The sequence below is a fragment of the Acidovorax sp. DMC1 genome, from assembly GCF_056314325.1.
The window spans coordinates 110,371-167,860 of record NZ_JBQUYO010000011.1 but is presented as its reverse complement, the minus strand read 5'-3'; the positions used below and the strand labels follow the sequence as shown (position 1 = coordinate 167,860).

Genomic DNA, 57,490 nt, shown 5'->3' with positions numbered 1-57,490 from the left:
GAGAGAGGTAGGACTGGCCGTGGCTCCGGGAGGGGGCTCGACGGGGTGACGGCCACCGCCCGCAACGCTGCGGGCGGCAATGCTTTACCGCAAACGACGTGCCATCACCCGCAAGACCGGCCTGCCATGGCACGCACTGCATGAAAACCCCGTGAATTCAATGGGTTGCGCGCGCGATGTCGGGTGGGCGGGTGCGCCGCAGGCCCGGCGGCGGTCGGATTCACTGCCACCCAGTCTGCCAAATCGGCTGCCAACTGCCATCCATTGCAGTCCCCATGGCATAGATCAAAGGCCCGTCGGCGAAACCGGTGCACCGTCAGGGCCTTTGCCTGTACCGAGGTTTTTTTGCCATGCCCCGTCTTCCCACGCCGCCCGCCGAACTGGTGTCCTTTCTGGAGGGCCTGCCCGATCCACACATCCTGCTGGACGACCGCTATCGCATCTTGGCTGCGAATAGCGCCTATCGCCGCCAGTTCGGTGCAGCGGGCGGTATGGAAGGTGGTGCAGAGGGCAGCGTGGTGGGGCGCACCTGCCATGCCGTGTCCCACCATGCCAGCGTGCCGTGTGACCAGGCGGGCGAGTCCTGCCCGCTGGCGCAGGCGCGCGCCTCGGGGCAACGCGAACGCGTGCTGCATGTGCACCATACCGCCCAGGGCGAGGAATATGTGCAGATCGAGCTGGCGCCCGTGGTGGGTGCGGACGGCACCACAGGGTTCTTTGTCGAAAAGATGGTGCCTTTGCCGGTGGCGGCGCAGCCGGTGCCGTCGGCGCAGGGGCTCATCGGGCGTTCGCTAGCGTTCCAGAAGATGCTGGGGCTGGTGGCGCGGGTGGCGCCCTCGCGGGCTGCGGTGTTGTTGCTGGGCGAGTCGGGCACGGGCAAGGAGCTAGTGGCCCATGCTGTGCACCAGGGCAGCCTGCGCGCCCGGCGTGCGCTGGTGCCCGTGGACTGCTCCAGCCTGCCCGAGGCATTGTTCGAGTCCGAGCTGTTCGGGCATGAGAAAGGGGCGTTCACCGGCGCGGCCCAGGCCCGGCCGGGGTTGGTGGAGGCGGCCGACGGCGGCACGCTGTTTCTGGATGAGGTGGGCGACATCCCCCTGCCGCTGCAGGTCAAGCTGCTGCGCCTGCTGGAGACCGGCACCTACCGCCGCGTGGGCAGCACCGAGCTGCGGTATGCCGACCTGCGCGTGGTATCGGCCACGCACCGCAACCTGCAGCACATGGTGGCCGCAGGGCGCTTTCGTGAAGACCTGTACTACCGCCTGAGCACTTTTCCCATCCACCTGCCACCGCTGCGCGAACGCCAGGGCGACATCGCCCTGCTCGCACGTGCGCTGTTGGAGCGTGTTGCGCCCGGGCCCCGGGCGCTGCAGCTGTCTGCCAATGCGCTGGCCTTGCTGGAGGCACAGCCTTACCCCGGCAATGTGCGGGAGCTGCGCAACCTGCTGGAGCGCACCGCCTTGCTGTGCGATGGCGACTCCATCGGCGCGGAGCATGTGCAGCAAGCGCTTGCCTGCGGCCTGCCGCCGCTCGTGAGTGGGGTGGAGCAGGGCGCAGCGGAGCCGCGTGCATCGGCGGCGTTGGCCGGGTCGTCACGCCAGCGGCGGTTGCTGGACGACCAGGCCCTGCAACAGGCTCTGGCAGCCCACCAGGGCAGCCGTGCGGCGCTGGCGCGGCAGCTGGGCATCAGCGAGCGATCGCTGTACCGGCGGCTGAAAGACTTGGGCACTTGACGCCCATAGATGAAGAAATCGGCCCCAGGCGCATAGGTTGATTGCGCCAGAAGCTATTTTTTATATAGCGTCTGGTGTGCCGTGCCTGCTTACACCACCGCATCGGGCGCCAGCGCGCTCAGCACCATGCGCACGATCAGCTCTTCGGCCTTTTCGTAGTCGCGCTCGGTCAGGGCGGGCTTGCCCAGCAGCAGGGCGAACTGGGCCTCCTGCTCCGCATAGGCCTGGGTCACGGACCAGATGATGAACATGAGGTGCGTGAAGTTGACCTTGGCAATGCGGCCCTCGCGCGCCCAGCGCTCGAAGGTGCGCACCTCGGTCTTGAGCAGCGGCGCCACCCGCTCGGTGATGGCCGTGCCATACCGTGGTGCACCCGCAATCACCTCTTTGGTGAACACCTTGGCACCCTGGGGGCGCGTGCGCGAGTAGTGCAGCTTGGCGCGGATGTAGCGCCGCAGCGCTTGCTGCGGGTCGTCGCTGTGTGACAGGTCTTCCATGCCCGCCAGCCACTGGGTGAGCACATCGTCCAGCACCCGCTGGTACAGCGCCTCCTTGCTCGGGAAGTAATACAGCAGGTTGTGGCGGCTGATGCCAATGGCGGCGGCAATGCTCTCCAGCGAGGCGCCTTCAAAGCCGAATTGCGCAAACTGGTTCTCCGCCTCGGTGAGGATGCCTTGCTCCTTGAGCAAGCGCGATGCTGTAGGGGCGCGGGGCACGGACTCGTCAAGAGCGGGCGGGCGGGCCACCTTGCGGGGGCGGGGGGCGGAGTTGGCAGGGGACGGGCGGGCTGCAGTCATTGCACCATTGTGGAACAAGCCGGGGCCTGAAAACTGGCAATTGGCTGGCTGGAGGCTGGCACGCGGTTTGCTGTAGGGATTTTACCAATTGGTAAATTTTTACGGGTTGGTAAATTGACCCACAACGCAGGGCACCGCCGCACCAAAGCAGCGGGCACCTGCAACCCACAGCGAGGACCACGATGAAACCTCCGAAGTTTGCGGGTACCAGCATCCACGCTGGTGCCGCATTGGTTGGCGCCACTGGCTGGCGCTCCAACGCTGCGCGGCGTGCGCTTGCCCGCCCCCTGGGCGCCCAGACCCCCACCCTCACCCTCTCGGAGGAAACCTAATGGATACACCCGCAAGCCGTGCCTGCGGCATTCATGCCGCACGCCTGAACCTGGCCGACTACGCCATCAACTTCGGCGACGCCCACCCGCCGCTCACCCGGGCGCAGGCGCTGATCGAGGCCGAGCGCTGCTACTACTGCCACGACGCCCCTTGCGCCACGGCATGTCCCACGGGCATCGACATCCCCTCGTTCATCCACCGCATTGCGCAGGACAACAACCGGGGCGCGGCCCGCGCCATCCTGGAGGCTAACCCGCTCGGCGGCATGTGCGCCCGCGTGTGCCCCACCGAGGTGCTGTGCGAGCAGGCCTGCGTGCGCAACACCAACGAAGACAAGCCCGTGGAGATCGGCTCGCTGCAGCGCTACGCCACTGATGCCTTCTTTGCCCAGCCCGGTGCACCCCTGTTCCAGCGCGCAGCCGCCACCGGCAAGCGCGTGGCCGTGGTGGGCGCCGGGCCTGCGGGCCTGGCCTGTGCGCATGGCCTGGCCGTGCGCGGGCATGAGCTGGTGCTGTTCGAGGCGCGCCCCAAGCTCGGCGGCCTCAATGAATATGGCCTGGCCAGCTACAAGACCACGAACAACTTCGCGCAGAAGGAAGTGGAGTGGCTGCTGTCCATCGGCGGCATCGAAGTACGTACCGGCCAGCAACTGGGCCCTGACATCACGCTCGACAGCCTGCTGGGCGCCTACGACGCCGTGTTCTTGGGCCTGGGCCTGCAGGGTGTGAACGCGCTGGGCGTGGCCGAGCCCACGGCCACCGGCTTGCGCAATGCGGTGGACTTCATTGCCGAGTTGCGCCAGAGCACCGACCTCTCCACCCTGCCCGTGGGCCGCCGCGTGGTGGTGATCGGCGGCGGCATGACGGCGGTGGACGCCGCCGTGCAGTCGCGCAAGCTGGGCGCCGAAGAAGTGACCATCGTCTACCGCCGGGGTGCTGAGGCCATGTCGGCATCGGCCGTGGAGCAGCAATGGGCGCAGACGAACGGCGTGACCATTCGCCACTGGGCCGCACCGAAAGAGGTGCTGAGCGAAAACGGCGCGGTGAAGGGTGTGCGCTTCGCGGCCACGGCACTGAGCGGCGGCAAGCTGGTGGAAACCGGCGAGACCTTCACGCTCGAAGCCGACATGGTGCTCAAGGCCATCGGCCAGACCTTTGTGGCCGAGCCCGTGGGCAGCCGCATTGCGCTGGAGGGCGGGCGCATCGCCACCGATGCCGAAGGCCAGACCAGCCTGCCACGTGTGTGGGCCGGTGGCGACTGCCGCGTGGGCGGCCGCGACCTCACGGTGGAGGCGGTGGAGCACGGCAAGGTGGCCGCTGTCTCCATCCACGCCGCACTGATGGCCTGAAGTGGCCTGATCCCCTTCACCCCAGTTTTCACGGGAGCACCCCATGGCAGACATTCGCAGCAATTTTCTGGGCATCCAAAGTCCCAACCCCTTCTGGCTCGCCTCCGCACCACCCACCGACAAAGAGATCAACGTCACCCGCGCCTTCGAGGCGGGCTGGGGCGGCGTGGTGTGGAAGACGCTGGGCGAAGACCCACCAGTGGTCAACGTCAACGGCCCGCGCTACTCCACACTCATGTCGCAAGACCGCCGCGTGATCGGCCTGAACAACATCGAGCTGATCACCGACCGGCCGCTGCACACCAACCTGGAAGAGATCAAGCGCGTCAAACGCAACTGGCCGGACCGGGCCATGATCGTCTCGTTGATGGTGCCCTGCGTGGAAGAGAGCTGGAAGAACATCCTGCCGCTGGTGGAAGACACCGGCGCCGACGGCATCGAACTCAACTTCGGCTGCCCACATGGCATGAGCGAGCGTGGCATGGGCGCAGCTGTGGGCCAGGTGCCTGAATACATCCAGATGGTCACTGCCTGGTGCAAGCACTACAGCAAGCTGCCCGTGATCGTGAAGCTCACGCCCAACATCACCGACGTGCGCCACCCGGCGCGCGCGGCCAAGGCGGGCGGGGCGGATGCCGTGTCGCTCATCAACACCATCAACTCCATCATGGGGGTGGACCTGGACCGCATGGTCATGAGCCCGAGCACCGATGGCTGGGGCTCGCATGGCGGCTACTGCGGCCCGGCCGTCAAGCCCATTGCGCTGAACATGGTGGCCGAGATTGCGCGCGACGCACAGACCGCCGGTCTGCCCATCAGCGGCATTGGCGGCATCACCACCTGGCGCGATGCGGCCGAGTACATCGCGCTGGGCTGCGGCACGGTGCAGGTGTGCACTGCGGCCATGGTCTACGGCTTCAAGATCGTGCAGGACATGTGTGATGGGCTGTCCAACTTCATGGACGAGCACGGCTACGCCACGCTCGACGACTTCAAGGGCCAGGCCGTGCCCACGGTGAAGGACTGGAAGAACCTCAACCTCAACCACATCGAAAAAGCCGTCATCAACCAGGATGCCTGCATCCAGTGCGGCCGCTGCCATGTGGTGTGCGAAGACACCTCGCACCAGGCCATCACCTTCACCAAAGAAGGCGGCGTGCGCAAGTTCGAGATCAACGAGGCCGAATGCGTGGGCTGCAACCTGTGCGTGTCGATCTGCCCCGTGCCCGAGTGCATCACCATGCGCGCGCTGGAGCCGGGCGAAGTCGATGTGCGCACGGGCAAAAAGGTGACGGGCGAATACGCCAACTGGACCACGCACCCCAACAACCCGCAGCGCGTGTCTGCAGCCGCTTGATATGTGCCCCTGCGTGCGTTTGCCACAGGCCCCGCAAGGCGTTGCGGCAGCACCCGTTGTGGTGCCGATTTGCAACGCATGCTGCACTGCATCTGGTGCAGTTCTTGCGTGATCTCTAGCATCGCTCGCTTCCCTTTGCCCGCCATCTGCCAGCGTGAGGGCGCTGGAACAGACAGCGGGTTGTGTGCAACCCCAACGACGTCTTTGACAGGAGTACAGGCATGACCAACAGTACCGGCAGCGCGGCCCATGTGGCGGGGCTGATGCCCGGCGATGCATCCAACACGCTCGCCAATGAAGATCTGCTCCCCACCACCGCCGCGCAGCGACACTGGACGTGGAAGGACTTTGCCGCACTCTGGGTGGGCATGGTCGTGTGTGTGCCCACCTACACCATGGCCAGCTCCATGCTGGACCAGGGCTTTACCTGGCAGATGGCCGTGTGGCTGGTGTTCCTGGCCAACTGCATCGTGCTGGTGCCCATGGTGCTCATCGGGCGCGTAGGGCCCCGGTACGGCGTGCCGTTCCCGGTGCTGGCGCGTGCATCGTTTGGCGTGAAAGGCGCCAACCTGCCCGCTGTGCTGCGCGGGCTGGTGGCATGTGGCTGGTTCTCCATCAACTGCTACTTTGGCGCGCTGGCGCTGCATGGCTTCCTCAACATTCTGGGTATGAATCTGGCTGGACCGGCCGATGGACAGACCATCAGCACCTCGCAGTTCATGTGCTTTCTGGCGTTCTGGGCGGTGCACATCTGGTTCATCTGGAAGGGGCCGGAGTCAATCCGCATGCTGGAGGTGATTGCGGCGCCGCTGATGATCATTGCGTCCATCGCACTGGTTGTGGTGCTGATGATGAAGGTGCCCTCGGGCCAGCTCTTCAACCTGCCCGCCAAGGTGGTCGAAGGCGGCCCCAAGACCTGGGCGGCGCTCACGGGCCTGGTGGGCTTCTGGGCCACGCTGGCGCTCAACATTCCGGACTTCACCCGCTTTGCCAAATCGCAGAGGGACCAGGTGGTGGGCCAGGCCATAGGCCTGCCCATTCCCATGGCGCTGTTCTCCATGGTGGGCGTGATCGGCTTCTCGGCCTCGGCCATCCTGTACGGCAAGGCCCAGCTGTTCCCCGATGGGCTGCTCACGCAGATGGGCAGCGTGGCCGCCGGCCTGGGTCTGCTGGTGATCTTGCTGGCCAACCTTACGACCAACGTGGCCGCCAATCTGGTGTCACCGTCGTATGACTTCAGCCAGTGTGCGCCGTCCAAGATCAGCTTCCGCATGGGCGGCCTGATCGCTGCGGGCATCGGCCTGCTGTTCATGCCCTGGAAGCTGCTGGCCACATCGGGCGGCTACCTGTTCACCTGGCTGGGCGGCTACGGCACGCTGCTGGGCGCCATCGCGGGCATCCTGCTGGTGGACTACTACCTGGTGCGCAAGAGTGAACTGAAGGTGGACGACCTGTACCGCCGTGGCGGTGAATATGAGTACAGCAACGGCTGGAACCTGCAAGCCCTGATCGCGTTTGCACTGGGCGTGCTGCCCTGCCTGCCCGGCTACCTGGCAGTGTCGGGCGTGGTGGACAAGGCGGGCATGCCTGCCATCTGGCTGTCGTTGTTCGACTCGGGCTGGTTCTTCAGCCTGGCGGTGGCCGGCACCTACTACTACCTGACGGCCAAGAAGAAGTGATGCCCCGGACCCTGCCTGGGCCTGGTGCCAGTGCAGGGTCCGTTTTTTTGAATTGATCCGTATCCCTGAAGGAGACCCCCCATGAGCAAAGCCCTTGTGATCCGCGGTGGCACCGTGGTCAACGCCGACCGTGAACAGCGCGCCGATGTGTTGTGCGTCGATGGCCGCATCGTGGCCGTGGGGGAACATGCCGCGGCCCAGGCCCCTGCGGGCGCAGAGACGCTGGATGCCAGCGGCCAGTACGTGCTGCCCGGCGGCATTGACCCGCATACCCACATGCAATTGCCGTTCATGGGCACCGTCACCATGGACGACTTCTTCACCGGTACCGCCGCCGCGCTGGCGGGCGGCACCACGAGCATCATCGACTTCGTGATCCCCGACCCGCAGGAGCCGCTGATGGACGCTTACCGCAAATGGCGTGGCTGGGCGGAGAAGTCGGCGGCCGACTATTCCTTCCACGTCGCCGTCACCTGGTGGAGCGAGCAGGTGCGCGCCGACATGGGCACGCTGGTGCAGGAAGAAGGCGTGAACAGCTTCAAGCACTTCATGGCCTACAAGAACGCCATCATGTGCGACGACGAAACCCTGGTGAACAGCTTCAAGCGCGCACTCGAACTCGGGGCCATGCCCACGGTGCATGCCGAAAACGGCGAGCTGGTCTACCTGCTGCAGCAGGAGGTCGCCAAGATGGGCATCACCGGCCCCGAGGGCCACCCGCTGTCGCGCCCCCCCATGGTCGAGGCCGAGGCCGCCAACCGCGCCATTGCCATTGCCGACGTGCTGGGCGTGCCCATCTACGTGGTGCATGTGAGCTGCATGGAGTCGGCCGACGCCATTGCCCGCGCCCGCGCACGCGGCCAGCGTGTGTACGGCGAGGTGCTGGCGGGGCACCTGCTGGTGGACGACAGCGTGTACCGCGACCCCGACTTTGCCAAGGCCGCCGCCTATGTGATGAGCCCGCCCTTCCGCCCCAAGGGCCACCAAGAGGCGCTGTGGCGTGGCCTGCAGTCGGGCCAGCTGCACACCACGGCGACGGACCACTGCACCTTCTGCGCCGCGCAAAAGGCCATGGGCAAAGAGAACTTCGCCAAGATCCCCAACGGCACTGGCGGCGTGGAAGAGCGCATGGCCGCGCTGTGGGACGGCGGCGTGAACACCGGGCGCCTCACGCCCAGCGAGTTCGTGGCCATCACCTCGGCCAACGCGGCTAAGCTGTTCAACATCTACCCGCGCAAGGGCTATATCGGAGAAGGCGCCGATGCCGACCTGGTGCTGTGGGACCCGCAAGGCACCAAGACCTTCTCTGCCAAGACCCAGTTCAGCAAGGGCGACTTCAACATCTTTGAAGGCCGCACCGTGCGCGGCGTCCCCAGCCACACCGTGAGCCAGGGCCGCGTGGTGTTTGCCAACGGCGACCTGCGCGCCGAGCAGGGCAAGGGCCGTTACATCAAGCGCCCAGCGTTTGGCGCCAACTTCCAGGCGGTGCAAAAGCGCGCGCAGGACCTGGCACCCACGGCGGTGGCGCGCTGACCGCTGCAATGCATCTGGAGAACACCATGGATACCAAAGTCAAACCCAACATCGAAAACCTGCGCATCAACGGCCAGCGCCTGTGGGACTCGCTCATGGAGCTGGCGCAGATCGGCGCCACGCCAAAAGGCGGCGTGTGCCGCCTGACCCTCACCGACCTGGACAAACAGGGCCGTGACCTCGTCACCCGCTGGGCGCGCGAGGCGGGCATGACGGTCACCATCGACAAGATCGGCAACGGCTTCATGCGCCGCCCCGGCCGCAACAACAATTTGCCACCCATCATGACCGGCAGCCACATCGACACCCAGCCCACGGGCGGCAAGTTCGACGGCAACTACGGCGTGCTGGCGGGCATCGAGGTGGTCCGCACGCTGAACGACCACGGCATCGAGACCGAAGCGCCCATCGAGGTGGCGTTCTGGACCAACGAAGAAGGCAGCCGCTTTGTACCTGTGATGATGGGCTCGGGCGTGTTCGCCAAGGCCTTCACGCTGGAGCACGCCTACGCCGCCACCGACACCGAGGGCAAGACGGTGAAGGGCGAGCTGGAACGCATCGGCTACATCGGCGACCAGGAGCCCGGCGACCACCCCATCGGCGCCTACTTCGAGACCCACATCGAACAAGGTCCGGTGCTGGAAGACAACGACAAGACCATCGGCGTGGTCAGCGGCGTGCTGGGCATCCGCTGGTTCGACTGCACCGTCACCGGCATGGAAGCCCACGCCGGCCCCACGCCCATGGCCCTGCGCAAGGACGCCATGCTGGCCGCCACGCGCATCATGCAGGACGTGGTGGCGGCAGCACACCGCCACCCGCCCCACGGGCGTGGCACCGTGGGCATGGTGCAGGTGTTCCCCAACAGCCGCAACGTGATTCCGGGCCGGGTCAAGTTCAGCATCGACCTGCGCAACAGCACAGACGAACTGGTGGATGCCATGGCCGCCGAGGTCAAGGCCTTTGCCGACCAAGTGGCGAAGGAACATTGCGTGCAGGTGCACATCGAGATGGTGTCCAGCTACCCCGCGCAATTGTTCCAGCCCGAGTGCGTGGAGGCCGTGGGCCGCGCTGCGGCCAAGCTGGGCTACAGCCACATGCCCGCCGTCTCAGGTGCAGGGCACGACGCCGTCTACATGGCCAAGCTCGCGCCCAGCGGCATGATCTTCATCCCCTGCAAGGACGGCATCAGCCACAACGAGATCGAGGACGCCAAGCCCGAGCACATCCAGGCGGGGTGCAACGTGCTGCTGCATGCCATGCTGGAGCGGGCAGGGACCTGATCTGGCGCGGTCAGACGGGGCTCCGCGACCCAGTTTTTAGGCCACCACGCCCACAGGATATGGGCCGCGTTGTATCTTCTGGTTACTTTCAATTTCGTATTCCGAGAAGAGGGCAGGTCCATGAAGCTCAAAACCCGCATCCTGTGGCTGTGCGCCGCCACGCTCCTGGGTCTGGTCGTGCTGTCGGCCATGGCGCTGACCACGCTCTACCAGTCGATGATGAAAGAGCGCACGGCGCAGCTTTCCAACCTGGTGGTGCTGGCCCACGCGGCCGCCCAGAAGTCGCACGAGAAAGAAAAGAGTGGCGCACTCTCGCGCGAAGACGCCATAAAGGAAGCCACCCAGACCATCGGCAGCTTCGTGGACAAGGACAAATACTTCTTTGTCCGGGGCTTCACGAACGACGTGAACTACGTGCACCCCAACGCCAAGCGCATCGGCATCGTTGATGAAAAGGGTGGCAAGGAGGCTGGCGTGCGCTACCGCGCAGCGCTGCAGGGCGTGACGGTGGGCACCGTGACGGCGCCCGGCACGCGCCCCGGCGCCAAGGAGCCGGTGGACAAGCTCTACGCCATCATCAAGTTCGAGCCCTGGGACTGGATCATCGGTTTTGGCGACTATGTGGACGACATCGAAAACGCCTTCTGGCGCAACACCGCCATCCTGCTGTCTATCGGTGCGGTGCTGATGTTCATCGTGGCGCTGATGGCCTGGCAGATGCTGCGCACCTTGGTGCACCAGCTCGGCGGCGAGCCGCAGTACGCGGCCGAGGTGGTGACCCAGATTGCCGAGGGCAACCTGGCTGTGGAGGTGCAGACCTTGCCCGGCGACACCACCAGCATCCTGCACGCCATCCGCGCCATGCGCGACAACCTCTCGCACTTGGTGAAGCAGGTGCGAGACAGCACAGACTCCATCAACACCGCGTCCTCCGAAATTGCCGCAGGCAATGGCGACCTGTCAGCACGCACCGAGTCGCAAGCCAGTGCGCTGCAGGAGACGGCTGCATCGATGGAGCAGCTTACCTCCACCGTGCAGCAGAACGCGGCCAACGCCAAGCGGGCCGACGAGCTCGCGCGTGCCGCGTCCGACATGGCTGTGCGCGGGGGCGATGTGGTGCAGCAGGTGGTGGGCACCATGGGTTCCATTGACCAGTCCTCGCGCAAGATCGTGGACATCATCAGCGTGATTGACGGCATTGCTTTCCAGACCAACATCCTGGCGCTCAATGCAGCGGTGGAAGCTGCCCGCGCGGGCGAACAAGGCCGGGGATTTGCGGTGGTGGCGAGCGAGGTACGAAGCCTGGCCCAGCGCAGCGCGGCCGCAGCCAAGGAGATCAAGGGCCTGATCGATGACTCCGTGGCCAAGGTGGGTGTTGGCACCCAGTTGGTGGAACAGGCCGGTGCCACCATGGGCGAGGTGGTGGCAGGAGTGAAGAGCGTCACCACCATGGTTGCCGAGATCAGCGCCGCCAGCGGCGAACAAAGCGCGGGCATTGCCCAGGTCAACCAGGCCATCTCGCAGATGGACCAGAGCACGCAGCAGAACGCAGCGCTGGTGGAGGAGGCCCTGGCGGCCGCCCAGTCGCTCAGCCAGCAGGCCGTGGCACTGTCGCAGACCGTGGGGCAGTTCCGCGTGGCGTGAAGCCCGCGCTCAGCGTTCGCAAAGGCAGGGTTCGCCCTGCCTTTTTTCTTGCGTTAGGGCCGGGTCGTGATCATGCCGGTCAAGCCCAAGAAATGGTCCAGCATGTGGAAGTGGTCTTCAAAGAATTCCTCTTCCATGCCTGCCAGCTGGTCGATGCGCGTCCACTGCACCAGCGCGGCATCGTCGTCGGCCTGCACCACCGGGAAGGGCGCATCGCCCAGGTCGAAGTAATGCGCATGCGTAATGGTGCGGCCGCGCTGGCTGCGGTCGGGGTGGTCGAACACGGCCACCGACTGCAGCGCGGCGCGCATGGTGGCCTCGGGCAGGTGGCAGTTGGTTTCTTCCACCAGCTCGCGCAGGCAGGACTGCCACACGGTTTCGCGCTGCTCGATGAAGCCCCCGGGCACGGCCAGCTGGCCTTTGCCGGGCGCGTGGGCGCGGCGGATGAGCAGCACCTGGTCCTGGCAGCGCAGTACGGCGTCCACCGTTACGAACACGGGCGGGTAGGGCGCAGCAGACCAGGCCTGGCGGTAGCCGCGCAGCATGCGCCATTCCTCCTGCAACGCGGCGTAGTGCGGCGTATGCACAAAAGCCTGCAGCTGGGCCAGCGTGCTCGCCGGGATTTGCGCGGCCAGTGGCGCCAGGGCTTGGTCCACCGTGTCGGCCGTGGCGCCAAAGTAGGCGTCGCGGATGGTGGTGGCGTCCATGCTGCCCTGGCGGGGCAGGTCGATCAGCGCCCAGCTGGGGAAGGCGCGAAGGTAGCTGCTGGTCGCGTCCTTGAAATGGCCCACCAGCGCGATGCGGTCGCCGGGCTGCGTGTGCCGCGCCACGCTGCGGCGCACGGCCTGCACCCACACGGCTTCGTTGTAATAGTCGCGCACGGGCAGCACGCGCACACGGCTGCGGTCGGCCGGGGGCAGCGCATCCCGCAGCATGGCCTCGCGCTCTGCCCAGGTGAAGGGGTTCTTGGGCGAGCGGGCCTGCCAGGCCGAGCCCACCACCACGATGACCTGGGGCGCCATGCGCAGGGCCTCGTGCAGCAGGGCAAGGTGGCCGCTGTGCACGGGTTCAAAGCGGCCGATGAGGAGGGCGGTGTCGTACATGGGTCTCCAGAATTCTGAGGTTTTTTGGCCTCTTGCGCTCGTCCATCATGCCCAAGCAGCTATTGTTTTTATAGTAATTCTACCGAAGGGCTCCGCTCAGACATACCTTGCGGCGATGGGCATCTGCCGACCGCTGCCAAATGCGCGCGGCCGCACACGCAGGATGGGCGGGGCCTGGCGGCGTTTGTACTCGTTGCGCGCCACCATCATGCGCACCCGCTGCACCAGGGCGCGGCCTGCGCCGTCGGTCTGCAGTTGCGCCACGAACGCCTGTGCGGCGGCCAGTTCGGGGACCGACAGGCGCTCGCCTTCGATGAGCAGCTTGAGCACTTCGTCCAGCACGGGGTAGGGCGGCAGGCTGTCCACATCGCGCTGGCCCGGGGCCAGCTCGGCCGACGGCTCCTTGTCGATGATGGCCTGCGGGATCAGCTCGCGCCCCGCTTGTTCGTTGACATGGCGCGAGAGGGCAAACACCTCGGTCTTGTAGAGGTCGCCAATCAACCCCAGGCCGCCGTTGGTGTCGCCATACAGCGTGCAGTAGCCCACCGAGATTTCGCTCTTGTTGCCCGTGGTCAGCAGCAGGTGGCCGAAGGCGTTGGAGTATTCCATCAGCACCGTGCCACGGATGCGGGCCTGCAGGTTTTCGAGCGGCAGGCCCTGCAGCGGCTGACCGAAGCTGCCCTCGAACTGCTGCGCGTACCCCGCCACCAGCTCGGCAATCGGGTGGGTGTGCAGCTTCACGCCGAGGTTCTGGCACAGCGCCACCGAGTCATCGACCGAGCCGCTGCTGGAGTAGCGCGAGGGCATGGTCACGCCCACCACGTTCTCGGGGCCGAGTGCCTGCGCGGCTAGTGCCAGCGTGAGTGCGCTGTCGATGCCGCCCGAGCTCCCCACCACCACCTGCTTGAAGCCGCAGCGCCGTGCGTAGTCCTTGAGGCCCAGCAGGATCTGCTGGCGGTAGAACTCCATGGTGGGGAGGCCCTCGGCTGGCACGCGCGCTGGCGCCCGGCCGTCGGCGGTGAGGAAGTGGCCGTTGGCAAACCGCAGCGTGCGCAGGTCCTCCACAAAACGCGGCGCCTCGAACACGATGCCTGCCTTGGGTTCGGCCGCGAACGATGCGCCGTCGTACACCACTTGGTCGTGCCCGCCGACCTGGTTCACGTACAGGATGGGCAGGCCGTGGCGGCGCGACGAACCCCCGAAGATCTGGTGCCGCTGCTCGCGCTTGCCCACGTGGCTCGGGCTGGCGTTGATGCTGATGACCAGATCGGGCGCAGCGTCGCGCAGGCGCTCGAAGGGGTTGGTGGCGTAGTCGGTGCCATGGTCGTTCCAGCCGTCCTCGCACACCAGCAGGCCCACCTGCGTGCCGCCAATGCGCAGCACCTTGGCCACGTCCGGGCCGGGCTCGAAGTGGCGGCGTTCGTCAAAGATGTTGTAGGTGGGCAGCAGCTGCTTGGCGTATTGCAGGCGCACGGCGCCGCCTTGCAGCACCAGCAGGCTGTTGTGCAGGCGCTTGCCCGGGCCTGTGGCGGGCGTGGGCGCGCCCACCACCCAGTGCAGCGCGGGCAGCTCGGCCGATGCCTTCTGCAACGCCGCCAGGCCGTCTTGCACTCGTTGCAGGAAGGGCGGCTCGTCCAGCATGTCACCGGGGTAGTAGCCGCACAGCGCGAGTTCGCTGAACACGATGAGGTCGGACTGCTCGCGGGCGGCCTGCTGCGCGGCGGCCACCATGCGGGCCACGTTACCTTCGATGTCGCCGACGGTGAGGTTGAGCTGGGCGATGGTGATGCGGAGCATGGTGTCAGTCCTTCACGTTGAAGACTTGGCGCAAGTAGGCGAGGTAGGTTTCATCGTCACACAGCGTCTTGCCCGGTGTGTCCGACAGCTTGGCGACCAGCTGCCCGTTGGCGCGCACCAGCTTCATCACGATGTTGAGCGGCTTCATCTCCGGGGCATCCCCCATGTCATTGGTGAGGTGAGTGCCGATGCCAAAGCCCAGCTGCGTGCGGTCGCCAAAGTGGCGGTACAGCACCAGCGCCTTGGTCAGTGTGAGGCCGTCGGAGAACACCAGCCGCTTGGTGTGCGCGTCGATGCGCAGCTTGGCATAGTGGGCCAGCGCGTTCTCGCCCCAGGCCACCGGGTCGCCCGAGTCGTGCCGCAGGCCGTCGAACAGCTTGGCGAAGTACAGGTCAAAGTCGGCGAGGAAGGCATCCATGCCCACGGTGTCGGTCAGCGCAATGCCCAGGTCGCCCCGGTACTCTTGCACCCAGTCTTCGAGCGCCGCCTTTTGAAAGTCGCGCAGGCGCACGCCCAGCGCCTGGTAGCTTTGCAAGTACTCGTGCGCCATGGTGCCGATGGGCACCAGGTTCAGGTCGCGCGCCAGCAGCACGTTGCTGGTGCCCTTGAACCATTGCGGCGCTTGTTCTGCAAAGGTCTTGACCACCTCGCGCTGCCACGCACCGCTGTAGCGGCGGCGCAGGCCAAAGTCGAACAGCTCGAAGGGGTGGCGCAGTGTGGCTTGCTGCGCCAGGTCCTGCAGCTGCTGCACCTTGGCCGCCAGTCGCTCGCAGCCGCTGGCCAGAGCGGCAGTAGCATCGAAGCGGCGAAAGTACAGCTCGTTCACGATGGCCAGCACAAAGATCTCAAAGCCCATCACATGCACCTGCGGGCCCTGTGCCACGATGTGCAACTGATCGCCCTCGGCCCAGGCGCGGATGAAGTTGCGCTGGAACTGGAAGATGCGCAGAAAGTCGATGAAGTCGCTCTTGATGAACCGCAGGCCGCGCAGGTAGGCCAGCTCGTCTTCGCTGAAGCGCAGGGTGCACAGGTGGTCCAGCGCGGCGTTCACCTCGGGCAGCAGCTCTGCCAGCGGGTAAATCGGCTGGTTGCGGCAGACAAAGCGGTATTCGCTCTGCGTCTGTGGATGCCGGTGCAGCAGCGCTTGCCACATGGTGAACTTGTAGAGGTCGGTGTCGAGCAGGCTGGTGATGACGGGGGCCATGATTTGCTCCTGAATGGATAGCTGCCAGGGTAAGAAGTAAAAGCGCTACAGGCTGATTTCGCTCATGGATGCCAGTTGCGCACCGGCCGTGCGCATCCCGTCCAGAAACGCCTGGTGCTGCGCTTCGAATCCCGCCACGGGGCTCATGCCGTCTGTCAGCAGCACGATGCGGCTGGCCTGCCAGCCGGGCACCAGGCGTGGCAGGTGCTGCACGATGTGTTCGGTGGTCGAGCGAACGCAGTGGCTGCTGGCCTCGCCCGCGATCAGCAGTACATCGGCCTGGCCCAGCGACTGCAGCAGGGGGGTGTTGAGCGCGGTGCTGGCGTCGTCCGCATCGGGCACCTCGGCCTCGATGGCGCTGTAGTGCTCGGTCCAGGGGTTGGTGCCCTTGAACACGTTGCACACGGCGCGCTGGCGCTGCAGTTGCCAGTCGCCACAGGCGGCCAGCACATCGGCGTGGATGCCGTGGCCCCAGCTGCCCACCTCGCAGTGCACGGGCCAGACCATGAGCGTGTAGCGGCCTTGGGCTTCGAGTGCGTCCAGGTAGGCCAGCGTGCGGGGCAGGGCGGCCACATCGCGCGGCATGAAGTCGCCCGCACGCACCTGGGCGGCGGCGATGGGGGTGAAGGGCGCCACCTCTGCCCCCGCGCCGGTCTGCCAGAAGCCGGGGTGGGCGATGTCGAAGCGCTGGTGCGAGTCGAGCGTGACGGTGATGGCGTCGAGCTGATGGCCCTGGGTGCGAATGAAGGCCGCCAGGCGCTGCATGTCGGCGTGGGCGCCCGCCACGGGCAGGCTGGGCGCGTGGCCTGCGGGGCAGTGGCTGGCAGGCAGGTCGCAAAAATCGTTTTGGGGGTCGATCACCAGAAGCTGGGTGGTGCGGGTGGCCATGGTCTTTCTCCTTCGCTGTGACTGCAGTGTATTTTTGTTAGATCAAGTTTGCAACTAAGTAATTTGCAAGCCGATGTTTCAGATGAGAACGGTAATGGCTGAATCGAGCTGCTTTCCTGTGGACTGGCTTGGTGGTAGCCTTGTTCGTTCAAAGTTGCAATGAACTAAAGCCCCGTGACCATCGAAAACATTCCCGCCGTGATCTGTACCGTGGACGTGGTGCTGCTGACCCTGGAGCAGGCCACGTTGAAGGTGGCCCTGGTGCGCCGCGAGCGCGAGCCCTTTGCCCAGGCGCTGGCGCTGCCCGGCGGCTACATCCATGCACAGGACGATGTGGACGCCCAGGCCAGTGCCGCGCGGGTGATGCGTGACAAGGCCGGGCTCGAAAGCCCGTACCTGGAGCAATTGGCCACCTTCACCGGTGCGGTGCGCGACCCGCGCGGCTGGTCGGTGGCCGTGGCCTATTGCGCCCTGGTGCCTGCCACCGTGCTGGCGCAGGCCGGGGGGCGGGTGGAACTGGTGGCAGTGGACGCGCTGCCGCCGCTGCCCTTCGACCACCGGCAGATCATCGACACGGCTGTGTTGCGCGTGCGCAGCAAAAGCCAGTATTCGTCGCTGCCCGTGCACCTGTGTGCCGAGCCGTTCACGCTGCCGCAGCTGCAGGCGGTGTACGAAGCGGTACTGGGCGAGCCAGTCAACAAGGTGAGCTTTCGCCGCAAGGTGGACGAGCTGGCCATGCTGGAGCCTGTGCCCGGCGCGTTGCAGACGGGCGGCGCACACCGCCCCGCGCAGCTGTACCGGGTGCGCCCGACCTTTCGTCGGCAGCTGTCGCTCAGTGCCAGAGGGCTGTAGCGCGGGCTCCACGCGCACAAAAGATTGGACCACCGCGCCCAAATCTGGCACAAACGCAAACTTTGTGTTCCACGAACGGTGGTCGCGCGCGGTCGGGTGCTCCGGCGCCAGGACTGCCTCATTGAAATACCGGCCCTGCGCCGGACCTGAGGGAGAACCATGTCTTTGCGGCTCAAATTCAACCTGGTGCTGGCGGGCGTGCTGCTGCTCGCGGTGCTGGGCGCGGGCGCCTATGTGCACCGCTTCCTGCAGCAATCGGCCATCGAGGAGGTGCAGCACAACTCGCAGATCATGATGCACGCCGCCATGGCCATCCGCGACTACACCACCGAGCTGGTCAAGCCGCACCTGGATGTGACGCTGGCCGAGAAATTCCTGCCGCAGACCGTGCCCGCCTATGCCGCCACCGAGACGCTGCGCCGGCTGCAAAACCGGTTTCCGGGCTACGAGTACAAGGAAGCGGTGCTCAACCCCACCAACCTGCGGGACCGCGCCAACGAATGGGAAGAGCGCATCATCAGCGACTTCCGCGAAGGCCGCGCTGACCTCAAGAAAGAAGTGACGGGCGAGGTGGGCGAGGGCATGCACCGTGCGATGTACGTGGCCCGCCCCATCACCATCAAGCAGCCCCAGTGCATGGCTTGCCACAGCACGCCCGCCGTGGCGCCCCCCACCATGCTCAAGGTCTATGGCGACAAGAACGGCTTTGGCTGGGGCATGAACGAAACCGTGGGCATCCAGGTGGTGAAGGTGCCGATGTACTTCCCGCTGGAGAAAGCGCGCCAGACCTTCAACACCGTGATGGCAGCGCTGGTGGGCAGCTTTGTGCTGTTGTTTGTCGGCCTGAACCTCTCGCTGTCGTCGCTGGTGATTGAGCCCATGGCGCGGCTGAACAGCAAGCTGGAAGACCTGGCCACCAAGGACTTCCTCACCGACCTGGTCAACCGCCGCCGGTTCTTCGAACGGCTTGAGGCCGACATGGCCGAGACGCGGGTCAAGAAGAGCCAGCTGTCGGTCGTCATGTTCGACATCGACTTTTTCAAGCGCATCAATGACACCTTCGGGCATGACTCGGGCGATGTGGTGCTGAAGAACACGGCGCTGCGCGTGCGCGAACTGCTGCGCTCGTCCGACTGCGCTGCGCGTTTTGGGGGCGAGGAGTTCATCATCCTGCTCAAGGAAACCCCGGTGGACGCCGCCATGGCCATGGCCGAGGCGGTGCGGGCCCGTATCGCGGGTGTGCCATTCGACGCCGTGGGCCATGTCAGTGCCAGCTTTGGCGTAGCCACCTGGGACCACAAGGAAGACAGCCACGCCCTGATCAAGCGTGCGGATACGGCGCTTTACAAAGCCAAGTCCAGCGGTCGCAACTGCGTGGTCCAGGCCGAAGACGCCGCCTAATTTGCGGGCGCTGGACGTTAGGCGTCAGGCCGTCGCGGCCAGGGCTTCTTCGTAATCCGTCCGGTAGTAAGCCGCCAGCGCGGTTTTCTGCTTTTCCGTCAGCAGCTTGCCCGCCATCTGGAAGAAGCGATGCTCTTCTTCTTTCAGGTGGTGCTCTACCTTCTCGGCCAGCTTCTTGGCCAGTGGCAGCCACGCAGGGCTGGAAGGCTCGGTTTCTTCGAGCGACTCCACCAGCTCATCGATCTGGTGGTGCTCGGAAATGGCGTGGCGCGACAGATCAATGCCTGCGTCGTGCGCCATCAGCGGGATGTAGAAGTGGCGGTCCTCCGCCTGGGCGTGGGCGGCGAGTTCCTTCTTGAGCTGATCGAAAAGATCGCGCCGCTCCGGCGTGTCGCCGCTGGTGTTGGTGAGTGCGCTGTACAGCGCGCGCTGGCGCTCGTGGCTTTCGCGCAGGGCTTCGAAGATGTTGGTGGTATCAGTCATGGTGGGCTGCGCAGTGGTGTGGCGGGCGGCGCGTGGCCTTACTTGAGCACCTTGCGCGCGGCGCCCACGCCGATGGCGGCCAGCACCACAAAAACCACGGCAATTACCAGGAACAGCACAAACAGCACCTTGGCGATGCCCGCCGCGCCTGCGGCAACCCCGCTGAAACCCAGGGCCCCGGCCACGAGGGAAATCAGGGCAAAAATGATGGCGTACTTCAGCATGGTGGTCGCTCCTTGCAGTGGATGTTGAGGCAGCTCGAGGCTGCGGAAGGTGTGCAGGAACGATACCGGTGGGCGGTGAGGTGCGCCGTCAGCGCAGGCGGGCGGCAGGTGTAGGAGAGTGCCGCTGGCGGGCTGGGTGAAGCGCCAAAAGAAAAGCCGCAACGCGGGGCGTTGCGGCTTGGTAGGCGGGGCGGCTCTGACGGTGTTTGGGTCTGGGCTCACATCGCTGGGCGATATGAGCCTTCTCCGTACCTTGGTCTGCGTTCACATCGCTTGCGCGATATGAACTCCGCCCGAAGACCGATACCGCGCTGTCAGCGCGGCGGGCTTACAGCCCGGCTGCTGCCCGAAGGGCCGCAGCTTTATCGGTCTTTTGGCCTGCGCTCACATCGCTGCGCGATATGAGCTTCGTCCACGTACGGAAAGCCGCGCGATGCGCGGAGGGCTTATAGCCTTATCCGTACCTTGGTCTGCGTTCACATCGCTGACGCGATATGAACCACGCCCGAAGACCGATACCGCGCAATTCGCGCGGCGGGCTTTACAGCCCGGCTGCAGCGCGCAGCGCAGCAGCTTTATCGGTCTTCTCCCAGTTGAACTCGGGTTCTTCGCGGCCGAAGTGGCCGTAGGCGGCGGTCTTTTCGTAGATCGGGCGCAGCAGGTCCAGCATCTGGATGATGCCTTTGGGGCGCAGGTCGAAGTGTGCGCGCACCAGCTTCGCGATCTGGTCGTCGGGGATCACGCCCGTGCCTTCGGTGTAGACCGTGATGTTCATCGGCTCGGCCACGCCAATCGCGTAAGCCACCTGGATCTGGCACTGGCGCGCCAAGCCGGCGGCCACGATGTTCTTGGCCACGTAGCGGGCAGCGTAGGCGGCCGAGCGGTCCACCTTCGTTGGGTCCTTGCCGCTGAACGCGCCGCCGCCGTGGGGGCAGGCGCCGCCGTAGGTGTCCACGATGATCTTGCGACCAGTCAGGCCGCAGTCGCCTTGAGGGCCGCCGATGACGAAGCGGCCGGTGGGGTTGATCAGGTAGCGCGTGTCCTGGATCCATTCCTTGGGCAGCACGGGCTTGATGATCTCTTCGATGATGGCTTCGGTGAACGAGGCCTTCATCTTGGTTTGCGTCTCGCTCTGGTCAGGGTGGTGCTGGGTGGAGAGCACCACGGTGTCGATGCTGTGGGGCTTGCCGTCCACATAGCGCATCGTCACTTGCGACTTGGCATCAGGGCGCAGGAAGGGCAGGCGACCGTCCTTGCGCAACTGGGCCTGGCGCTCGACGAGGCGGTGCGCGTAGTAGATGGGCGCGGGCATCAGCTCGGGCGTTTCATCGCAGGCGTAGCCGAACATCAGGCCCTGGTCGCCAGCGCCGGTGTTCAGGTGGTCGTCGCTCGCGTGGTCCACGCCCTGGGCGATGTCGTTGCTCTGCTTGTCGTAGGCGACCAGCACGGCGCAGCCCTTGTAGTCGATGCCGTAGTCGGTGTTGTCGTAGCCGATGCGCTTGATGGTGTCGCGCGCCACCTGGATGTAGTCCACATGCGCGTTGGTGGTGATTTCGCCCGCCAGCACCACGAGGCCGGTGTTGGTCAGCGTTTCAGCGGCGACGCGGCTGCGGGGGTCTTGTTTGAAGATCGCGTCGAGAATCGCGTCCGAGATCTGATCGGCCACCTTGTCGGGGTGGCCTTCGGAGACGGATTCCGAGGTAAAGAGAAAGTCGTTCGCCATTTGAATAAACTCCTGTGTTCCGGCATTTGGGGCGTTGCCCTCACCCCGAAGGAGATCTGGCGAACGCTTTAGCAGATTTTTTTAACGTCGCCCTGCAAGTTGCTCATTTAACTCAGCGACCCAGTTATTTTAATGCCAGTCGTCTTCCGATTCTTTTCCGTATTTCCGCTGTGGTTGCTGCACGTCATGGGCGCCGCCATGGGCTGGGTGGCGTTTGTGGCGTCTCCCACCTATCGGCGCCGGTTTCTCGCCAACTCGGCGCTGGCGGGCTATGGGTTTGGCGATGTGCGCGCTGCCGTGGCCCATGCGGGCCGCATGGTGGCCGAACTGCCACGCCTGTGGATGGGCGCGACGATGCCCTGCGCACTCACCGGCGAAGCCTGTGTGGAGCAGGCCTACGCCGCCGGTCGCGGCATCGTGTTTCTGACCCCGCACCAGGGCTGTTTTGAACTCTCGGCCCAGGCCGCAGCGCGGCGCTGGAGCGCGGAGCGTGGCCCCATCACCGTGCTGTACCGTCCGGCGCGCCAGGCCTGGCTGGCCAAGGTGATGGAGACCGCCCGCAACCGCCCCGGCATGCTGGCCGTGCCCACCACGCTGGCGGGTGTGCGCCAGATGATCAAGGCCCTGCGCCGGGGCGAGGCCGTGGGCCTGCTGCCTGATCAGGTGCCACCCGAGGGGCAGGGCCAGTGGGCGCCATTTTTTGGGCGTGACGCCTACACCATGACCCTGGCCGTGCGCTTGGCGCAGCAGACCGGCGCGGCCGTGGTGCTGGCGCGCTGCGAGCGCCTGCCCTGGGGGCGTGGCTATGTCACGCATTTCGAGCCACTCTCCGCTCCGCTGTCCGCCGACATGGACCAGGCCGTGCTGCAGATCAACCAGGCCATGGAACATCTCATCCGCCAATGCCCTGAGCAATACCTGTGGGGCTACGGCCGCTACAAGCAGCCGCGTGGCGAGGCTGCTGCGGCGGAGCCGGCCGCAGGGGGCGCAGCATGAAGGGCCTCACAGGGCGTTTGGGTGTGGGGTTCATGCGGGTGCTGGCGCTGCTGCCGCTGCCGGTGTTGCGCGGCATGGGCTGGCTGCTGGGCCAAGTGGCGTTTGTGCTGGTGGCGCCCCGCCGCAAGGTGGCACTGCGCAATCTGGCGCTGTGTTTCCCGGACTGGACCGAAGCGCGCCGCCGCGCCGTGGCGCGGGCCAGTTTTGTCGCGTTTTGTCAGACCTGGCTGGACCGCAGCTGGCTGTGGGCCGCGCCGCGTTCGGTGGTGGAGCAGCGTGTGCGCCTGACGGGAGCGGTGCACGAGCTGGAGGGCGACACGCCCACCATTTTGTTTGCGCCGCATTTCTACGGCATGGACGCGGGGGGGCTGGCCTTGCCGCTGCGCAGCAGCCGTGCTTTCACCTCCATCTTTGCCACCCACCCCGATCCAGCGGTGGATGCCTGGTTCATGGCGGGGCGCCAGCGCTTTGGCGATGTGCGCATGCTCAACCGTTCGGACGGCGTCAAACCCATCATTGCCAGCCTGCGCAAGGGCGGCTTGCTGTACCTGCTGCCCGACATGGACTACGGCCGCAACGATTCGGTGTTTGTGCCGTTCTATGGCGTGACGGCGGCCACCATTCCGTCGCTGTCTCGGTTTGCGCGGCTGGGCCGCGCCAAGGTGGTGGGCGTGTATTCGCGCATGACGCCCACCGGGTACGTGGCCGAGGTTTCGCCCGCCTGGTCCAACTATCCCACCGACGATGCCGAGGCCGACACGGCCCGTATGAACCGCGAACTGCAGGCCGTGATCGACACCATGCCCGAGCAGTACTACTGGGTGCACAAACGCTTCAAGACCCGCCCGGAGGGCGAGCCCTCCGTGTATTCCCGCTGAAATATCAGCAAAAATGGCTTGATGCGCTAGTAAATCATGCGCTGATAGCTATTGTTTGGATAGCAAAAAACGCTGGAGCTCCACGGCCACGCGCTCAGGGTGCTCGTGTACGACCCAGTGTGATGCCTGCTCCACCTGCTGCACCTGCAGCCGGGGGATCCAGCCGGGCAGGCCGTCCAGCAAGCCGGGCAGCAGGGCGGGGTCGTCCATGCCCCAGAGCACGAGCGTAGGCACATCCACCGTCAACATCGACTCGGGCAGGGTGATGGCCTGGGCGCCGGGGTCGCCCTCGCGCGGCGGGCGGATGGGGCTGGCCCGGTAGTAGTTGCAGGCACCATGCAACCCCTGTTGCCACAGGGCACGGTACTGGGCGCGCACCTCGTCGGTCAGCCATGCTGGGGCGCTGCCGTCCGGGGCGTTGAAAAAGGCAAACAGGCGGCGGAAGTCGTCTTCGGCCAGCAGGGCCTCGGCATCGGGCCTGCACAAAAAATGCATGTACTGGCTGCCCGCCTGCTGGGCGGCGTTGTGCGACAGCTCGCGCACAAAGGCGCCGGGGTGGGGCGAGTTGATGATGGCCAGGCGCTTCATCAGTTGTGGCTGCTGGTTGGCCAGGTTCCATGCCACGGCGCCGCCCCAGTCATGGGCCACCAGGCATTCCAGCGCACTGCCGGGGCATTCGTGGGCGATCAGCGCGACCAGGTCCTGCACCAGGTGCTTGGCGCGGTACGCATCCACCGCCTGCGGGCTGCTGGACGGGCCAAACCCCCGCAGGTAGGGCGCCACGCAGCGGTAGCCGCCGTGCTCGGGGCGGGCAAAGTGCAGCAGCAGTTCATCCCAGATGAAAGCCCCTTCGGGGAATCCGTGCAGGAACAACAGCACCGGGCGACCGGGGATGCCGCTCACGCGGCAGTGCAGGGTGATTCCGTGGGGGAGGTCAACAAGGCAATCTTGGATCATGACGCTATGCATTTTGTAGCTGCCAGCGCATGAAACGATTGCGCTTGCAGCTAGTTGGACTCGGATTCGCCGGTGGATGACGGCTGAGTGGGGCTGACGCTGTCAGCAGCAGCAGGGGGCTCTTCGGCGAGGGGCTTCACCGGGTGCGCCCACTGCCACAGCAACTGGGCGACTTCATCCACCCCTTGCTTTTTGAGGGCCGAGAACATCTTCACCTCGCCGCCACCCGCGTGCAGTCGCGTAATCGACAGCACCTTGGCCTGTTCGGCGCGCGTGAGCTTGTCGGCCTTGGTCAGCACGATGAGGAACTTGAGCCCTTCTTCCACGCGGGGGCGCACCACTTCGAGCAACGCCTCGTCCAGCTCGGTCAGGCCCAGGCGGGGGTCGCACAGCAGCACGATGCCGGTGAGGCCGGGGCGGCTGACCAGGTAATTCACCATCACCTGCTGCCAGCGCACCTTGTCCGAGCGGGAAACGGCGGCGTAGCCGTAGCCGGGCAAGTCGGCCAGCACGGCGTCCATCACCCCCTGCTTGCCCAGCGAGAACAGATTGATGTGCTGGGTACGCCCTGGCTTTTTGGAGGCAAACGCCAGCTGCTTTTGCTGGGTGAGGGTGTTGATGCAGGTGGATTTGCCCGCGTTGGAACGGCCCACGAAAGCGATTTCGGGCACGTCGATGGGCGGCAGGTGGTGCAGTTGCGCCGCCGTGGTGAGGAACCTGGCGGTGTGCATCCAGCCCATGGCGATTTTGGCGTCAGGTGCGGGCGGGAGAGAGCCAGCAACTGGCGCAGAGGGGGGTGTCGTCATGGGGAGTTGGGAGAGAAAGAACCATCATTGTAGAATCGCGAGGTTTTGCGCACATAAACACACACCCTCGATATGAAGTTGCTCGCCTCATTGCTGACGGCTGCCGCACTGGCAGCACCTGTTTTTTCGGCCTTTGCAGCGGGTGACGCACCCAAAGCGGCCAAGCCGGATCTCGTCAAGGGCGAGGCCAGCTTCACTGCGGTGTGTGCGGCCTGCCACGGCGCAGACGGCAACTCGGCCATCGCGGCCAACCCCAAGCTGTCGCAGCAACACCCCGAATACCTGGTCAAGCAGCTGCAGGAATTCAAGTCCGGCAAGCGCAACAACGCCATCATGAAGGGTTTTGCCACGGCCCTGTCGGACGACGACATGCGCAACATCGCCTACTGGCTCACGTCCAAGCCCGCCAAGGCCGGCTTTGCTAAGGACAAGGACCTGGTGGCCATGGGTGAGCGTATCTACCGCGGCGGCATTGCCGACCGCCAGATCGCCGCGTGCGCTGGCTGCCACAGCCCCAATGGCGCTGGCATCCCTGCGCAGTACCCCCGCCTGTCGGGCCAGCACGCCGACTACACGGTGTCGCAGCTGAACATGTTCCGTGACGGCTCGCGCGCCAACAGCATCCAGATGACCCAGGTCGCCGCCAAGCTCAACGACAAGGAAATCAAGGCCGTGGCGGACTACATCGCCGGCCTGCGTTGAGTGATTGCTTGATATTTGTCATGGCCCGGCCTGATTGACCGGGCGGCACGGAACCTACCGCCAATAACAACCCCAAAAAGGGCGGGTCCATCGCAGCGATGGTCCCGCCCTTTTTCTTTCGCGCTTCGCAGACACCGCTCCCACCCATGTCCGACAACACCCAGGGCCTTCGCATGAAGTCCGGCTCCCAGGCCCTGCGCGCCGGGGTCGAGCTGCTGTCTTCGATGCGGTTCGCCATCTCGCTGCTGACGGTGATCTGCATCGCCTCGGTCATCGGCACGGTGCTCAAGCAGCACGAACCTTCGGCCAACTACGTCAACCAGTTCGGACCGTTCTGGGCCGAGTTGTTTGGTGCCATCCAGCTCAACGCGGTGTACAGCGCCTGGTGGTTCCTGCTGATCCTGGCGTTTCTGGTCATCAGCACCTCGCTGTGCATTGCCCGCAACACGCCCAAGATCCTCACCGACCTCAAGGTCTACAAAGAGAACATCCGCGAGCAAAGCCTGAAAGCGTTTCACCACAAGGCCGAGGCTGCGCTCAGCGACTCTGCCGAGGCCGAGGCACGCCGCATCGGCACGCTGCTGGCGGGTGGCGGATGGAAGGTGCGGCTGCAGCAGCGCGACACCGCCGCTGGCCCAGGCACCGGCTGGATGGTGGCGGCCAAGGCGGGGGCGGCCAACAAAATCGGCTACATCGCAGCGCACAGCGCCATCGTGCTGGTGTGTGTGGGGGGGCTGCTGGACGGCGACCTCATCGTGCGGGCGCAGATGCTGCTGGGCGGCAAGTCGGTCTACACCGGGGGTGGGCTGATCGCCGATGTGAAGCCTGAGCACCGCCTGTCGGAGCGCAACCCCACCTTCCGGGGCAACCTGCTGGTGGCCGAGGGGACGCAGTCGAGCACCGCCATCCTGAGCCAGTCCGATGGCGTGCTGCTGCAGGACCTGCCGTTTGCGATCGAGCTCAAGAAGTTCATCGTGGAGCACTACTCCACCGGCATGCCCAAGCTGTTCGCCAGCGAAATCATCATCCACGACAAGGCCACGGGCGAGAAAACGCCCGCTCGTGTGGAGGTGAACCACCCGGCCAGCTACAAGGGCATCGAGATCTACCAGTCGAGCTTTGACGACGGCGGCTCGCACCTCAAGCTGCGCGCCGTACCCATGGTGGCGGGGGCCAAGCCTTTCGATGTTGAAGGGGTGGTGGGCAACTCCACGCAGCTCACCAACAAGGGCGGTGGCCCTGGCAGCGATACGCTGACGCTGGAGTTCACGGCGCTGCGCACCATCAACGTCGAGAACTTTGGTGGCGCTGGCCCGGGCGGCAGCGGTGCCGACGTGCGCAAAGTGGACCTGCGCGAGTCGGTGGAGTCGCGCCTGGGCGCCGCCAACAAGACCGTCACCAAAAAAGAACTGCGCAACGTCGGCCCCAGCGTGAGCTATAAGCTGCGTGATGCGGCCGGCCAGGCACGCGAGTTCCACAACTACATGCTGCCGGTGGACACCGGCGATGGCGTGCCGGTGTTCCTGCTGGGGGTGCGCGAGTCCCCGGCAGAGCCCTTCCGCTACCTGCGGGTACCGGCCGACGACAAGGGCAGCATGGACGGTTTCATGCGCATGAAGGCCGCATTGGCCGACCCCCAGGCCCGGGAGCAGGCGGTGCGCCGCTATGTGTCGCAGGCCATGGACGCCTCGCGCCCCGACCTGGCCGAGCAACTGCAGCAGTCTGCCGTGCGTGCACTCGCTTTGTTCGCAGGGCGTGGTGTGGTCGATGGCAAGCCCACGGGCGGGCTGCAGGCCATCTCGGACTTCATGGAAGCCAATGTGCCCGAGGCGGAGCGTGCGCGCGCAGGTGAGGTGCTGGTGCGCATCCTGAACGGCACGCTGTTCGAGCTGGCCCAGTTGACCCGCCAGCGTGAGGGCCTGCCGCCGCTGCCGCAGGACGATCAGACCCGGGGTTTTATGACCCAGGCCGTGCTCTCGCTCAGCGATGCGCAGGTCTACCCAGCGCCGCTGGCGTTTGAACTCAAGGACTTCACCCAGGTCCAGGCCAGCGTGTTCCAGGTGGCGCGAGCCCCTGGCAAGAATGTTGTCTATCTGGGCTGCGCCTTGCTGATCCTGGGCGTTTTTGCCATGCTCTACGTTCGCGAGCGGCGCGTGTGGGTCTGGGTGGCCCCGCAGGATGGCCGTACCCACGCCACCATGGCCCTGTCCACCAACCGCAAGACCATGGACGGCGACCAGGAGTTTGTCCAGCTCGCACAAAAACTGATCGGGGCGTCGCCCCGCGAAGGCACCGCATGAACACCGCGACTTCTACCTCGACCGCTACCACAATCACCCTGAACGAGGGGTTCTTCTCGCGCCGCAACTGGTTGGACTGGCTGTTTGCCGCCATCGTGGCCGTGGGCGGGCTGTATGCGCTGCAGCGCTACGGCGCCTTCATGGATGTCTATGAAAAGGGCATTTTGCTGGGAGCCATCCCGTGCACCATCTGGCTGGGCTGGTTCTGGCGCCCGCTGCGCGTGCTGATGCTGGTGGTGGCGGCCGTGGCACTCATGGCCATTGGCCTGTACCAGCAAGACGGGGCGGGCAGCCTGGCGCGGGCGGACACGGTGTTCGGCCTCAAGTATTTCCTGTCCAGCCAGTCGGCCATCCTGTGGATGAGCATGCTGTTTTTCATCAGCACGGCGTTTTACTGGGTGGGCATGTTTGCGCGCGGTGAAGGCAAGACGATGAGCATGCTGGGCTCGCGCATTGCCTGGGTGGCGGTGGCGATGGCGCTCATCGGCACGCTGGTGCGCTGGTACGAAAGCTACCTGATTGGCCCGGACATCGGCCACATCCCGGTCAGCAACCTGTACGAAGTGTTCGTTCTGTTTTGCTGGATGACGGCCGCGTTCTATCTGTACTACGAGCAGCAGTACGACACGCGCGCGCTGGGTGGTTTTGTGATGTTGGTGGTCAGTGCTGCCGTGGGCTTTTTGCTTTGGTACACCGTGGTGCGCGAGGCGCATGAGATCCAGCCGCTGGTCCCCGCGCTCAAGAGCTGGTGGATGAAGCTGCACGTGCCTGCCAATTTCATCGGCTATGGCACGTTTGCCCTTTCGGCCATGGTGGCGTTTGCCTACCTCATCAAGCAGCAGGCCACCGAAACCCGCTGGTACAAGCTGGCGCCGCTGTGGCTGCTGGGCGTGGTGCTGTGTTTCGAGCCCATCGTGTTCCGCCAGGGGGCGACGGAAAACGGCGGCAGCTACTGGATGGTGTACTTCGGCGTTTCGGCCTTCATCGTTGCGGGCATTCTGCTGGGCCGCAAGCGCATCGCGGCGCGCCTGCCCTCGTTCGAGATCCTGGACGACGTGATGTACAAGTCCATCGCGGTGGGCTTTGCGTTCTTCACCATCGCCACGGTGCTGGGTGCGCTGTGGGCGGCCGAGGCCTGGGGCGGCTACTGGAGCTGGGACCCCAAGGAAACCTGGGCCCTGATCGTCTGGCTCAACTACGCGGCCTGGCTGCACATGCGGCTCATGAAGGGCCTGCGCGGCACGGTGTCCGCCTGGTGGGCGCTGGTGGGTCTGGCTGTGACGACCTTCGCGTTCCTGGGCGTCAACATGTTCCTGAGCGGCCTGCACAGCTACGGCACGCTCTGAGAGAGCGAGCGCTGTTGACGATCCCTGCGAAATCGTCAACAGGCGCGGGGGGCATGTCGGGCTTTCGCAGGCGCACAGCAACTATTGCGTCTTCGGTGTAACCTGAGCGGTCCAGGGAACGAACTAACAGTTGTTCTGCTCTACCGCTGCAGCTGTTTCACCCACCATGACCGGAGCCACCATGCTGATCCCCTCACGCGATTCGGGTTTCAACCACCCGTACTCCTCCGAAATCACCCCCCGCTCGGTCTACGAAGACCGCCGCCAGATGCTCAAGCTGATGGCGGGTGGTGCTGCGGGCGCGGCCATGGCCGCCTGGGCAGGGCGGGAGGCCCTGGCGCAACAGGTGGCGGTCACGCGGCCCGGCAAGCTGGCGCCTCTGGCGGGCGCCAAGTCGGCAGTAGCGGGTGCGGTCTCCATGGAGAAGCTCACGGACTACAAGGACGCGAGCACCTACAACAACTTCTACGAATTTGGCACCGACAAGGCCGACCCCGCCCGCAATGCGCACACCCTTAAGACCAGCCCGTGGACGGTGGAAGTTGAGGGCCTGGTCAAGAAGCCCGGCAAGTACGGCATTGAAGACCTGATCAAACTCAGCGCGCAGGAAGAACGTATTTACAGACTGCGCTGCGTCGAAGGCTGGTCCATGGTCATCCCGTGGGTGGGGTACTCGCTGGCCGAGCTGATCAAGCGGGTGGAGCCTCAGGGCAGCGCCAAGTACGTCGAGTTTGTGACCCTGGCCGACAAGGCCACCATGCCCTTCGTGGGCTCGCGCGTGCTGGACTGGCCTTATGTGGAAGGCTTGCGCATGGACGAGGCCATGCACCCGCTGACCTTGCTGGCCTTCGGCATGTACGGCGAAGTGCTGCCCAACCAGAACGGTGCACCGGTGCGCTTGGTGGTGCCATGGAAGTACGGCTTCAAGAGCGCCAAGAGCATCGTGAAGATCCGCTTTGTCGAAAAGGAACCAGGCACCGCGTGGAACAAGGCGGCCCAGCAGGAGTACGGGTTCTATTCCAATGTGAACCCCAATGTGGACCACCCCCGCTGGAGCCAGGCGACCGAGCGGCGCATTGGTGAAGACGGCTTGTTTGCCAAGAAACGCAAGACGTTGATGTTCAACGGCTACGAAGCCCAGGTCGGCCAGCTCTACGCGGGCATGGACCTCAAGAAGTTCTACTGACCGCCTGGGCCTCGCTACCGTCCTGGGCGGTGTGCGAGGCCACGGTGGTTCTTGAATCGCAATGCTAAAACTATTGCTCCACCCCGCCGCCAAACCGGTGGTGTTCGTGTTGTGCCTGTTGCCGCTGGCATGGCTGGTCTATGCAGCGGTGGCGAACCAGCTGGGCGCCAACCCTGCAGAGGCGTTGATCCGCGCCACTGGTGACTGGACGCTGCGGGCGCTTTGCTTGGTGCTGGCGATCACTCCACTGCGCGTTATCACCGCCACCCCGCAACTGGCGCGGTTTCGGCGCATGCTGGGGTTGTTCGTGTTCTTTTACGGCGTGCTGCACCTGCTGAGCTACAGCTGGTTCGACATGGGTTTTGACATCCCGGACATCCTGCACGACATCGCCAAGCGGCCCTTCATCCTGGTGGGCACATTGGCCCTGGTGTTGCTGGCCCTGTTGGCTGCGACGTCGTTCAATCGCGCGATCAAGGCCTTGGGCGGCAAGCGCTGGCAGGCGCTGCACCGCACTGTCTATGCCGTGGCCGGGCTGGCGGTGCTGCATTTCTTCTGGATGCGTGCGGGCAAGAACAATTTTGGTGAAGTGACCATCTATGCCGCCATCCTCGGCGCGCTGCTGGGCTGGCGACTTTGGCACCGACTGCAAAAGCGGTCGGCTGCACCGGCCGGTTCAGCGGCAAGACGGACAGCCGCTGGATCTCCGGGACGTTAAATGCTATTAAATTTATAGCTTTTTGGGCTTGTAGTTGTAGCGCTTGCAGTCGATTTGACCAACATTTACCCATTGACTGCCCGCAGCGCAGGGCGCATCTGCCGGGTCACAGGGTCGATGTACGCGGTGGGAATCTGGTAGGCGCGATCATCGAACAGGTCGATGCCGCACATCAGGTTCTCGATCCATTCAAAGAAGTCGCTAATGGCTTCCTTGCCCATGATCGGGGCACCATGCTGCGGCACGATCATGGCAATGTCGAGCTGCCGGGCCATGCGTGCCCACAAGCGCAGGATCTTGTTGGACACCATGTAGCGGCGGTGGAACCCCTCCATGCGCGGAATGTGCGCCTTGAGGTCAGTCACCGGCACACGGGCCTCGGCCCCCGACATCATCGATACGCCCAGGTCGCCTGTGAAGAGGATGCGACTGACCGGGTCGTAGAAGTGGAAGTTGCCCTCGGAGTGCATGAAGTGCGCAGGCAGCAGCACCAGTTCATGGCGTCCCAGTGGCAGGTGGCCGCCACCGTCTGGCACACCGATCACGCGGTTTTCGGTTTTGCCCACCTTGGTGAAGTGCGGTGCAAAGCGCTCCCACACACGTGAGATCACCAGGTTGGCCTTGGTGCTGGTCATCCAGCGGTCCAGCGAGGCGATGATGTCCGGGTCTGCGTGCGAGGCGATCAGGTACGACAGCTTGTGCGGCGGGAAATGCTTGGTCATTCCCATGAACAGCTCGTTGAACGCGAGGTTGCCGCCCGGGTCGATGATGGCGCCGGTGTCGTCGTCCACGATCAGGAACTGATTGGCCTGCACGGCCTGCCCATCCTCCTCAATGAGGTCGGTGAACATCAGGCAAGCATGATTTTTGTCGCGGTAGAGTTCCAGGGCCATGGCCATCCTGCGGTGCAATAAAGCGCAGACTGTACGAGTACCCCTAAGGTTTGTGCTTGATGGAAATCAAGCGAAACCGCATTGCCTGGCCATTCTGCGCAGGCGATCGAATGCTTCAGCGTGGCTGCGAGGTGCTGGCCGCAGGCGACGGCGCAGTGTTGGTGTCGTTGCTCGGCGTGAGTGTTTGCGACAGCGTGGCACGCTGGCTCGCAGCAGGGCCGGTCGGCAGATACAACGGCCCCCGCTGGCCACAACCGAAGAGGGCTGCCGCACTGGCAGCAAGGACAAGCGTCCTGACTAGAATTTGGGGAGCTTTCAACATGCGCAAATTGTAATGACCGACCTCGAATTCATGGACCACGCCGAACAACTGCTGCTTGCCGTCGAGCGCAGTTGTGATCGCATCAACGACACCTCGGATGCCGATGTGGACAGCCAGCGCTCGGGGGGCATGGTGACCTTGACCTTTCCCAATCGCAGCCAGATCGTGATCAATCTGCAAAAGCCGCTGCACGAGGTGTGGATGGCGGCCCGATCGGGCGGCTACCACTACCGTTTTGATGGCAGCCACTGGCAGGATACCAAAGGCGCAGGTGAGTTTTTTGCGTGCCTCACGCGCGACGCGTCACAGCAGTCCGGCATGTCGCTGCAGTTTTCTGCGTGACGGTTTTCGCCCCGCCAGCCTGAGGGGCTGGTGCTGGGGCGTTGGGGCGATCAGTTACGGAACAAGTCCAGGATGCGACTGCGCTCTTCAGAAGGAGGAGGCGCCTGGGGGGCTACCGCAGGAGATGCGGATCGGTCTTCCACCCCCACGCTCGAAACACCCGCGTTGCGCGCGTATTCCTCGTAGAACCACTCGCCGCCCACATTCACGACACCGGGCGGCACCGTGGGCTCCATCACCGGCACACCCTTGAGCGCGCGCTCCATGAAGCTGATCCACACCGGCAGGCTCAGCCCGCCCCCGGTTTCCCGGCTGCCCAGATTACGCGGCGTGTCATAGCCAATCCAGGTCACGGCTGCTATGGTCGGCTGGAACCCAGCAAACCACGCGTCCACCGAATCATTGGTGGTACCGGTTTTGCCATAAAGATCGGGACGTTTCAGAGTCGCTTGAGCCCGTGCTGCAGTACCGGTGCGGGTCACTTCCTGCAACAGGCTGCTCATGACAAAGGCGTTGCGCGCATCAATGGCACGTGGCTGTTCACTCAACGCGGGAGGTGTGATCTCTGAAATCACCCGGCCCTTATGGTCGGTGACCTTGGCGATCAGCCAAGGATTGATGCGGTACCCGCCGTTGGCGAACACCGAATACGCAGAGGCCATTTGCAGAGGCGTCACTGAGCCTGCACCCAGCGCCATGGTCAGGTAGGCGGGGTGTTTCTCGGGGTCGAATCCAAACCGTCCCACCCATTCCTGTGCCGTCTTGGGGCCTACGGCCTGCAGGATTCGGATGGAGATCATGTTCTTGGACTTCGCCAAGCCGGTGCGCATGCTCATGGGGCCGTCGTACTTGCCGTCGTAGTTCTTGGGCTCCCAGGGTTGGCCGCCGGTGACACCCGCATCAAAGAACAGCGGGGCGTCGTTGATCACGGTTGCGGGCGTAAAGCCTTTTTCGAGCGCCGCCGAGTAAATGAAGGGCTTGAAGCTGGAGCCCGGCTGGCGCCAGGCCTGCGCTGCGTGGTTGAACTTGTTTTTGTCGAAGTCGAAGCCACCCACCAGTGCACGAATGGAGCCGTTGCGCGGGTCCAGGGCCACAAAAGCGCCTTCCACTTCGGGCAGCTGTGTAATTTCCCAGGCGCCCTTGGGTGTCTTGACCACACGGATCACAGCGCCACGCCGTATCTTGATATTGGGAGGGGCCTTGTCGCTGAGGCCGGATTGAGCAGGCTTCAGTCCATCGCCCGTGATCTCCACCGAATCCCCGTTGGCACGGGCGGCTAGGATGCGTTTGGCGGATGCCTCCAGCACCACCGCGGAGAGCACGTCGCCATTGTCCGGGTGGTTGGCCAGTGCGTCATCAATGGCGTCTTCCACCTCCTGGGCGCTGGCAGGCAGCGCTACAAACTTCTCCGGCCCCCGATACTGCTGGCGCCGCTCGTAATCCATGATCCCGCGCCGCAAGGCAACATAGGCAGCCTCTTGTTCTGCGGCATTGAGGGTGGTGTACACATTGAGACCGCGTGTGTAGGCCTCGTTGCCGTACTGGGCAAAGATCAGCTGGCGGGCCATTTCCGCCACGTATTCAGCGTGGATACGGGTGTTGTCGGGCCCCGTGCGGATTTTCAGTTCTTCTTTCTTGGCTTGCTCTGCTTGTTGCGCAGTGATGAAGCCGTTTTCTTCCATCCGCTCGATGATGTACTGCTGACGAGCGCGGGCACGTTTCGGATTGCTGATGGGGTTGTAGGCAGAGGGAGCCTTAGGCAAACCGGCAAGCATCGCAGCTTCGGCGATCGAAACGGATTTGAGCGGTTTACCAAAATAAGCTTCAGAGGCGGCTGCAAAACCGTAAGCACGATTGCCGAGGAAAATCTGATTCATGTAAATCTCAAGAATCTGATCCTTGGTCAGCAAATGCTCCAATTTGAAGGTTAGTAAGATTTCGTAAATTTTGCGAGTAAATGTTTTTTCTGAAGACAGATAAACATTGCGTGCCACCTGCATGGTGATCGTGGAAGCGCCTTGGCTTTTTACCCGGCCCAGATTGGCGAGACCCGCACGCAGAACGCCTTTGTAGTCCACCCCGCCGTGCTGGAAGAACCGGGCATCTTCAATCGCCAAAACGGCGTCTTTCATGACCTGCGGAATCTCGCCGATGGGTGTGAGGTTGCGACGTTCTTCGCCAAACTCGCCCAGCAAGGCTCCTTCCGCTGAGTACACCCGCAGCGGCAGTTTGGGACGGTAGTCCGCCAAGTCAGAGATGTCGGGTAGGTTGGGGTAGGCCACCGACAGAGCCACAGCAATTGTGAGCGCCAGGCCCAAGGCTGCGGCCGCCGCCAATCCCGTGATCCAAAGAGAGATACGAACCAACCAGCGAAGCCAACTGGGGCGGGTGCGAACAGGAGAGGAGTCCGACTTGTCGGAGGACTTCGAAGGGGAGGGCGGCATATCGCTCCGATGGGGTAAGACCGCCCATTATAAAAATGTCCACCGCTGGGGCTCGAAATCCAATTTCGTACTTGGCAAGGTGCCGCCGAAAGGCTTCCGGTAGTGGCCGAGCGGTATTGCAGCGCCCAAAAATTTCGTCTGCTTTTGGCAACGCTCTTCTGATGTTACAGGGGGAAAAATCTTTGCTGGAGAACTATCTTACTGATAGCATTCATGTGAAGTGTTAAGTTTTGTTGCCTCATTTTGGCAAGTTACAGGGGACCAATCTTGATCTCAATGGGGTCTTTGTTCAATCGCCAGTCTGCTCCGCTGCTGGGAATCGACATCAGCTCCTCCAGTGTCAAGCTGGTGGAGTTGGGACGCGATAAGGCGGGTAGTCTGGTCCTAGAGCGTTGCGCGATCGAGCCACTGGAGCGGGGCTGGATCACCGATGGCAACATCGAAAAGTTTGACGAAGTGGCGGACGCATTGCGTCGCTTGGTCAAGAAGAGCGGCACTAGAACCAAAAACGTGGCGCTTGCGCTGCCCCCTTCCGCAGTGATCACCAAGAAGATCACGCTGCCAGGTGGTATGACCGAGCAGGAGCTTGAGGTCCAGGTGGAATCCGAGGCCAACCAGTACATCCCGTTTTCGCTCGACGAGGTCAGCTTGGATTTTTGCGTTATCGGTCCCAGTAAAAACGCACCAGGGGATGTTGACGTTCTGATTGCCGCGTCCCGGCGTGAAAAAGTCCAAGACCGACAGGGCTTGGCGGAGGCCGCCGGGCTGAAGCCCGTGGTGGTCGATATTGAATCCCATGCATCACGACTGGCTGCTGGGCGCCTCATTGAAGCGCTGCCTAATAAAGGCGTGGATGCGATGGTGGCCCTTTTCGAGGTGGGAGCCCTGACGACCAGCATGCAGGTGATCCGGAACGAAGAGGTTCTGTATGACCGTGACCAAGCCTTTGGCGGCGCCCAGCTTACTCAGTTGATTGTTCGTCAATATGGTTTCTCGGTGGAAGAAGCCGAGAGCAAAAAGCGCAGCGGTGATTTGCCAGAAGACTATCAATCAGCGGTCCTCCGTCCTTTTGTTGACAGCATGGCCCAAGAGATTGGTCGCGCCCTGCAGTTCTTCTTCACAAGCACGCCGCACAACCGTGTCGACCACATCATGCTGGCCGGAGGCTCGGCCCCACTGCCAGGTCTTACAGAGGCAGTCACTCAGCAAACCGGTTTTGCATGCAGTGCTGTCAATCCTTTTGATGGCATGGAAATCGGAAGTTCCGTGCGACTGAAAAAAATGGTGCGTGAAGCGCCGTCCTACCTGACCTCTTGCGGTCTCGCTATGCGGAGGTTTCTGCAGTGATTCTCATCAATTTGTTACCTCATCGTGAAGAGGCTCGCAAGCGTCGCAAGGAGGCGTTCCAGGCGACGATGTTTGCGTCGTTTCTGTTGGGTCTTGCTATTGCTGGAGCCATCTATTGGTGGTTTCAGATCATGATCACGGATCAGCAGAATAAGAATACCTTTCTCCAGCAAGAGATCAAGGTGCTGGAAGGACAGATCAAGGAAATTGCGTCCATAGAGGATGAGATTGCTTCCTTGCGTGCACGCCAAAAGGCTGTCGAAGATCTGCAGTCAGATCGCAATTTGCCTGTTCACCTGCTCACCGAATTGGTTAAGCAGTTACCTGATGGTGTATACGTCACCGCAATAAAGCAAGTTGGCCAAACGATAACAATGCAAGGGATGGCCCAATCTAATGAGCGCGTTTCTGAGTTGCTGCGTAACTTGGCTAGTAATACGCCATGGCTTGCGAAGCCGGAGTTGACGGAAATTACGGCAAGCACGGTAGCTTTGAGCCAAAGGGACCAGCGGAGGGTTTCTTCCTTTAACTTGAGGTTTCAGCTGGTCCGTGCTAGTGACGCTCAAAAAGTCATAGAGGCAGCAAGTGCCACCGCTTCGTCGCCAGGAGGTAAATGATATGGCGAAGTCAACAGAAAAATCGATCAGCACAGCTGAGCGTCTCGAAGCCATTCAGCGACAGTTTAAAAATTTAGACACAAGGGATCCCTCAGCTTGGCCGGTATTGCCCAAGGTTATCCTTTGTGTTTTTATCGCTGCTGCAGTCGCGATCGTTGCATGGTTTGCTTTTTTGCAGGAATATGAAGTGCAACTGGAAGAGGAGCGTAGCAAAGAGCTGGTTTTGCGGACTGACTATCAAAAGAAACTTGTAAAAGCTGTCAGTCTGGATGCGTTGAAGAAACAGCGCGAGCAAATACAGCAGTATGTTATTCAACTTGAAAAGCAGCTTCCTAGTAAAGCCGAAATGGCAGCGCTTCTTTCTGATATCAACCAGTCTGGTTTGGGGCGAAGCCTGCAGTTCGAACTTTTTCGCCCTGGTCAAGTTGTCGTGAAAGACTACTATGCTGAATTACCTATAACGATACGAGTGACCGGGAAGTATCACGATATCGGTGCATTTGCTTCAGATATTGCGCACTTGTCGCGCATTGTCACTTTGAACAATATGGCAATTGTTCCGAATGCTCGTGATGTGTTAACCATGGACGCAACCGCGCGAACCTTTCGATATCTGGATCCTGAAGAAATACAGGCGCAGAAAAAGGCCGGGAGTGTCAAGCAATGAAAGCTAATATTCGGATACTCCTTGTTCTTGGCGTATTCGTCCTGTCCGGCTGCGGGTCGTCCGGAGAGGATGAGTTGAGAGTTTGGATGGCCGAGCAGAGGGCTAGTACCAAACCAAATGTTCAGCCCTTGACGGAGCCAAAAAAATTCTTTCCAGAACCTTATGTACAAGATGATGTTATCGAGCCGTTTAACCAAGGTAAGCTAACTCAGGCGCTGAAACGCGATTCTAATCAAGTGGCTTCAAACGCTGCGCTGATCGCTCCGGAGATGAATCGTCGTAAAGATCCGTTGGAGGCCTTTCCTCTTGATGCAATCGTAATGGTGGGAAGCTTGAATAAGTCAGGAGCCCCAACTGCACTAGTTAAAGTTGACAATTTAATTTACCAAATCAAGGTTGGAAATTATTTGGGTCAAAATTATGGAAAGATTGTTCAGATTACCGAAAATGCAATCCAGTTGCGCGAAATTGTGCAAGATGCAACTGGGGATTGGATAGAACGTTCAGCGTCGCTTGATCTGCAAGAGGGCAAAAAATGAAACAATATAGTGGCCATTTATTAAATTACTGCCGTAGCGCTGCTGTTGGCGTTTCAATGCTTTTTGCATCCTTTAGCGCGTTTGCTGGAGGGGCTATTAGTGCTATTTCTGCTAGTGTCCAGGCTGGCGTTGAGACGCTAAAGATTGACTTCACCGACCCACCCTCAGTTTTGCCTACAGGGTTTGCAACACAATCCCCTGCCCGGATAGCGTTAGATTTTCAAGGGATTGTTAATTCTTCTGGCAAAAATACGCATGAGATTAATCTTGGGAACCTAAAATCTGTAAATGTGGTTCAGGCTGGTGATCGGTCGCGCATTGTTTTGAACTTAAAGGTGCCAGCAGCTTACAAGATTGATCTCTCGGGGAGGTCTCTATTTCTTTCATTGGAGTCTGTGGCCTCTGGGGCTGCTATGGCGCCCTCGCAGTCTGTTGCGTTTTCAGAAAGTCAGAACAGCGATGTACTGCCCCTGAAGGATATAGATTTTCGTCGCGGTGCTGACGGTGCTGGGAGAGTGATTGTTAATCTTGCCAGTAACCAAGTAGGCGTTGATCTGCAGCAACAAGCTAAAGGCATTACTGTGGAATTCATGCGCTCATCTCTGCCTGAAGGATTGCGCCGGCGTTTGGATGTCACAGACTTTGGTACCCCTATTCAGACAGTAACCACAAGCCAGGCTGGCGAACGTGTTCGGATGCTCATCGAGTCTAGTGGTGATTGGGAGCACAGTGCGTACCAAAGCGATAATCAGTTTGTGATTGAAGTTCGACAGAAAAAAATCGATCTGAGCAAATTGACCCAAGGGCCAGGGTACTCTGGGGAAAAGCTGTCGTTGAATTTTCAAAATATTGAAGTGAGATCGCTTCTTCAAGTGATTGCTGACTTTACAAATTTTAATATCGTTACATCTGATACCGTGACGGGCGCATTAACTTTGCGGCTCAAAGATGTTCCCTGGGACCAAGCGCTCCAAATCATAATGGATGCCAAGGGGCTTGGTATGCGAAAAACGGGTTCTGTTCTTTGGATCGCGCCCAAGGACGAAATAGATGCACGGACAAAAAAAGATTTTGAAGCTGCTCAAGCCATTCAGAAGCTAGAGCCTTTGAAGACTCAGTCTTTCCAGTTAAATTATGCGAAGGCGGCGGATATTGTTGCCCAGCTAACAACAAGTGTTGGCGCGACAGGAACGGCTATTACTACTCGGTTTTTGTCTGAACGCGGGAGTGCCATATCAGAGCCACGCACGAACCAGATTTTCGTAACCGATACGCCAAGCAAACTTGAGGAGGTCCGTTTGCTGTTGGCTAGCCTGGATGTGGCGGTGCGTCAGGTTTTGATTGAGGCGCGTATTGTGGAAGCCCGCGACACTTTTGGCCGATCGTTGGGTGTACGGCTTGGGGCGACGGATTTGAGGGCGAATCGTGGTGGAGACGGTGGCTATAGCATCGGAGGAGCCAATCGCGTAGCGCTCGGAACGTCCTATAACGACGCTGTTGCTTCTAGCGGTGCTGGCGGTACAACGAATACAAGCGGCACTTTTGTGAATCTGCCTGCCAGCTTGTCAAACGTCAGTAGTGTGGGTAACTTCGCTCTTTCTATTTTTAACTCGGCTGCGAACAGATTTTTGACTCTCGAGTTGTCAGCGATGGAGGCTGATGGTAAAGGTCGCGTCATATCAAGTCCTCGCATTATTACGGCTGATCAAACTAAAGCACTAATTGAACAAGGAACTGAGTATCCTTATGCAGTGACAGCCCCTAATGGTGCGACAACGCTTGCATTCAAAAAGGCGGTGCTGAAGTTGGAAGTGACGCCCCAGATAACTCCAGAAGGGAATATTATTCTGGATTTGGATGTTAATAAGGACAGTCGTGGTGAAACAACTACTCAAGGCGTTGCTATCGATACAAAGCATGTCAAAACTCAGATTTTGATAGAAAATGGTGGTACTGTTGTGATTGGTGGTATTTTTGAAATGGAAGAGACCAATCAGGAGAATAAAATCCCGGTGCTAGGTGATGTGCCTGTTGTTGGTAATTTGTTTAAAAATAGGACTAGAGAGTCGACAAAGAGGGAAATGCTGATTTTTATTACTCCAAAAGTAATCAGTGATCGTACGGCATCTAGGTAAATGTATAAACTAAGGAAGAAAATGTTTAAGCAATTCAAATTTCTACCAGTTGCGCTATCAGTGGCTTTGACGGCATGCGGCGGAGGTGGCGGCAGTGCTGGTGAGACTCAAGAGTCATATACCATCACCGTTCGTGCAGAGAAGGATAAATTGCCGTTGAATATCTCTGGTATTGGCCCTGGAACTGGTGTTTATCGACCTTATACAACTACCTTATATGTAGATGCTAAAAAAGGCGGGGCTCCGATTCCTGGTGGGGAGGAAATTTTTGCTTGTAACCTCTCTGCGGGGTTGGATTCTGGTTCGCTTTACTATCTTGATGGTAATCCCGAGCACGAAACCGAAGTGGATGATGGTAATGGTGGAAAGATTAAAGTTCCAAACGCCTATCGCAGTATTACTCTAGGTTCGAATTCTGGTGGAAATTCGTTTCACTTTCACGCGGGAAACCAAGCGGGCGTTGCTCGAGTCGTTTGCTCCGTCACTGATCCGAGAGATAAACAGCAAAAATTTGCTAGTGCCGATATTTCTGTTGGAGGTGCAACAGGTAAACCAGCCAGTGTTCGTCTAGAAGCACAGATACCTGGGTATTTGGGGACCAAGGGGAATGCTAACGGGCTATTGCCTCAAATGGCAATTCAAGCATTTGTGCTCGATGATGCCAACCAGCCTGCTTCAAGTATCACCGGTGGGAATGTGCAGGTTCGGATTCTGTCCGGCACGGAAGCCGGACAAGGAGCTCGATTGGTCGCAGGCTCTCAGAGTGGTAGCGTTTTGCAATTGCCCTCCATAGGCGGTGTAGCAACATTTTCGTTGCTTAGTGGAACCGAGACTGGACCAATCTTCCTTGAACTGGCCGCGGATCGATTTGATAACAACGTGAGCAACGGCATCACGGACCCTATGACGGCTATCGTTCCTGTTTCCGTGCTTGAGGCCGTAACTGCGCCTCCGGTGTTTGCAGGAGCTGATTTGGGCGACGTCACGAAGGAAGTGCCTTTTACTTCCTTGTTGACGGTGACCGGGGGGTTGCCTCCATACACTTGGAGCGCCACTGGACTTCCCGCTGGGTTGAGTATTGATGCCAGCACTGGATTGCTAAGTGGTAAGGCCAGTAAAGACGCGGAAGAGCGTGAGTACCGTGCTACCGTAACGGTTACTGATAAGAACAAAGTTTCTGCATCGGGTACCGTGAAGCTGAAGTTGGTAGGCGGATTGCCTGAAGATTTTGCGATTGGTGATTGCAACTCAAACACGGTGTGCTCTCTTGGCTCTGCCCCCGTCGGTGTTAATTTCACTTACTCCTTCGTATCCTCGGTCAGTAGCGTCACGTGGCAGTTCACCGGACTCCCTGGATGGCTAACGAGTGGAACGACTGGGTCTGCAGGTGTGCTGAATGGTAGGCCGGCTGTAGCCGACTGCGGTGCACGTGAATTTTTGGTGACCGCTAGCAAAGGGGCTGCAACGGTCACTCGGCGGTTCAGTATCACTGTGGTTAGTGGAAGCACTCCTGCTCTTGCTTGCCCATGACAGGATGGCTGCTCGCTTAGGGTAAAAACCTTCAAGGCCTGATTTCTTCTGCTCATGTCCCCGGCTTGTCCGGGGATTTTTTTGTCTATTCTTCTCGCTCCAGCTGCGCCCCGAGGTGTCTCAATTAGGAATGGTCTGTATAGGCGGACCGCCCGACGCGGGGGCGCAGCTACAGTGCGTCAGCGGCAACGGCGTGTAACCTGAGAACTTAGGCTTTCTCTTGTTGCTTGTACTCTGAGTGGGCGCCGGTTGCTAGAGCTGCGTTCTCTGCCGGTCAACGTTTCAGAGAGCACGGTTAAATACAGGCAAAATGGTGGGGCGATGTATTTCGCCGCCATCACTTGAGTCAAAAAATATCCATGCCCTCAATTCCCCAAGAAGTTCCAATTGATCTGGGTGAGCGCAGCTACCGCATCGTTATCGGCGGGGGGCTGCTAGCCGATGCCGCGTCCTATGATGGTTTGCCTCACGCCACTGCTGCTCTGATCGTTAGCAATTCAACCGTCGCCCCGCTCTACTCTGAGCGACTGCGAACAGCGCTTTATGGTCGATATGCTCAGATTCATGAGGTCCAGCTACCGGATGGTGAGGAGCACAAGAACTGGGGGACCTTACAGTCGATATTTGATGCTCTATTGAAACGTGGTTGTGATAGAAAGACTGTATTGTTCGCACTCGGCGGTGGTGTAGTAGGAGACATGACTGGTTTTGCTGCGTCTAGTTACATGAGGGGTGTTCCTTTTGTGCAAGTACCCACCACTCTCCTTGCTCAAGTGGACTCATCGGTGGGCGGTAAGACCGGTATTAATCACCCGTTGGGCAAGAATATGGTGGGGGCGTTCTATCAGCCTCAGCGCGTCGTTTGCGATTTAGATGTGCTGGCCACTTTGCCAGCGCGTGAGTTCAGTGCAGGTCTGGCCGAGGTCATCAAATACGGTCCGATTGCTGATATGGAGTTTTTCGATTGGCTGGAGCATTCTATGGATGGCATCATGGCCCATAAGAATGACGCTTTGGCTCATATGGTGCGCCGTTGTTGTGAGATAAAGGCGACGGTAGTGGGTCAGGACGAGCGTGAATCTGGTTTGCGCGCTATCCTGAATTTTGGTCACACTTTTGGTCATGCCATTGAAGCGGGTATGGGTTATGGCATATGGTTACACGGCGAGGGAGTGGGTGCTGGCATGGTGATGGCTGCAGAACTGTCGTGTCGGCTCGGATTGGTGGATGAGATCTTTGTTCAGCGATTGGTGTCGATGATCCGTAGAGCGGGGTTGCCTGTTAAGGGGCCTATTTTGGATAGTAAAGACAACGCGGGTCGTTATCTTCAGCTCATGAGGGGAGACAAGAAGTCTGAGGCTGGCGAGATCCGTTTTGTGTTGATAGAAAGTCCGGGCAAAGCGGTGGTTCGTTCCGCGCCTGATCGGTTGGTGCGTGAAGTCATTGATGCATGTTGCAGCTGAGGCTTCTTTGTTGAAGTGTTTCTTTTGACCGTTATTTAGGCTGTCTGCTAAAGACGAGCGATTGCTTTGACAGCATCATCTGGTTTTTCTCTATTTGCGTGCCATCCTGACACGACGAGGGGGCGGCGCTACCCCGAGCATCATGCGCCTACCCGGACCGAATACCAGCGCGACCGCGACCGCATCGTCCATTCCACCGCATTCCGTCGGCTTGTCTACAAGACGCAAGTCTTTCTGAACCACGAGGGAGATCTGTTTCGGACCCGGCTGACCCATTCTTTAGAGGTCGCGCAACTCGGGCGGTCTATTGCGCGTTCGTTGCAGATCAACGAAGACTTGGTAGAGGCTATCTCTCTGGCCCATGATTTGGGGCACACCCCGTTTGGGCATGCGGGTCAAGACGCCTTGAATGGCTGCATGGCTGACTTCGGGGGCTTCGAGCACAACTTGCAGAGTTTGCGGGTAGTGGACCAGCTAGAAGAACGTTACCCAATTTACGACGGACTCAACCTCACGTTCGAGACCCGGGAGGGGATTCTCAAACACTGCTCACGCACTCATGCTTTGCAGTTGGAGGCCTTGGAGCCCAACGGAGTCGGTGCGCGCTTTTTGCGCAATGAGCGGCCGAGCTTGGAGGCTCAGTTGTGCAATCTGGCAGACGAGATTGCGTACAACGCGCACGATGTTGATGATGGTGTGCGTTCTGGGTTGATTACCTTGGCGCAGTTGCAAGAAGTACCTTTGTTTGACGCATACCGTTGGTCAGCGCAGAGCCAACATCCTGACCTCAGCGCGCCATCAATGCAACGTCGCTTGTTGTACGAGGCCATCCGGCGGATGCTCAGCGCGCAGGTGTACGACGTCATTGACACCACTAAAGCCGCACTACAAGAGCAAGCGCCGGCCCATCCCGATGAGGTGCGGAGGCTGCCAGTTCTCGTGACCTTTGGTGGCGAGATGCGTGAACGCTCCACCACACTCAAACGATTCCTCTTCAAGCATCTCTACCGGCATCCCAGGGTGATGGAGACTACGGGCCATGCTCAAGAAATCGTGCGTGACTTGTTCGATGCCTACATGGCGCGGCCTGAAGAAATGAAGGCTACCTTTACCGCGCGAGCCTTAGAGGGCGACAGGTACGGGCGAGCGCGGGTGGTGGCCGACTTTATTGCTGGAATGACGGATCGCTTTGCGGTGCGGGAACATGAGCGTCTTACAGGGCGTCGCTTGTTGCAGGAATAGCACCCGGTCAGGATCGTAGTAAGGGGTGAGTTGCAGTTGGTTTGAATGCCGCTCGTCGCTGGCGTTGCGCAATATTCAGGTTGCGGTAGCCACTGCCGCTTGGACCATGCCTTGCGTGTGCATGTGCATTCGTTACTACTGCCGTTTCTTATCCGGGTTGAGCGTCTCCCGACGGAGCGATCAGGCTCTACGGTGGGCCGCCGCTATCGCGAGATCCGCTAATAACTCACACCGATAAAATCCCACCTCTACCCTTGCGCTTTTGCGCGCGCCCATGACATCCTCCGCCACCAACGCCGCAAAGGCGCTTCCCTACTCTGAATCCATAGATACCTACGTCCAGGACACTGTGCGCTGGTTGGAGAGGGCCGTCATTGGGTTGAATCTCTGTCCCTTTGCCAAGTCGGTGCATGTCAAAGGACAAATTCATCATGTGGTGACCTTGGCTACGACTGCTGAGGATGTGCTGGCGGCGCTGCGCGAAGAACTCCAGGGGCTTGCTAACGCACCCGCTGAAGTCAGGGACACCACGTTGGTGGTGGTGCCGCATTGCTTGCAGGATTTCCTAGACTTCAATGATTTTCTGAGGGATGTGGACGACGTGGTGCACGCTATGGGATTGGAGGGCACGCTGCAGGTCGCAAGCTTTCATCCGCAGTTTCAGTTCGCAGGCACCGATGCGGACGACGTGACCAATTGCACCAACCGCGCTCCGTATCCCACGCTGCATTTGCTGCGCGAAGCCAGTATCGACCGGGCGGTGTCAGTCTTCCCCGAGGCGGAAGCCATCTTCGAGCGCAACATGGAAGTGCTGGAAGAGATGGGCATGGCCGGTTGGCTGGCGCTGGACGTGGGCCCTCATGAAAACGGCGGAGAGAGCATGGCAGCCACTGTCGCCAGCTATGACATTCCGCCAACACGAGGCCCCAGGGTATGAATAAAAAGAAGACATCTGCAGTGACGACCGGCAAGCCCATCCGCGAGCCGAGCAAACCCAAGAGCGACGGTGCTGAGCTGCAGGAATTGCGTTCAGGCCAATCGGTAGAACTGCTCAAAGAACTGCACATCCTCACCCGGGATGGCCGTCTCAATCAGGACTCGCGCCGCAAGCTCAAGCAGGTGTACCACCTGTTCAATTTCATCGAGCCCTTGCTGACAGAGCTATCTGTGCAGGGTAATGGGCCCACACTGGCGGACCACGGCGCGGGCAAATCCTATTTGGGCTTCATTCTGTACGACCTGTATTTCAAGGCACTGGGCCACGGGCACATCTACGGGGTGGAAACGCGGGCGGAGCTGGTAGAGAAGTCGCGCGCGCTCGCGCAACGGCTTCATTTCGAGCGCATGTCGTTCCTGAATCTGTCGGTGGCTGAATCTGCCGACGCCCGGGAGTTGCCTGACCAGATCGATGTGGTCACGGCCTTGCACGCCTGCGATACCGCTACCGATGACGCCATCGCATTTGGGCTGCAAAAGAAGGCCCAGGCCATGGTTCTGGTGCCTTGCTGCCAAGCCGAAATGGCGGCCTGCCTGCGCCAGGGCAAGGCCCTTCAGTTGGCGCGTACCCCACTTGCGGAGCTGTGGCGCCACCCGCTGCACACCCGCGAACTGGGCAGCCAAGTGACCAATGTGCTGCGCTGCCTGTACCTGGAGGCCAGCGGTTACCAAGTTACCGTGACCGAGCTGGTGGGGTGGGAGCACAGCATGAAAAACGAACTCATCATTGCGCGTTACACCGGCCATAAAAAGCGCAGTGCGGCCGAGCGCTTGCGGGCGCTCCTTGCAGAATTTGGTTTGGAGAAAGTCATGGGCGCACGCTTTGGCGTGGATGCGATGACAGGCCTGGAAAGCAACCCGGCCTCCCTCTGACAGCACCCCCACAGCGAGCCCGCCCGGTTCTGCAGCAGGCGGGTGCTTTCCTTGGGCAAGTGTGGATGCTGTGTGTTGCCACATCCCATTCAAATAAGGGACAGGTCTATGATCGCGGGCATCCTACCTCTGACTCAAAACCATGGCTCGCCTGCCACGCCTGACCCTGCCAGGTCATCTGCACCACGTCATCCTGAGGGGTAACAACCGCCAACCCATCTTCCACGGCGCTGATGATTTCGCGGCACTGCTGACGCTGTTGAAAGACGGCGCACCCAAAGAGACAGTGGCGGTCCATGCCTATGTACTGATGGACAACCATTTCCACTTGCTCGTCACTCCGACGACGCAAGACGGCCTGCCCCGGATGATGCAGGCGGTGGGCCGGCGGTATGTGCAGTATTTCAATCGCCGATACGCCCGTACGGGCACCCTCTGGGAGGGGCGGTACCGGTCCACCGTATTGCAGCCGGAACGATATTTGCTGGCATGCATGGTGTATCTGGATCTCAACCCTGTGCGGGCCGGGTTGGTGCAGCAACCTGCGGACTACGCCTGGTCCAGCCATGCGCACTGGGTGGGCTTGCGAAACGACCGGTGGCTGGCACCACATGCGCTGTACTGGGCTTTGGGCAACACCCCGTTTGCGCGGGAGGCGGCATACGCAGCGCTGGTTCAGGCTGGTTTGGGGGCAGCGATGCAAACGTCGCTGACCGATTCGGCACTCAGCGGGTGGGCCTTGGGTGATACGGAGTTCCTGGAAGGGCTTCAACTGCAAACGCCGCGCCGTGTCACCCGGGGGGCGCCTGGCAGGCCACGAAGTGTCAAAAACATAGCTAAAGAAGGTTGATGCGAAGGTGCTACATGGCTTAATTGCTATTATTTTTGATATGTCCCCAATAATTATCTTGTTGTGCATGGGATTTTATAAATGAGAATCTGACCCTATTTAATTTGCTTGCCAACTTATGCTGCAATGCACTAATCTCGGCTCCCCTGCGAAAAATATAGGAGTGCGCCATGACCACGGCTGCCGAGATCCAGCATCTGCAACAACACGGTTTGTATTCATCGGGTAACGAACACGACGCCTGTGGCCTCGGGTTTGTGGCCCACATCAAGGGCATCAAGCGCCACGACATCGTGACGCAGGCACTGAAGATTCTGGAAAACATCGACCACCGTGGTGCGGTGGGTGCCGACCCGCTGATGGGCGACGGCGCCGGCATCCTGATCCAGATCCCTGACGCGCTGTACCGGGAAGAGATGGCCAAGCAAGGCGTGACCTTGCCCGCGGCCGGTGAATACGGCGTGGGCATGATCTTCCTGCCCAAGGAGCACGCTTCCCGCCTGGCCTGCGAGCAGGAGATGGAGCGCGCCATCAAGGCCGAAGGCCAGGTGCTGCTGGGCTGGCGCGACGTGCCGGTCAATGTGGACATGCCCATGTCTCCCACCGTGCGCAAGAAGGAGCCCATCCTGCGCCAGGTGTTTATCGGCCGTGGCAACGACGTGATCGTGCAGGACGCGCTGGAGCGCAAGCTGTACGTGATCCGCAAGACGGCCAGTGCCAACATCCAGGCCCTTAAGCTCAAGCACAGCAAGGAATACTACGTTCCGTCCATGTCCAGCCGCACGGTGGTGTACAAGGGCCTGCTGCTGGCCGACCAGGTGGGCGTGTACTACAAGGATCTGTCGGACGAGCGCTGCGTCTCGGCCATCGGCCTGGTGCACCAGCGTTTCTCCACCAACACCTTCCCCGAGTGGCCGCTGGCCCACCCCTACCGTTATGTGGCGCACAATGGTGAAATCAACACCGTCAAGGGCAACTACAACTGGATGAAGGCCCGCGAAGGCGTGATGGCATCGCCCGTGCTGGCGGCCGACCTGCAAAAGCTCTACCCCATCAGCTTTGCCGACCAGTCCGACACGGCCACGTTCGACAACTGCCTCGAACTGCTGACCATGGCCGGCTACCCCATCAGCCAGGCTGTGATGATGATGATCCCCGAGCCGTGGGAGCAGCACACCACCATGGACGAGCGCCGCCGCGCTTTCTATGAGTACCACGCCGCCATGCTCGAGCCTTGGGATGGCCCCGCCTCCATCGTGTTTACCGATGGCCGCCAGATCGGCGCCACGTTGGACCGCAACGGCCTTCGCCCCTCGCGCTACTGCATCACCGATGACGACCTGGTCATCATGGGCTCGGAATCGGGCGTGCTGCCCGTGCCTGAGAACAAGATCGTGCGCAAATGGCGCCTGCAGCCCGGCAAGATGTTCCTGATCGACCTAGAACAAGGCCGCATGATCGACGACGACGAGTTGAAAGCCAACATCGTCAACACCAAGCCCTACAAGCAGTGGATCGAAAACCTGCGCATCAAGCTCGACAGCATCGAAACCGGTGCCCAGGCTGCCGCGCCCCAGGCCGCTGACCTGCCTTTGCTGGACCGCCAGCAGGCCTTTGGCTACACGCAGGAAGACATCAAGTTCCTGATGGCGCCCATGGCCAAGAACGGCGAAGAGGGCATCGGCTCCATGGGCAACGACAGCCCGCTGGCCGTGCTCTCGGGCAAGAACAAGCCGCTGTACAACTACTTCAAACAGCTGTTCGCGCAGGTGACGAACCCGCCGATCGACCCGATCCGCGAAGCGATCGTGATGTCGCTCAACAGCTTCATCGGCCCCAAGCCCAACCTGCTGGACATCAACCAGGTCAACCCGCCGATGCGGCTCGAAGTGAGCCAGCCTGTGCTTGACTTCGCCGACATGGCCAAGCTGCGCGACATCGAGAAGTACACGCAAGGCAAGTTCAAGAGCGCGACCATCGACATAACCTACCCGCTGAGCTGGGGCCGTGAGGGCGTGGAAGCCAAGCTGGCCTCGCTGTGCGCGCAGGCTGTGGACGCCATCAAGGGCGGTGCCAACATCCTCATCATCAGCGACCGCGCCGTGAGCGCCACGCAAGTGGCCATCCCCGCGCTGCTGGCGCTGTCGGCCATCCACCAGCACCTGGTGGGCGCGGGCCTGCGCACCACGGCGGGCCTGGTGGTCGAAACGGGTACGGCGCGCGAGGTGCACCACTTTGCCGTGCTGGCTGGCTATGGCGCAGAAGCTGTGCACCCCTACCTGGCCATGGAAACCCTGGCCGAGATGCACAAGGACCTGGGCGGCGACCTGTCGGCCGACAAGGCCATCTACAACTACGTCAAGGCTATTGGCAAGGGCCTGTCCAAGATCATGTCCAAGATGGGCGTGAGCACCTACATGAGCTACTGCGGCGCCCAGCTGTTCGAGGCCATCGGCCTGAACACGGAGACCGTGAGCAAGTACTTCACCGGCACCGCCAGCCGCGTGGAAGGCATTGGCGTGTTCGAAATCGCTGAAGAAGCCATCCGCATGCACAAGGCCGCGTTTGGTGACGACCCTGTGCTCGAAACCATGCTGGATGCCGGAGGCGAATACGCCTGGCGCGCCCGTGGCGAAGACCACATGTGGACGCCTGACGCCATTGCCAAGCTGCAGCACAGCACGCGTGCCAACAACTGGAACACGTACAAGGAATACGCCCAGATCATCAACGACCAGAGCAAGCGCCACATGACGCTGCGCGGCCTGTTCGAGTTCAAGATCGACCCGTCCAAGGCGATCTCGATCGACGAGGTCGAGCCCGCCAAGGAAATCGTCAAGCGCTTCGCTACGGGCGCCATGTCGCTCGGCTCTATTTCCACCGAGGCGCACGCCACGCTGGCCGTGGCCATGAACCGCATCGGCGGCAAGAGCAACACAGGCGAAGGTGGTGAAGACGCCGCGCGTTACCGCAACGAACTCAAGGGCATCCCGATCAAGAAGGGCGACAGCCTCAAGAGCGTGATCGGCGCTGAGAACGTGGAGGTCGATCTGCCTTTGCAAGACGGCGATTCGCTGCGCAGCCGCATCAAGCAAGTGGCTTCCGGCCGCTTTGGGGTGACGGCGGAATACCTCTCGTCGGCCGATCAGATCCAGATCAAGATGGCCCAGGGCGCCAAGCCCGGTGAAGGTGGTCAGCTGCCTGGCGGCAAGGTCTCCAACTACATCGGCAAGCTGCGCCACAGCGTGCCCGGTGTGGGCCTGATCTCGCCCCCACCACACCACGACATCTACTCCATCGAGGACTTGGCCCAGCTGATCCACGACCTGAAGAACGTGGCGCCGCATGCCGGTATCAGCGTCAAGCTGGTGTCCGAAGTGGGCGTGGGCACCATCGCCGCAGGCGTGGCCAAGTGCAAAAGCGACCACGTGGTGATCGCCGGCCATGACGGCGGCACGGGCGCTTCGCCCTGGTCGTCCATCAAGCACGCGGGCGGTCCGTGGGAAATCGGCCTGGCCGAAACCCAGCAGACCCTGGTGCTGAATCGCCTGCGCGGCCGCATTCGTGTGCAGGCCGACGGCCAGATGAAGACGGGCCGTGACGTTGCTATCGGCGCGCTGCTGGGCGCGGATGAATTTGGCTTCGCCACCGCTCCGCTGGTGGTCGAGGGCTGCATCATGATGCGCAAGTGCCACCTCAACACCTGCCCCGTGGGCGTGGCCACGCAAGATCCCGAGCTGCGCAAGAAGTTCTCGGGCAAGCCTGAGCACGTGGTCAACTACTTCTTCTTCATCGCGGAAGAAGTGCGCCAGATCATGGCCCAGTTGGGCATCCGCAAGTTCGACGACCTGATCGGCCGCACCGACCTGCTCGACATGCGCCAGGGCCTGGAACACTGGAAGGCACGCGGCCTGGACTTCAGCCGCCTGTTCGCTCAGCCCAACGTGCCCGCCGACGTGCCCCGCTTCCACGTGGACGTGCAGGACCACAACATCGAGCACACGCTGGACCGCAAGCTCATCGAGCGCAGCAAGCCCGCCATCGAAAAGGGCGAGCGCGTGCAGTTCATCGAAGTGGCGCGCAACGTGAACCGTTCGGTCGGCGCGATGCTGTCCGGCGCGGTCACCCGTGTGCACCCCGAGGGCTTGCCTGATGACACCATCCGCATCCAGCTCGAAGGTACGGGCGGCCAGTCGTTCGGGGCGTTCCTGACGCGCGGCATTACGCTGTACCTGATTGGCGATGCCAACGACTACACCGGCAAGGGCCTGTCGGGCGGCCGCGTGATCGTGCGTCCCAGCATCGACTTCCGGGGCGAGGCCGTGCGCAACACCATCGTGGGCAACACCGTGATGTACGGTGCCACCACCGGTGAGGCCTTCTTCAGTGGCGTGGCTGGCGAGCGCTTTGCCGTGCGTCTGTCGGGTGCCACGGCTGTTGTTGAAGGCACAGGCGACCATGGCTGCGAGTACATGACCGGCGGTACAGTCGTCGTGCTCGGCAAGACAGGCCGCAACTTCGCGGCCGGCATGAGCGGCGGCGTGGCCTACGTCTATGACGAAGATGGCCAGTTCGATACGCGCTGCAATCTGTCGATGGTGACGCTGGAGCGCATCTTGCCCGCCACCGAGCAGGAAGCCACGGTGCCCCGCTCGATCTGGCACAACGGCCAGACGGACGAGGCCCAGCTCAAGAAGCTGCTGGAAGACCACAACCGTTGGACAGGCAGCAAGCGCGCCCGCGAGCTGCTGGACAACTGGGCCGCTTCGCGCAGCAAGTTCGTCAAGGTCTTCCCGACCGAGTACAAGCGTGCTTTGGCTGAAATTTATGAACGAAAAGTGCTGGAGGAGTCCGCTACACCAGCGGTAGCTGCTACCAAAAAAGAAGTGGCTCCCGCCAAGTAAGGCGGCGCCATCCCCCTTCGCACAGCATTCATAGACAAGGACATCGTCATGGGAAAAACTACCGGCTTCATGGAATACGAGCGCATCGAAGAGGGCTACAAGCCCGTGCCCGAGCGCCTGAAGCATTACAAGGAATTTGTCATCGGCCTCGACGAAAGCCAGGCCAAGGTGCAAGGCGCGCGCTGCATGGACTGCGGCACGCCGTTCTGCAACAACGGGTGCCCGGTGAACAACATCATTCCGGACTTCAACGACCTCGTGTACCACGCGGACTGGAAGAGCGCGATCGAGGTGCTGCACAGCACCAACAACTTCCCCGAGTTCACCGGCCGCATCTGCCCCGCGCCTTGCGAGGCAGCTTGCGTGCTCAATGTGAACGACGACGCCGTGGGCATCAAGTCCATCGAGCACGCGATCATCGACCGTGCCTGGGCCGAAGGCTGGGTGCAACCGCGCCCCGCCAAGCATCAGACGGGCAAGAAGGTGGCCGTGGTGGGCTCTGGCCCCGCAGGCCTGGCCGCTGCCCAGCAACTGGCCCGCGCAGGCCACAGCGTCACGCTGTTTGAAAAGAACGACCGCGTGGGCGGCCTGCTGCGCTACGGCATCCCCGACTTCAAGATGGAGAAGTCGCACATTGACCGCCGCGTGAAGCAGCTCGAAGCCGAAGGCGTAGTCATCCGCACCAGCGTGTTCGTGGGCGCTGCCAAGGACGGTCTGGGCAAGGACTCCAAGGTCACCAACTGGGCCAAGGAAACCATCACGCCCGAGCAGTTGAACAAAGAGTTCGACGCCGTGCTGCTGACCGGTGGCGCCGAGCAATCGCGCGATCTACCCGTGCCTGGCCGCGAGCTCGATGGCATTCACTTCGCCATGGAGTTCCTGCCCCAGCAGAACAAGGTCAACGCGGGCGACAAGCTCAAGGGCCAGATTACGGCGACGGGCAAGCATGTCATCGTGATCGGTGGCGGCGACACCGGCAGCGACTGCGTTGGCACCAGCAACCGCCATGGTGCGGCCAGCGTCACCCAGTTCGAGGTGATGCCCCAGCCCCCCGAAGTGGAAAACCGCCCCCTGACCTGGCCCTACTGGCCGCTGAAGCTGCGCACCAGCTCCAGCCACGAAGAAGGCTGCGTGCGCGAGTTCGCGATCTCCACCAAGGAGTTCGTCGGCGAAAAGGGCAAGGTCAAGGGCCTGACTACCGTGCAGGTCGAGTTCAAGGACGGCAAGCTGGTGGAGATCCCCGGCACTGAGAAGCACTACCAGGCCGACCTGGTGCTGCTGGCCATGGGCTTCGTGAGCCCGGTGGCCCCGGTGCTGGACGCGTTCGGCGTGGAGAAGGACGCCCGTGGCAATGCCCGTGCCACGACCGACTTCGAAGGTGGCTACGCCACCAACGTGCCCAAGGTGTTTGCGGCCGGCGACATTCGTCGCGGCCAGTCGCTGGTGGTCTGGGCCATCCGCGAAGGCCGCCAGGCTGCGCGCGCTGTGGACGAGTTCCTGATGGGTTACTCGGACCTGCCACGCTGATCCTGCGCATTGCGCACCCTCACGGTCACGGCGCCTTCGGGCGCCGTTTGTATTGGTGGGGCTTGGCCTCAAGCTGTGGCAATGACCGGGCGTCAGCCTTCGGGAGGCTTTGTTGGCACAATCAGGGCTTCTGTCAATCCGGGCTTGCCTCGGTCCCAAGGGGTGGGGCTCTGCCTGTTGTGCTTTTCTTTACAAACATACGTGAATGTATGTTTGTGTCTTCAGCTACCATCTGCGCTCCGTTTTTCGGGGGGCGGGTGGTGTTTTGGCAGGCCCGAATTCCGATCACTCCTTCTTGCATGGCCGAGTCCTCCTTTCTTGCCGAGTTGCGCAACGTCACCTTTTCGTACGGTGACCGCGTGATCCTGCGCGACGTGACGCTGGCGGTTCCGCGCGGCAAGGTCACGGCGCTGATGGGGGCATCAGGGGGGGGCAAAACCACCGTGCTGCGCTTGATCGGAGGGCAGCACAAGGCCCAGAGCGGCCAAGTGCTGGTCAACGGCCAGGACGTCGGGCGCATGGACGTGCAGGCTTTGTATGCCGCGCGCCGGCGCATGGGCATGCTGTTCCAGTTCGGGGCGCTGTTTACCGACCTCAGCGTGTTCGAGAACGTGGCGTTTCCGCTGCGTGAGCACACCGATTTGTCCGAAGACCTGATTCGCGATGTGGTGCTGATGAAGCTGCACGCGGTGGGTCTGCGTGGAGCCCGTGACCTGATGCCCAGCCAGATCTCGGGCGGCATGGCGCGCCGCGTGGCGCTGGCCCGTGCGATCGTGCTGGACCCGGAGCTGGTCATGTACGACGAGCCCTTTGCGGGCCTGGACCCTATTTCACTGGGGACGGCGGCGCAGCTGATTCGTCAGCTCAACGACGCCATGGGGCTCACCAGCATCGTCGTGTCGCATGACCTGGAAGAGACCTTCCGCCTGGCGGACCACGTGATCATCCTGGGCGAAGGCGTGGTGGCAGCCCAAGGCACGCCCGAAGAGGTGCTTGCCAGCCGCGATCCGCTGGTGCACCAGTTTGTGAATGCCCTGCCTGCAGGGCCTGTGCCGTTCCATTACCCCGGCCCTGCCGTGGCGGAGGATTTTGGACCAGTGGGAGGGCGTGCGCTGTGAGCTGGTACAAGCCCTCCGACGTTGGCTTTGCGGTGCGCCACAAGCTCGCCGATATCGGTATAGGCGCACGGCTGTTCGGGCGGCTGGTGCGGTTGCTGGGTGCCACGTTTCTGCGGCCCGCGCTGGTGCGCGACCAAGTGCATTTTCTGGGCAACTATTCGTTGGCCATCATCGCCGTGTCGGGCCTGTTTGTCGGGTTTGTGCTGGGCTTGCAGGGCTACTACACGCTGCAGCGCTACGGCTCGTCCGAGGCGCTGGGCCTGCTGGTGGCCTTGAGCCTGGTGCGCGAGCTGGGGCCTGTGGTCACGGCGCTGTTGTTTGCGGGACGCGCGGGCACATCGCTCACGGCCGAAATCGGCCTGATGCGCGCGGGTGAGCAGCTCAGCGCCATGGAGATGATGGCCGTGGACCCGGTGCAGCGCATCCTTGCGCCCCGCTTCTGGGCCGGTGTGATCACCATGCCACTGTTGGCGGCGGTGTTCAGTGCGGTGGGCATCATCGGCGGATGGATCGTCGGGGTGCTCATGATCGGCATCGACCCCGGCGCGTTCTGGAGCCAGATGCAGGGCGGGGTGGATGTCTGGAAGGACCTGGGCAACGGCGTGCTCAAGAGTGTGGTCTTTGGCTTCACGGTAACTTTTGTGGCGCTGCTGCAGGGCTACGCCGCCAAACCCACCCCCGAAGGGGTGTCGCGCGCCACCACGCGCACCGTGGTCATGGCGTCTTTGGCGGTGCTGGCACTGGACTTCGTGCTCACTGCGCTGATGTTCAGTATCTGACGCTGGCGGTGCTGGCAGTTCTAGGAATCAAAGGTATGCAACGTTCCAAAAACGATCTGTGGGTAGGGCTCTTCGTGATGCTGGGCGCGGTGGCACTGGTGTTTCTGGCGCTGCAGTCAGCCAACCTGCTGAGCCTGCAATTCCATTCGGGCTACCGCATCACCGCCAAGTTTGACAACATCGGCGGCCTCAAGCCCCAGGCAGCAGTGCGCAGCGCCGGGGTGGTGGTGGGGCGCGTGGAGTCCATCACTTTTGACGACAAGACCTTCCAGGCGCGCGTCACGCTGGCCATGGAGGACCGCTACGCGTTTCCCAAGGACAGCTCCCTCAAGATCCTGACCAGCGGCCTGCTGGGTGAGCAGTACATCGGGATCGAGGCCGGTGCCGACGAAAAAAACCTGGCAGCGGGCGACACGATCACGTCCACCCAGTCGGCGGTGGTGCTTGAGAACCTCATCGGACAATTTCTTTACAGCAAAGCCGAAGACGGCGCAAAACCTGCAGGGACAGGTGGCAAAAAATGATGCATTCACTTCTTACATTCCGCGCCAGCATCGCTGGTGACAGGTGGTCCGTTTCCCGCCTTGCGACAGGCCTGGCGCTGCTGCTGGGGGCCGTGCTGCTCACCGGGTGCGCCACGGTGGCCAACCCTGACCCCCGCGACCCGCTGGAGTCTTACAACCGCAGCATGACCAACTTCAATGAACAGGTCGATGCCATGGTGCTCAAGCCCGTGGCGACGGCTTACAAGGAGGTCACGCCCGCGCCCGTGCGTACGGGGGTCAGCAACTTCTTTGCAAACCTGGGCGATGTCTGGTCGTTCGTGAACAACGTGCTGCAGCTGCGCGGCGAAGCCGCTGCGTCGAGCTTCATGCGGGTCAATGTGAACACCTTCATGGGTCTGGGGGGCTTGCTGGACATCGCCAGCGAGCTGGGCATTGACCGCTACAAGCAGGACTTCGGTCTGACCCTGGGGCGCTGGGGCGTGGGCACGGGCCCGTATCTGGTGCTGCCTATCCTGGGGCCTTCCACCATCCGAGACACGTTCGCTCTGCCGGTGGACATGAAGGGCAATGTAGTGAGCTATGTGGACCCGGTCTCTGCCCGCAACTCGTTGTATGCCCTGCGCGTGGTGGACACGCGGGCCAACCTGCTGCGCGCCAGCTCGGTGCTCGACAGTGCCGCGCTCGACAAATACAGCTTTACGCGTGACGTGTACCTGCAAGTGCGCAGCCATGCCGGTGAGGCACAGAATCCCGACGGCAAGGACGACGGCGGCGCCAGCAACGGCGTACTGCCGGAAGAGCCTCCCCGCTGATGGCCTGCCAGGCGGGGCACCATGCTCCGCCACGGGCCTGGCCCTGTTGCACTTGCTTGCAACCCGCAACCGCTGCGACGCATGCCCGCCAGCCCACACCCCCACAATGATTTGACGGGCACAAGCCCGCACCGATGAAAGCCGAGAAGATGATGAACCGACGTTCCCTGGGCCGTGCTGCCCTTTGCATTGCAGCCAGTGCCGCGTTCAACCTGCCGCTGTCCGCTGTGGCGGCCGATGAGGCACCCGATGCGCTGATCAAGCGGCTGTCCGCCGATGTCCTCAACACGGTGAAGTCCGACAAGGCCATCCAGGC

General features: G+C 61.9%; 49 protein-coding genes (1 of these 49 cut by a window edge). 36 read left to right on the top strand and 13 right to left on the bottom strand.

Features of this window, described 5'->3' with window-relative positions:
• Positions 1-350 precede the first annotated feature (350 nt).
• Complete coding sequence (locus ACT531_RS20320; RefSeq protein ID WP_476018587.1) at positions 351-1,730, top strand: sigma-54 interaction domain-containing protein; 1,380 nt, start codon at positions 351-353, stop codon at positions 1,728-1,730.
• 89 nt (positions 1,731-1,819) lie between these two features.
• Here the strand turns inward: ACT531_RS20320 and ACT531_RS20315 are convergent, their stop codons facing one another.
• Complete coding sequence (locus ACT531_RS20315) at positions 1,820-2,527, bottom strand: TetR family transcriptional regulator C-terminal domain-containing protein (RefSeq protein ID WP_476018586.1); 708 nt, start codon at positions 2,525-2,527, stop codon at positions 1,820-1,822.
• A gap of 182 nt (positions 2,528-2,709) precedes the next feature.
• Here ACT531_RS20315 and ACT531_RS20310 point away from each other — a divergent pair, with 182 nt between their 5' ends.
• From ACT531_RS20310 to ACT531_RS20280, 7 genes are all read left to right on the top strand, one after another.
• Positions 2,710-2,859 carry a hypothetical protein gene (locus ACT531_RS20310; RefSeq protein WP_291445432.1) on the top strand — a complete coding sequence of 50 codons (150 nt, stop codon included), beginning with the start codon at positions 2,710-2,712 and terminating at the stop codon, positions 2,857-2,859.
• Complete coding sequence (locus tag ACT531_RS20305) at positions 2,859-4,208, top strand: NAD(P)-dependent oxidoreductase (protein ID WP_476018585.1); 1,350 nt, start codon at positions 2,859-2,861, stop codon at positions 4,206-4,208. Before ACT531_RS20310 ends, ACT531_RS20305 begins: the two co-directional genes overlap by 1 nt.
• A gap of 43 nt (positions 4,209-4,251) precedes the next feature.
• Positions 4,252-5,565 carry an NAD-dependent dihydropyrimidine dehydrogenase subunit PreA gene (gene preA / locus ACT531_RS20300; protein WP_015012632.1) on the top strand — a complete coding sequence of 438 codons (1,314 nt, stop codon included), beginning with the start codon at positions 4,252-4,254 and terminating at the stop codon, positions 5,563-5,565.
• A 221-nt stretch (positions 5,566-5,786) separates the two neighbouring features.
• Positions 5,787-7,244, top strand: a complete 1,458-nt coding sequence (locus tag ACT531_RS20295; protein WP_476018584.1) for an NCS1 family nucleobase:cation symporter-1 — start codon at positions 5,787-5,789, stop codon at positions 7,242-7,244.
• Between the two features lie 81 nt (positions 7,245-7,325).
• A complete protein-coding gene (gene hydA, locus ACT531_RS20290) occupies positions 7,326-8,777 on the top strand; it encodes a dihydropyrimidinase (protein WP_476018583.1) in 1,452 nt (483 codons plus the stop codon).
• 26 nt (positions 8,778-8,803) lie between these two features.
• Complete coding sequence (locus ACT531_RS20285; RefSeq protein ID WP_476018582.1) at positions 8,804-10,060, top strand: Zn-dependent hydrolase; 1,257 nt, start codon at positions 8,804-8,806, stop codon at positions 10,058-10,060.
• A 120-nt stretch (positions 10,061-10,180) separates the two neighbouring features.
• Positions 10,181-11,704: a methyl-accepting chemotaxis protein gene (locus ACT531_RS20280; protein ID WP_476018581.1), complete on the top strand. Its 1,524-nt coding sequence runs from the start codon at positions 10,181-10,183 to the stop codon at positions 11,702-11,704.
• A gap of 53 nt (positions 11,705-11,757) precedes the next feature.
• On the opposite strand, the gene ACT531_RS20275 is transcribed toward ACT531_RS20280, so the two are convergent.
• From ACT531_RS20275 to ACT531_RS20260, 4 genes are all read right to left on the bottom strand, one after another.
• On the bottom strand, positions 11,758-12,807 hold the full coding sequence (locus tag ACT531_RS20275) for a bifunctional nicotinamide-nucleotide adenylyltransferase/Nudix hydroxylase (protein WP_476018580.1): 1,050 nt from the start codon (positions 12,805-12,807) through the stop codon (positions 11,758-11,760).
• A gap of 96 nt (positions 12,808-12,903) precedes the next feature.
• On the bottom strand, positions 12,904-14,604 hold the full coding sequence (locus ACT531_RS20270; RefSeq protein WP_476018579.1) for an NAD+ synthase: 1,701 nt from the start codon (positions 14,602-14,604) through the stop codon (positions 12,904-12,906).
• 4 nt (positions 14,605-14,608) lie between these two features.
• Positions 14,609-15,808, bottom strand: coding sequence for a nicotinate phosphoribosyltransferase (gene pncB, locus ACT531_RS20265; protein WP_476018578.1), 1,200 nt, complete (start codon positions 15,806-15,808; stop codon positions 14,609-14,611).
• 45 nt (positions 15,809-15,853) lie between these two features.
• On the bottom strand, positions 15,854-16,696 hold the full coding sequence (locus ACT531_RS20260) for a cysteine hydrolase family protein (RefSeq protein WP_476018577.1): 843 nt from the start codon (positions 16,694-16,696) through the stop codon (positions 15,854-15,856).
• A 174-nt stretch (positions 16,697-16,870) separates the two neighbouring features.
• Here ACT531_RS20260 and ACT531_RS20255 point away from each other — a divergent pair, with 174 nt between their 5' ends.
• Positions 16,871-17,548 (top strand): NUDIX hydrolase, encoded by a 678-nt coding sequence (locus tag ACT531_RS20255; RefSeq protein ID WP_476018576.1) that lies wholly within the window; start codon positions 16,871-16,873, stop codon positions 17,546-17,548.
• Between the two features lie 159 nt (positions 17,549-17,707).
• Positions 17,708-18,949 (top strand): diguanylate cyclase, encoded by a 1,242-nt coding sequence (locus ACT531_RS20250; protein WP_015012641.1) that lies wholly within the window; start codon positions 17,708-17,710, stop codon positions 18,947-18,949.
• Positions 18,950-18,973: 24 nt separating this feature from the next.
• Here ACT531_RS20250 and ACT531_RS20245 read toward each other — a convergent pair whose 3' ends face one another.
• From ACT531_RS20245 to metK, 3 genes are all read right to left on the bottom strand, one after another.
• Positions 18,974-19,432, bottom strand: a complete 459-nt coding sequence (locus ACT531_RS20245; protein ID WP_476018575.1) for a hemerythrin domain-containing protein — start codon at positions 19,430-19,432, stop codon at positions 18,974-18,976.
• Positions 19,433-19,470: 38 nt separating this feature from the next.
• Complete coding sequence (locus ACT531_RS20240) at positions 19,471-19,656, bottom strand: DUF1328 domain-containing protein (protein ID WP_010462162.1); 186 nt, start codon at positions 19,654-19,656, stop codon at positions 19,471-19,473.
• A 541-nt stretch (positions 19,657-20,197) separates the two neighbouring features.
• The gene (gene metK / locus ACT531_RS20235; RefSeq protein WP_476018574.1) at positions 20,198-21,379 is read right to left on the bottom strand and encodes a methionine adenosyltransferase; all 1,182 of its coding nucleotides are present in this window, start codon (positions 21,377-21,379) and stop codon (positions 20,198-20,200) included.
• Positions 21,380-21,511: 132 nt separating this feature from the next.
• On the opposite strand from metK, the gene ACT531_RS20230 reads away from it, so the two are divergent.
• Positions 21,512-22,375, top strand: a complete 864-nt coding sequence (locus ACT531_RS20230) for a lysophospholipid acyltransferase family protein (protein WP_476018573.1) — start codon at positions 21,512-21,514, stop codon at positions 22,373-22,375.
• Positions 22,372-23,253, top strand: a complete 882-nt coding sequence (locus ACT531_RS20225) for a lysophospholipid acyltransferase family protein (protein WP_476018572.1) — start codon at positions 22,372-22,374, stop codon at positions 23,251-23,253. Before ACT531_RS20230 ends, ACT531_RS20225 begins: the two co-directional genes overlap by 4 nt.
• 48 nt (positions 23,254-23,301) lie before the next feature.
• Here the strand turns inward: ACT531_RS20225 and ACT531_RS20220 are convergent, their stop codons facing one another.
• Positions 23,302-24,210 (bottom strand): alpha/beta fold hydrolase, encoded by a 909-nt coding sequence (locus ACT531_RS20220; protein WP_476018571.1) that lies wholly within the window; start codon positions 24,208-24,210, stop codon positions 23,302-23,304.
• Between the two features lie 50 nt (positions 24,211-24,260).
• Positions 24,261-25,016, bottom strand: coding sequence for a ribosome biogenesis GTP-binding protein YihA/YsxC (yihA, locus tag ACT531_RS20215; RefSeq protein ID WP_260666368.1), 756 nt, complete (start codon positions 25,014-25,016; stop codon positions 24,261-24,263).
• A gap of 72 nt (positions 25,017-25,088) precedes the next feature.
• On the opposite strand from yihA, the gene ACT531_RS20210 reads away from it, so the two are divergent.
• The 5 genes from ACT531_RS20210 (at position 25,089) to ACT531_RS20190 (ending at position 31,268) form a co-directional block, all read left to right on the top strand.
• On the top strand, positions 25,089-25,718 hold the full coding sequence (locus ACT531_RS20210) for a c-type cytochrome (protein ID WP_015012649.1): 630 nt from the start codon (positions 25,089-25,091) through the stop codon (positions 25,716-25,718).
• A 146-nt stretch (positions 25,719-25,864) separates the two neighbouring features.
• Positions 25,865-28,018 carry a cytochrome c biogenesis protein ResB gene (locus ACT531_RS20205; protein WP_476018570.1) on the top strand — a complete coding sequence of 718 codons (2,154 nt, stop codon included), beginning with the start codon at positions 25,865-25,867 and terminating at the stop codon, positions 28,016-28,018.
• Positions 28,015-29,364, top strand: a complete 1,350-nt coding sequence (gene ccsB, locus ACT531_RS20200) for a c-type cytochrome biogenesis protein CcsB (RefSeq protein WP_060987681.1) — start codon at positions 28,015-28,017, stop codon at positions 29,362-29,364. The genes ACT531_RS20205 and ccsB overlap by 4 nt, the downstream gene beginning before the upstream one ends.
• Before the next feature lie 181 nt (positions 29,365-29,545).
• A complete protein-coding gene (gene msrP, locus ACT531_RS20195) occupies positions 29,546-30,550 on the top strand; it encodes a protein-methionine-sulfoxide reductase catalytic subunit MsrP (protein WP_015012652.1) in 1,005 nt (334 codons plus the stop codon).
• A gap of 61 nt (positions 30,551-30,611) precedes the next feature.
• Positions 30,612-31,268, top strand: a complete 657-nt coding sequence (locus ACT531_RS20190) for a protein-methionine-sulfoxide reductase heme-binding subunit MsrQ (RefSeq protein WP_476018569.1) — start codon at positions 30,612-30,614, stop codon at positions 31,266-31,268.
• Positions 31,269-31,333: 65 nt separating this feature from the next.
• Here ACT531_RS20190 and ACT531_RS20185 read toward each other — a convergent pair whose 3' ends face one another.
• Positions 31,334-32,161 carry an oxygen-binding di-iron domain-containing protein gene (locus ACT531_RS20185; protein WP_015012654.1) on the bottom strand — a complete coding sequence of 276 codons (828 nt, stop codon included), beginning with the start codon at positions 32,159-32,161 and terminating at the stop codon, positions 31,334-31,336.
• A gap of 115 nt (positions 32,162-32,276) precedes the next feature.
• Entirely contained in the window at positions 32,277-32,483 is a 207-nt protein-coding gene (gene lptM, locus ACT531_RS20180) for an LPS translocon maturation chaperone LptM (RefSeq protein ID WP_476018568.1), read from the bottom strand.
• Positions 32,484-32,495: 12 nt separating this feature from the next.
• On the opposite strand from lptM, the gene cyaY reads away from it, so the two are divergent.
• Positions 32,496-32,825 (top strand): iron donor protein CyaY, encoded by a 330-nt coding sequence (cyaY, locus tag ACT531_RS20175; protein WP_110959754.1) that lies wholly within the window; start codon positions 32,496-32,498, stop codon positions 32,823-32,825.
• A gap of 50 nt (positions 32,826-32,875) precedes the next feature.
• On the opposite strand, the gene ACT531_RS20170 is transcribed toward cyaY, so the two are convergent.
• Positions 32,876-35,269 carry a penicillin-binding protein 1A gene (locus tag ACT531_RS20170; RefSeq protein WP_476018567.1) on the bottom strand — a complete coding sequence of 798 codons (2,394 nt, stop codon included), beginning with the start codon at positions 35,267-35,269 and terminating at the stop codon, positions 32,876-32,878.
• Between the two features lie 267 nt (positions 35,270-35,536).
• On the opposite strand from ACT531_RS20170, the gene ACT531_RS20165 reads away from it, so the two are divergent.
• The 18 genes from ACT531_RS20165 to ACT531_RS20080 form a co-directional block, all read left to right on the top strand.
• On the top strand, positions 35,537-36,616 hold the full coding sequence (locus ACT531_RS20165) for a pilus assembly protein PilM (RefSeq protein WP_015012658.1): 1,080 nt from the start codon (positions 35,537-35,539) through the stop codon (positions 36,614-36,616).
• The gene (locus tag ACT531_RS20160) at positions 36,613-37,233 is read left to right on the top strand and encodes a PilN domain-containing protein (protein ID WP_476018566.1); all 621 of its coding nucleotides are present in this window, start codon (positions 36,613-36,615) and stop codon (positions 37,231-37,233) included. Before ACT531_RS20165 ends, ACT531_RS20160 begins: the two co-directional genes overlap by 4 nt.
• Before the next feature lies 1 nt (position 37,234).
• The gene (locus tag ACT531_RS20155) at positions 37,235-37,900 is read left to right on the top strand and encodes a type IV pilus inner membrane component PilO (protein ID WP_476018565.1); all 666 of its coding nucleotides are present in this window, start codon (positions 37,235-37,237) and stop codon (positions 37,898-37,900) included.
• A complete protein-coding gene (locus tag ACT531_RS20150) occupies positions 37,897-38,439 on the top strand; it encodes a pilus assembly protein PilP (RefSeq protein WP_476018564.1) in 543 nt (180 codons plus the stop codon). The genes ACT531_RS20155 and ACT531_RS20150 overlap by 4 nt, the downstream gene beginning before the upstream one ends.
• Positions 38,436-40,574, top strand: coding sequence for a type IV pilus secretin PilQ (locus tag ACT531_RS20145; protein WP_476018563.1), 2,139 nt, complete (start codon positions 38,436-38,438; stop codon positions 40,572-40,574). The genes ACT531_RS20150 and ACT531_RS20145 overlap by 4 nt, the downstream gene beginning before the upstream one ends.
• A 21-nt stretch (positions 40,575-40,595) precedes the next feature.
• On the top strand, positions 40,596-42,104 hold the full coding sequence (locus tag ACT531_RS20140; protein WP_476018562.1) for an Ig domain-containing protein: 1,509 nt from the start codon (positions 40,596-40,598) through the stop codon (positions 42,102-42,104).
• Between the two features lie 359 nt (positions 42,105-42,463).
• Entirely contained in the window at positions 42,464-43,567 is a 1,104-nt protein-coding gene (gene aroB / locus ACT531_RS20135; RefSeq protein WP_476018561.1) for a 3-dehydroquinate synthase, read from the top strand.
• Positions 43,568-43,633: 66 nt separating this feature from the next.
• Positions 43,634-44,809 carry a deoxyguanosinetriphosphate triphosphohydrolase gene (locus tag ACT531_RS20130; protein ID WP_476018560.1) on the top strand — a complete coding sequence of 392 codons (1,176 nt, stop codon included), beginning with the start codon at positions 43,634-43,636 and terminating at the stop codon, positions 44,807-44,809.
• A gap of 274 nt (positions 44,810-45,083) precedes the next feature.
• A complete protein-coding gene (locus tag ACT531_RS20125) occupies positions 45,084-45,746 on the top strand; it encodes a DUF1415 domain-containing protein (protein ID WP_476018559.1) in 663 nt (220 codons plus the stop codon).
• Entirely contained in the window at positions 45,743-46,678 is a 936-nt protein-coding gene (locus ACT531_RS20120) for a class I SAM-dependent methyltransferase (RefSeq protein ID WP_476018558.1), read from the top strand. Before ACT531_RS20125 ends, ACT531_RS20120 begins: the two co-directional genes overlap by 4 nt.
• Before the next feature lie 142 nt (positions 46,679-46,820).
• Entirely contained in the window at positions 46,821-47,528 is a 708-nt protein-coding gene (locus ACT531_RS20115; RefSeq protein ID WP_476018557.1) for a transposase, read from the top strand.
• Positions 47,529-47,698: 170 nt separating this feature from the next.
• Positions 47,699-52,432, top strand: coding sequence for a glutamate synthase-related protein (locus ACT531_RS20110; protein ID WP_476018556.1), 4,734 nt, complete (start codon positions 47,699-47,701; stop codon positions 52,430-52,432).
• Between the two features lie 48 nt (positions 52,433-52,480).
• Positions 52,481-53,959, top strand: a complete 1,479-nt coding sequence (locus tag ACT531_RS20105) for a glutamate synthase subunit beta (protein ID WP_110959743.1) — start codon at positions 52,481-52,483, stop codon at positions 53,957-53,959.
• 299 nt (positions 53,960-54,258) lie between these two features.
• Positions 54,259-55,077 carry an ABC transporter ATP-binding protein gene (locus ACT531_RS20100; RefSeq protein ID WP_209817662.1) on the top strand — a complete coding sequence of 273 codons (819 nt, stop codon included), beginning with the start codon at positions 54,259-54,261 and terminating at the stop codon, positions 55,075-55,077.
• On the top strand, positions 55,074-55,856 hold the full coding sequence (gene mlaE, locus ACT531_RS20095) for a lipid asymmetry maintenance ABC transporter permease subunit MlaE (protein ID WP_476018555.1): 783 nt from the start codon (positions 55,074-55,076) through the stop codon (positions 55,854-55,856). The genes ACT531_RS20100 and mlaE overlap by 4 nt, the downstream gene beginning before the upstream one ends.
• Positions 55,857-55,891: 35 nt before the next feature.
• On the top strand, positions 55,892-56,380 hold the full coding sequence (gene mlaD / locus ACT531_RS20090) for an outer membrane lipid asymmetry maintenance protein MlaD (protein ID WP_015012671.1): 489 nt from the start codon (positions 55,892-55,894) through the stop codon (positions 56,378-56,380).
• A complete protein-coding gene (locus ACT531_RS20085; protein ID WP_476018554.1) occupies positions 56,377-57,174 on the top strand; it encodes an MlaA family lipoprotein in 798 nt (265 codons plus the stop codon). The genes mlaD and ACT531_RS20085 overlap by 4 nt, the downstream gene beginning before the upstream one ends.
• A gap of 149 nt (positions 57,175-57,323) precedes the next feature.
• A protein-coding gene (locus ACT531_RS20080) for an MlaC/ttg2D family ABC transporter substrate-binding protein (RefSeq protein WP_476018553.1) crosses the window boundary here: on the top strand, positions 57,324-57,490 show its start. Its footprint extends 481 nt past the window's final position; only the first 167 of its 648 coding nucleotides appear in the window; the start codon lies at positions 57,324-57,326; its stop codon lies off the right edge, out of view.

What these genes read in the sequence shown, in the direction of transcription:
- ACT531_RS20320 (WP_476018587.1), top strand. Translation starts at nt 351, where the DNA reads ATGCCCCGTCTTCCCACGCCGCCCGCCGAACTGGTGTCCTTTCTGGAG.
- ACT531_RS20315 (WP_476018586.1), bottom strand. Translation starts at nt 2,527, where the DNA reads ATGACTGCAGCCCGCCCGTCCCCTGCCAACTCCGCCCCCCGCCCCCGC.
- ACT531_RS20310 (WP_291445432.1), top strand. Translation starts at nt 2,710, where the DNA reads ATGAAACCTCCGAAGTTTGCGGGTACCAGCATCCACGCTGGTGCCGCA.
- ACT531_RS20305 (WP_476018585.1), top strand. Translation starts at nt 2,859, where the DNA reads ATGGATACACCCGCAAGCCGTGCCTGCGGCATTCATGCCGCACGCCTG.
- preA (WP_015012632.1), top strand. Translation starts at nt 4,252, where the DNA reads ATGGCAGACATTCGCAGCAATTTTCTGGGCATCCAAAGTCCCAACCCC.
- ACT531_RS20295 (WP_476018584.1), top strand. Translation starts at nt 5,787, where the DNA reads ATGACCAACAGTACCGGCAGCGCGGCCCATGTGGCGGGGCTGATGCCC.
- hydA (WP_476018583.1), top strand. Translation starts at nt 7,326, where the DNA reads ATGAGCAAAGCCCTTGTGATCCGCGGTGGCACCGTGGTCAACGCCGAC.
- ACT531_RS20285 (WP_476018582.1), top strand. Translation starts at nt 8,804, where the DNA reads ATGGATACCAAAGTCAAACCCAACATCGAAAACCTGCGCATCAACGGC.
- ACT531_RS20280 (WP_476018581.1), top strand. Translation starts at nt 10,181, where the DNA reads ATGAAGCTCAAAACCCGCATCCTGTGGCTGTGCGCCGCCACGCTCCTG.
- ACT531_RS20275 (WP_476018580.1), bottom strand. Translation starts at nt 12,807, where the DNA reads ATGTACGACACCGCCCTCCTCATCGGCCGCTTTGAACCCGTGCACAGC.
- ACT531_RS20270 (WP_476018579.1), bottom strand. Translation starts at nt 14,604, where the DNA reads ATGCTCCGCATCACCATCGCCCAGCTCAACCTCACCGTCGGCGACATC.
- pncB (WP_476018578.1), bottom strand. Translation starts at nt 15,808, where the DNA reads ATGGCCCCCGTCATCACCAGCCTGCTCGACACCGACCTCTACAAGTTC.
- ACT531_RS20260 (WP_476018577.1), bottom strand. Translation starts at nt 16,696, where the DNA reads ATGGCCACCCGCACCACCCAGCTTCTGGTGATCGACCCCCAAAACGAT.
- ACT531_RS20250 (WP_015012641.1), top strand. Translation starts at nt 17,708, where the DNA reads ATGTCTTTGCGGCTCAAATTCAACCTGGTGCTGGCGGGCGTGCTGCTG.
- ACT531_RS20245 (WP_476018575.1), bottom strand. Translation starts at nt 19,432, where the DNA reads ATGACTGATACCACCAACATCTTCGAAGCCCTGCGCGAAAGCCACGAG.
- ACT531_RS20240 (WP_010462162.1), bottom strand. Translation starts at nt 19,656, where the DNA reads ATGCTGAAGTACGCCATCATTTTTGCCCTGATTTCCCTCGTGGCCGGG.
- metK (WP_476018574.1), bottom strand. Translation starts at nt 21,379, where the DNA reads ATGGCGAACGACTTTCTCTTTACCTCGGAATCCGTCTCCGAAGGCCAC.
- ACT531_RS20230 (WP_476018573.1), top strand. Translation starts at nt 21,512, where the DNA reads ATGCCAGTCGTCTTCCGATTCTTTTCCGTATTTCCGCTGTGGTTGCTG.
- ACT531_RS20225 (WP_476018572.1), top strand. Translation starts at nt 22,372, where the DNA reads ATGAAGGGCCTCACAGGGCGTTTGGGTGTGGGGTTCATGCGGGTGCTG.
- ACT531_RS20220 (WP_476018571.1), bottom strand. Translation starts at nt 24,210, where the DNA reads ATGATCCAAGATTGCCTTGTTGACCTCCCCCACGGAATCACCCTGCAC.
- yihA (WP_260666368.1), bottom strand. Translation starts at nt 25,016, where the DNA reads ATGACGACACCCCCCTCTGCGCCAGTTGCTGGCTCTCTCCCGCCCGCA.
- ACT531_RS20210 (WP_015012649.1), top strand. Translation starts at nt 25,089, where the DNA reads ATGAAGTTGCTCGCCTCATTGCTGACGGCTGCCGCACTGGCAGCACCT.
- ACT531_RS20205 (WP_476018570.1), top strand. Translation starts at nt 25,865, where the DNA reads ATGTCCGACAACACCCAGGGCCTTCGCATGAAGTCCGGCTCCCAGGCC.
- ccsB (WP_060987681.1), top strand. Translation starts at nt 28,015, where the DNA reads ATGAACACCGCGACTTCTACCTCGACCGCTACCACAATCACCCTGAAC.
- msrP (WP_015012652.1), top strand. Translation starts at nt 29,546, where the DNA reads ATGCTGATCCCCTCACGCGATTCGGGTTTCAACCACCCGTACTCCTCC.
- ACT531_RS20190 (WP_476018569.1), top strand. Translation starts at nt 30,612, where the DNA reads ATGCTAAAACTATTGCTCCACCCCGCCGCCAAACCGGTGGTGTTCGTG.
- ACT531_RS20185 (WP_015012654.1), bottom strand. Translation starts at nt 32,161, where the DNA reads ATGGCCCTGGAACTCTACCGCGACAAAAATCATGCTTGCCTGATGTTC.
- lptM (WP_476018568.1), bottom strand. Translation starts at nt 32,483, where the DNA reads ATGTTGAAAGCTCCCCAAATTCTAGTCAGGACGCTTGTCCTTGCTGCC.
- cyaY (WP_110959754.1), top strand. Translation starts at nt 32,496, where the DNA reads ATGACCGACCTCGAATTCATGGACCACGCCGAACAACTGCTGCTTGCC.
- ACT531_RS20170 (WP_476018567.1), bottom strand. Translation starts at nt 35,269, where the DNA reads ATGCCGCCCTCCCCTTCGAAGTCCTCCGACAAGTCGGACTCCTCTCCT.
- ACT531_RS20155 (WP_476018565.1), top strand. Translation starts at nt 37,235, where the DNA reads ATGGCGAAGTCAACAGAAAAATCGATCAGCACAGCTGAGCGTCTCGAA.
- ACT531_RS20150 (WP_476018564.1), top strand. Translation starts at nt 37,897, where the DNA reads ATGAAAGCTAATATTCGGATACTCCTTGTTCTTGGCGTATTCGTCCTG.
- ACT531_RS20145 (WP_476018563.1), top strand. Translation starts at nt 38,436, where the DNA reads ATGAAACAATATAGTGGCCATTTATTAAATTACTGCCGTAGCGCTGCT.
- ACT531_RS20140 (WP_476018562.1), top strand. Translation starts at nt 40,596, where the DNA reads ATGTTTAAGCAATTCAAATTTCTACCAGTTGCGCTATCAGTGGCTTTG.
- aroB (WP_476018561.1), top strand. Translation starts at nt 42,464, where the DNA reads ATGCCCTCAATTCCCCAAGAAGTTCCAATTGATCTGGGTGAGCGCAGC.
- ACT531_RS20125 (WP_476018559.1), top strand. Translation starts at nt 45,084, where the DNA reads ATGACATCCTCCGCCACCAACGCCGCAAAGGCGCTTCCCTACTCTGAA.
- ACT531_RS20120 (WP_476018558.1), top strand. Translation starts at nt 45,743, where the DNA reads ATGAATAAAAAGAAGACATCTGCAGTGACGACCGGCAAGCCCATCCGC.
- ACT531_RS20115 (WP_476018557.1), top strand. Translation starts at nt 46,821, where the DNA reads ATGGCTCGCCTGCCACGCCTGACCCTGCCAGGTCATCTGCACCACGTC.
- ACT531_RS20110 (WP_476018556.1), top strand. Translation starts at nt 47,699, where the DNA reads ATGACCACGGCTGCCGAGATCCAGCATCTGCAACAACACGGTTTGTAT.
- ACT531_RS20105 (WP_110959743.1), top strand. Translation starts at nt 52,481, where the DNA reads ATGGGAAAAACTACCGGCTTCATGGAATACGAGCGCATCGAAGAGGGC.
- ACT531_RS20100 (WP_209817662.1), top strand. Translation starts at nt 54,259, where the DNA reads ATGGCCGAGTCCTCCTTTCTTGCCGAGTTGCGCAACGTCACCTTTTCG.
- mlaD (WP_015012671.1), top strand. Translation starts at nt 55,892, where the DNA reads ATGCAACGTTCCAAAAACGATCTGTGGGTAGGGCTCTTCGTGATGCTG.
- ACT531_RS20085 (WP_476018554.1), top strand. Translation starts at nt 56,377, where the DNA reads ATGATGCATTCACTTCTTACATTCCGCGCCAGCATCGCTGGTGACAGG.